Below are 53,160 nucleotides of genomic sequence, written 5' to 3' on the forward strand. Positions count from 1 at the left end.
TCGGCCCGATCGCCGCCGGTGAGGTCCTGCAGAACTCGCGGAACTCCGCCGAGGCCGTATGGCTCCGGCAGCACTACAACGACGCGTTCGCGATCGACATGGAAGCCGCCGGCGTGTCACAGGCCGGCCATCTCAGCGGCCTGCCGGTCGGCGTCATCCGCGGCATCAGCGACCGGGCGGACGGCACGAAGAACGGCGCGGAGGACCGCGAGCGGCAACCGCGCGCCGCGGCCAACGCGGCGGCCTTCGCGGTAAGGCTGGCCGCGGAACTGATCAAGGAAGCAGAACTGGCAGAGAAAGCAGAAGAGGAGGAGCCGACCGTCATGGCCCAGAAGGACAGGACTGGCAGGGGCAGCGGAAGCGTCGTCAACACGGCCTTTTCCAGCACGGTGGGAATCATGGCCGGAGAGGTCACCGGCAGCACCGTCCACGTCAGCGGGGCAGCCCCCAAGGCATCCACCCCGACGGAACTGGTCGCGGAGCTGGACCGCTTCCGTGAGCACCTGACACGACACCACGCCGACGGGACCCTCGACACGGACATCTACCACGAGGCACAGACCGAGCTGAGCATCGCTAGGCGCGCAGCGGAGAAGTGCACCACGAACGCCCCGGCGCCTCTGAAGAAGGCAGCTATGGCGCTCAAGAAATTACGGGGCCTGCTCATCGACCACCCGGAACTGGCCGCCGGTCTCGCGTCCCTGATCGCGGCGGCGGGTGACCCGGCATGACCGAGGGTTTCCCCTCCACACACAACGAGGCGCATAACTCCTTCGTCGGCTTCCAGGCCTCGGACGTACACGACTCCACCATCAACATCGTCCCGCCGGACGCTTCGCCCCAGAAGAAGTACGAGGTCGGGGTCCGCTGCCTGGAAGAAGGCTTACCCGGCCGGGCGCGGGAACTGATCTGGGACGCGATCACCCACAACCACGACGGCCCGCAGATCCGCTTCCACTGGGCGCTCGCCATGCTCAGCAAACGCGCCCACCACGACCTCAGCGCCGAGGAGCGCCGTCAGCTGGAGCGGACGCGGGACGTCGTGCAGGGCTACGCCGAGGACAAGGACTGGAAACCCGGTCTGCAGGTCATCTTCGATCTGCTGGCACTGCCCGGCAAAGCTGACAGTGAGACCGCCGCCGTGCTGAAGCGGCTGAGGGATCTGGCACCGCCCCAGCGTGACCTGATCGTCCACCACCTCGACCTCGTGCTCACCAGCCGGACAAAGGCCACTCTGTGGGCCGAGATCTGCGAGCTCGCCAAGGCCGGGCAGTTCCGTGGTGACCGTTCCCTGCGGGTCCGGTACTACTTCGAGCCCGATCCCATCGGGGCACGGACCCGGCCTCCCGAGGAGAGCACCGCCTTCCGTTACCGTCCTCGCCTGGTGGCCTGGACAGGTCTGTTCGTCGTCGCCGCGGGATTCCTCGGGATCGCGGCGCTGATCGCGCAGCCGCTGACCGCGATCGTCGAGCTGCTGATCGCGCTCGGCACCGGATTCCTCGCCGCCCGGGTCGGCCAGCGATGGTGGCACAACAAGCACCGGCTACAGGCCAAGGAGGGGGAACTGGGCCAAGCGTCGAACCAGGAGCCGGTACTGGATCCGACCCGCTTCCCGGCCGCCCCCTCTCCCGTATCCGCGGGCGGCGGGACCCCCGCGGCGGACGGGTTCACCAGCGGCGTCCGCAAGTCCTTCGAGCACTACTTCGGCGAGTACCTGCCGAACGAGTTGGCCCGGCCCGAATGGCTCGCCCACACCGCTGGCATCCGCGCCGTTCTGTCCGCCGAGGTCGCGTTCCTCTACCGGGAGAGCAGGATCAGCGTCGACCGGGTCAACTGGCTGATCCGCTACCTGGCCCGGGACGCCAAGGACCGCCACAACAACGGCACGCTGTTCGCCCACCGGCAGCGGTACCGGACTCCGGTGACGACGAAACTCGCCTGCGTGCTCGCCCTCGCCGTCTTGGGCGCCACGTCCCTGGCCGTCACCGTCACCGCCGCAACAGGCTCGGCGAGCGCGCTCCACGGCCTCCTCACCTTGGCCGTGTTCATCGGCGCCATCGGCAGCGGGCGCCGGGCAGCGTCGGTGTGGCTGGACATACGCAGCGAGGAACAGCGGTACGCCGAGGAGACGCAGGAGTACCACCTGCGGATGTACGCGCGTGAGGAGGAGTTCCAGCGCTGGAAGGAGCAACTGGAAGCCATCCGGCCCTCCGACGCCGAGATGGAGGCGTGGCTCAGCCACGACAAGGTCCTGTTCACCGCCGATGTGCTCCGTCACCACCAGCTCACCTGGTACGACATCATCGCCCATACGATCCTGACGACACCGGCACGCCCCTACCGACGGGCACGGCGCCGAGGCGGCCCCTGGCGCTACTCCCGATACACCCTCCGGCTGTTCCTGGCCACACGGAACGGAATCCGTGAGATCAGCACCGAAGTCGACTTCGCCCGCGCCACTCGCCCGGGCGAACAACGCACCAACTACCGCTTCGACGCGTTCTCCTCCGTGCAGGTCACCGAGGACAACCGCATCGGCTACGAGATGGCGCTGCTCCTCTCCAACGGCCCGGCCAGGACCATCCGGATCAAGGACGCCGACAGCCACCAGCTCGAACCGTACGAGAACGCCCGGGACCTCTCGCAGATCAACCTCGACGCGGCCGGCTTCGCCCATACGTTCCGTCTCCTGGAGGGCATCGCGGCCGACGGGAAGGCGTGGATCGAGCGGAACAACGCCGACAGCCCACCGCCCGCGGACAGCACCGACTGAGTCCTCCCGAACCGGATCCGGACGCCGGCCGGCCAGGGAGCTGCCGAGAGCACGGCAGCTCCCTGAAGGCCCAGGCGCCACGGGCCGAGTACGGGCACCACCGAGCCACCCCCTGCCACGGTGTCGCGAAAACGAGGGTGACAGCCAGTCATGACGGAGAGCTGTCCACACGATGAGGTTGACCCGGATCTCTTTCAGACGGGCCGCTGGCGCGTGTCGACGCGGAGCATCGCGCATCGGACGCAGGCGTGCTCGTGGACGCATTCGCTGCCGAATGACCGGCAGGCCGCGGCGCCGGGCGATGAACGCCTGGTGGGCGGCGATGGCTGCGCTGGGATAGACGGCGTTGTAGTGCATCGTGGTGTTGATGTCATCGTGGCCGGCGATGACCTGCGCGATGTGCGGGGGCAGGCCGTTCGTGATCGCGTCGGTGATGAACATCCTGCTTGTGTCCGCAGGGGCCGTGTGCGGATGACTCCATGTGGCGATTGAGCAGGTCCGATCGCAGAGGCGGCTTTCGGGAGGCAGGGGGTCGGCTGTGTTGTATTCCGCAGGACCTCCCGTGATGCAGGTCACTCTCTTTCGTGTTCCTGGGGCCGCGCTGTCAGTGGGGACTGAGATCGTGCCTCCGTGAGCGAATTGGTGGAGCATGTGGATGAGCAGGACCGCGTCTTGGGAGTCGTCGAACGAGGCGAGGCGGAGCGTCAGCACTGGCCGCATCGCATTGCCACGACGATCTGCCGTGATCGGGCGGGGCGGATCTTGTTGCTGCGGCGGTCCCAGACGCATTCCCGGTTCCCTGACTACTACGACGTGATGGTCGGTGGCGCCGTTGACGTGGGTGAGTCGTATGAGGAGGCCGCGGCCCGGGAACTGTCCGAAGAGCTGGGCGTTCGTGTGCCCGTGCGCTTCATGTTCAAGTTCCTTTGCCAGGAGGGGATCAGCCCCGTGTGGTTTGGGGTGCATGAGGCTGTCGTGACGGACCCCCTGACCCCGGATCCGGGTGAGATCGCCTGGCAGGGCTGGCTGACTGAGGCAGAATTGTCCGAGGTCGTAGATCAATGGCTCTTCGTTCCGGGAGGACGGGAAGCTCTGCGCCGATATCTGCAGTCCGATTCCGGGCCGGCAGCCGAAGAGGCGTCTCCCCTGCGGTCCGGCGATGTCAGTGGCGGCTGCGATGCTGTCGGTATGATCCCTTGGAACCTGCTGGTCATCGACAAGGCTCTGCGGGCCAGTTGGGCCGCTGACACCTGTTCCCCGGACGACCTCGCCCGCGCCGGCTGGCAGCCCGGCAACCCGGCGTGGGGTCACTGTGACATCACCGCTTTGATAGTGAACGACATCTTCGGTGGCGACCTCATGGTCGGGGAGGTCCATTGCGCTGGGGAACAGCACGCATTTCACTGGTGGAATCGGTTGCCCAGTGGTGTGGACCTTGACCTGACGCGCGAGCAGTTCCGGGATGGTCAGACCGTCACCGCAGCCCGGGTTGTCAAACGTCCACCTGGGCCCCTTCCTCGGCGTTGGGAGGAGTATCTCCTTCTGCGCGAGCGCGTCATCGAGCACCTCGGTCACCTCCCCGAGCCTGCCTGACCCGCGGAGATCGTGCTTCAACTGCACGTCCCGATCACGGTGGTTGGTCGTGCGGCAAGGCGGCCGACCCGGCTGGCCCCGGCGGCGGCATCACGGAACCGAACGATCTCCTCGTGTTGTGCGGCGAGCCGGGCCAGAGCCTGGGTGCGGAAGTCCGTGCGTTCGTCGACGCCGAGGCGTACGGGACGTTCACCGAGGTGCCCGCGCGCCCGGAGCTGGCGTGGTTCTTCTTCCTCGACGATGACGACCGTGACCTGATCGTCCTGCGTCGTACGGACGCGCATCGTCTGGGCATGGCCTCGCGGATCCGTACGGTCCGCTACATCGGCCGGTTCCTGGGTGAGGACCCGCTCGCGGTCTCGTGGGAGGCCCGGAGTACCTGGTCGGGCAGCTCGGCATCGCTGACGCCTCGTGCGGCACCAGTGGATCGGGTACAGGCGTCGGGCGCGGTCCCGGTGACGCTCTCGAAGGGCGGCAATGATGATGCGGCCACGATGTGCTGCACAGAGTCGCGGTGTCGAAACAGCGGTCTTAAACGCGGGCCCAGGGACCGGAAGTTCACAGCGGTTTCGACGTCGTGTTCGCCAGCGAGGGAGGGCATCACCGTAGGCAAGATCCCTCTCCGCAGCCCAACTGCCATCCGCATGCGGGCCGTTCATGCGCTCCGTCCGGCCCCATCAAGGAAGCGCTACGGCCGCCTTTTCCCTCCCCCCGGTGGTACGTCAGCCGGTGGTGAGCACCATTCGGAAGCGGGCGTCCGGTGGCGGCGGGCGGCCGCGGCGGCGATGAGCGCTGCCGCGCCCGCGAGCAGGGCGCCGATCCAGGGCAGGTCGGGCAGGGTGAGGCCGGTGGTGAGGGCGTGTCCGCCGAGCTGGGAGCCGCTGGCGACGCCGAGGTTGAACGCGGAGGCGCTGATCGCGGTGACCAGGGTGGCGGCGGTGGGGGCCGCGGCCAGGGCTCGGTCTTGGAGCAGCGGGATGAGGGCGGCGGTGATCACGCCGAGGATGAGTACGGTGACGGCTGCCGCCCATCGAATCCGGCTGGTGAGGCTGAAAGCGGCCAGGACACCGGTCAGGCCGACCAGGAGTGTGCAGACCCCGGCCCACGGGAAGCGGTCGGCCAGGTGGCCGCCGAGGATATTGCCGCCGACCGCGCCCAGCCCGAACAGAGCGAGGAGAGTGGTGACGGCGGACGGGGTGAATCCGCTGACCTTCTGCAGCAGTGGCGCGACGTAGGTGTAGGCGGTGAACAGCCCGGCCTGCGCGATCACGATGATCGCCAGCACGATGGCCACCGGGGGCCGGAGCAGCCCGCGCACCTCCTCGCCGGGATGGGTGGCCTGGAGCGGTATGGGCGGGTGGACGAGTGCGGCTACGGCGCATAGCACCAGGGCGGCGAGGGCCGTGATGGTCCAGAAGGTGGCCCGCCAGCCGTAGTGGTCGCCGATCCAGGTGCCCAGCGGTGCGCCGAGGACCGTGGCCAGGTTCCAGCCGGCCGTCACGGCGGCGACGGCACGGCCGCGACGGGCCGCGGGCACCAGGGCGATGGCGATCACCATCGCCGCGGCGAAGGTCGTGCTGTGGGTGAGCGCGGTCAGCATCCGGGCCGCCACCAGGGCGTTGAAGGTGTCCGACAGCGCCGCGGCGAGGTTGCCGGTGGTGAACACACCCAGCAGCACCAGCAGCGCTCGGCGCCGTGCCAGTCGCAGCATCCCTGCCGTCACCAGCGGCCCGGCGAGGGTGACGACCAGGGCGTACCAGGTCACCAGGGAACCGACGGCCGGCAGCGTACGGTGCCAGGAGGCCGACAGCCGCGGCAGCAGCCCGACCATGACCCACTCGGCGGTGCCCACCACGAACACGCACGCGGTGAGCACCGCCAGGGCAACGCCACGGAGGCGTGCGGACGGGTAGGGGGCCCCGGTCGCCGGGGGAGCGGCGCTGCTGGTCATGACCGGGACGCTAAAGTCTCACACCGATGTGAGAGTCAAGGTGACGAGGCGCAGCTCACGTCGCACCGGCCGGGGGCGGTGGGTGAAGTGAAGGCCAGGGCGGGGGAGTAGAGGGGGCCTTGAGCAGGCTGTGGTGCGTCGGTGTGCCGCGCCGCCGGTTTGGCCGCCAGGCACGGCGGCGGCGTGCTGACCTCGGTGGCCGAGGTCGCCGCGGCCGCCGACGTCGTCCTGCTGGCCACATGGTCCCGCCGGCAGCTGCCGAGTCTCGCCGACACCCGGGACGGCAAGCACTTCACCTCTCCTGAGCCGTGCCGGACTTCGTGCTCTCGCCCGGGCAGCGCACAGGCGGGACGTGGCTCCGGACTACCCTCGGGCCACCGCGATCGAGCCCTGGAGCCGTTCCCCCGCCTCGAAGATCATGTACGGCACTCCGCCATCGGTGCCGAACGACGGCGACGCCGATCTGCCGTTCTCCGGCGGCCCGGAGCGGGAGTTGTAGAAGACGCCCAGATGGCGGCGGAGTGAGAAGTCCGCGCCCACCTCGGTGATCATGAGGTCCCCGCCGCTCTCCTTGTCCTTGTTGTAGACCACGTACGCCGAGCCGTCGCGCGTGAGCAGATGGGGGCCGCCGATGTTCACCGCGCCGACGTCCGAGTGGCGCACCAGCGGGGTCTGGTCGAAGGTCCAGGTCCGGCCGTCGGCTGACCAGCCCCAGCAGATGTCCCGGTGGTTGGTGGTGTTGTTGAGCATGAACAGCATCACATAGTGGGCCCCGCGCGACGGCAGGTCGTGCCGGAAGACCCTGGCGTACGACGTCTCGGTGGTGCCCGACGGCATCATCGAGGTGGACAGGACGGCCTTGTCGTAGGTGAAGTGGACCCCGTCCTTGGAGCGGGCGAGCCGTGTCGTGGTGTTCTCGCCGTGGAAGTACAGCCAGAACTCCTTGGTGTCCTCCTTCCACAGCACATGCGGCGAGGAGACATGGCTGACCGAGTAGTGCGGGGCCCAGTTGTTGGACACGATCGGGTTCGCCGGGTACTCCGTGAACGGGCCCTCCAGTGAGTTCCCGTGGGCGAGGCAGATGCCGCCGGGCGCGTCGTGCGGCGCGTAGTAGAGGTAGTAACGGCCCAGTGGCGACGCCAACTTGTCGTAGACACCGCGCACGGTCGGGAAGATGATCTCGCCCGTCGGGTTGTACTTCAGCTGCGACGGCGTCAGCAGCGTCCGTACGTAGGTGTAGTCGGGAAAGCCTCCGGGCGCGGCCGACGCCGCTTGCGTCGAGAGGCCGCCGAGGGTGAGCGCGGCGCCGGTGACGGCGCTCGCGCGCAGGAACATACGACGATCCGGGCCGGACTGCGGCTCTTGCATGATCGGCTCCTGAGGTCGGTTGCTGTTGGAGGGCTGGAGGGCTGGAGGGCTGGAGGGCTGGAGGGCTGGAGGGCTGGAGGGTTGGAGGGTTGGAGGGCTGGAGGCTGAGGGCTTGAGGGGCTGAGGGAGGTCACAGATAGGTCGTGGCGGTGACGCACAGACCCCCGAGCGCCACGGCCCACACATACGGCAGCGTCCGCACCATCACCTGTTGCGGTGAGACGCCCGCGTACTGGGCGGCCCACACGGTCTGGGTGCTGGTCGGGTCGGCGACGCCGAAGACCTGGTTGTACGAGGTGGCCATGCCGAGGACGGCGGTGGCCGGGTAGATGCCGGTGGCGATGAGGACGCCCGCGATACCGGCGCCGAGGCCGAAGACATTGAGCGGGCCGCGGTACAGGCACAGCGGCACCAGCACCGTGAAGACCACGACGAACAGCACCGCGTTCTGCGGGCTGACCGCCTTGACGAGCGGTTCGAGGGCGTCGACCGCGCCGGGCAGTTTCACCGCCGCGAGCAGGATGCCGATCGCCACGAACAGCGTGATGGGGGGCGCCGCCACCTCGAATCCGCCGTACAGGGTGCGCAGCAGCCGTCGGTTCATCTCCCGCGGCCGTGTCGTCGTCACCAGTGCGTACACCACTCCCGCCAGCAGCGAGGGAATGATGGCCAGTTCGAAGCCGAGGGCCAGGACCAGCGGTACCACCGGCGTCAGCAGCGCGTACCACGGGGCGTCGCCGAGCAGCTGCCGCCGGCTGCGTGACGTCGGCCCGCCCGCAGGCGACCTGAGTGACCAGGTGTGCTCCACACCGCGCCGCCGCGACTCCACCAGGACGTAAGCGACGGCCGCCACCAGCGCGAACGGGAAGAGCTTCACCATGAAGCCGCGCACGGTGTCCATGGGCAGTTCCAGCGCGGTGGAGAAGAACTGCCACACCGGCAGCTCGAACGGGACACCCACCGCGATGCCCATGAGGATGGTGCCTGCGGCCGTCACCTTGGGGATGCCCACCGCGATCATGGCCGGGATCCCGATGAGCCCGGCGAGCATCGCCGCGGGCGCGGACCCCGTCACCGTGCCCACGAGGGCCGACACCGCGAGGACGCCGAGCGCCACGAACACCGGCCGGTCGCCACCGAATTCCACGATCTTGCGGACCAGGGTGGCCGCGATGCCGGTCTCCTCCAGGAGCTTGCCGAGCCACGAACCGAGCAGGATCGCGATCATCGTGGCCGCCAGCGCGGGCGCGCCCTCCTGGAGCACCGTGTCGAGCACGCTGTTCTTTCCGGTCAGCGGCGCGCCCGCGGCGAACGCGATCGTCACGGCGAGCAGCACCAGCGCGAACGCGGTGGGCAGCCTGCGGGTGAGCATGGCGGCGACGCCCGCCGCCATGAGGAGCAGAATCACGACACCCATCGATCCGTCTCGCTTTCGGAACACGCGGCGGCCAGCGCCTCGGTGAGCAGCAGGGGGCTACGGCCCAGGCCGCAGGCGGCGCGGGCGTAGGCGTGCGCGGCGAGCTCGTCGGCGCCCGCGACGTGCGCGTACAGGCGGCGCGGCCCGAGCCGCAGCGCGGTGTGGCCGAGCGCCCGCTTGAACTCGGCCCGGACATGCGCGTGGTGGAGCCAGGCGTGCGCCCGCTCGTGGGCGAGGGCGGCGGCCAGCACCGAGCCCGCGGGAAACCAGTGCCGCCAGCCGAGTTCGGCGACGAGTCGTTCGGCGCGGTCGACCGTGTCGACGTACACCTCGACCACCGGTGGCCGCGAGCGGTACCGGGCCAGCAGCCCGGCGGCGAGCCCGCCGTCCCGCTCGACCACCCGGACCGGTACCGGGCCGGGGCTCATCTGGCGTCCGAACTCCTCGGCCGCCTCGGCCCATCGGCGCAGCAATTGCGGATCCCGGCCCTCGTGCGTGGGCGTCCCCGCGAGCAGCCGCACGGCGAGGTCCAGATCGTGGTCGCGGCACACGTCGCGGTCGAGGCCGTGGTCGCGGCCCGGGCCGGGGCCGTGGTCGCCACTCATGCGCGGGACTCCACGACCGCCACCACCGGCTCCTCGGCCGCCCGCGTACGCAACTCGCTGCGGGCCAGCGCGAGCAGCGCTTCCGGTTCGAGCACCCCGGACAGATCCGCGATCCGGCCGCCCACCAGCAGACGCACCGCGGGCGCCCGCACCCCGCCGTCGCCGTACGAAGTGGTCTCCCGCACCAGCGAGGCGAGCACCTCGCCGGACGCGCCCACCGTCGTCGTCCGCACCCGGGCGTCGGACACCCCGAGCCGCACCACCCCGTCCGCGTCCACGACCCGCACCGGCTGCCGCCCCGCCCGCAGCCGGCGCCGCACGTCCGTGCCGTACACCGTGTACGCGTCGGTACCGGCCAGGATCCGCACCCGGGTCTCCCGCGCCCTGAGGCTGACGGCGGCGGCCCGCAGCCGCTCGGCGTCATCGGCGCGGTGCGCCCGGTCCCGTGTGCGCAGCTCGGTCGCGCCGGTGGCGACGGCCCGTACGGTGCTGGTCTGCGGGTCGACCGTCACCTCGACCTCCACCCCGTCGGCCGCGGCGCCCTGCGCGACGACCGCCCGCTCGGCCTCGGCGCGCACGGCGAGGATGTGCTCCTGGGTGGCGCCGGGGATGATCCGCTCGACCTGTTCGCGGACCAGCGCGAGCGCCACCCCGATCGGGCTGATGACCTCGTGGTGGCGGGCGACGCGCCCTTCCAGACCGGTGGCCCGGGCCAGATGCGGGGTCACGGCCGCGGCTCCGCCGCCCCCGCCCACCAGGACGGCGGTCTCCCGGCCGAGCCGGTAGTCGCGGATCATGGTGTCCACGACCGCCCGTACCGACGCCGTCCCCGCGTCCAGCACGGCCCGCGCCGCGCCCGCCACGTCCGTGCCGAGCAGGGCGGCGAGCGGGGCGAGCGCCGCCCGCGCCACCTCCGGGCCGCAGCGTGCGAAGTCGCCCTCGGGGACCCGGCCGAGCGCGTTCGCCGCACACGTCATCGTCACCGCGAACCGGCCGCCCGCCGCGTCCAGCACCACATGGTCGTCGGGGTCGCCGTCCATCGGCCGTACCGTGGTGACCTTCGCGTCCCGCAGCTCCTCGAGCGAGGCGAAGCAGGCGTAGGGAAGCCCGGCGATGTGCGCGCTGCGCGGGCCGACGCCCGTGACCTTCCCTCCGGAGACCCGCACCATCGATCCGCCGCCGACCCCGACGGTGCGCACATCCAGGGCGTTGAGGTACGACGGTCTGCCGAGGATGGTCGCGTGCCGCACCGCCACCTTGCCGCGTCGCACCACACTGATGTCCGTGGACGTGCCACCCGTCTCCAGGAACACCCCCTCGCTGATCCGCTCCCGCATCAGCGCCCCGGCCACACCCGCCGCCGGTCCCGAGAGGACCGTCAGCAGCGGACGGCGCCGCATCTCGTCCAGCGACATGACACCGCCGTCGCACCGCATCACCATCAGTGGCGCGGTGACCCCGGCCTTGGTGATGGCGGAGTCGACGAGATCGGCCGTGGCCAGCATGCGCGGCAGGATCGCCGCGTTGACCACGGCGGTGCGGGTCCGCTTGTGCAGTCCGTACAGCGATGTGATCTCGTGTGCCGCCGCGACCGGCAGCCCCGTGGACCGCGCCACGTCGAGCACGGCCCGCTCCCCTTCGGGCCGGTCCACCCCGAACGGTTCGGTGGCGACGATGACGCGGGCGCCCTCCTCCTGTACGCGGTTCACGGCGGCCCGCACCGCATCGCCGTCGAAGGGGTCCGCCACATGCGCGTACACCAGCGGAAGCCGCTTGCCCGGGGCGACTTCCAGCTTCCCGAACGCGGCGAGGCGCCGGGTGAACACGGCACCCGCCCCCGTGCCGATCCCGATGAGCCCGACCTTCGCTACATCGCCCTCCAGGAGCGCGTTCGTGGCCTGGGTCGTGCCGTGCGCCAGGAACGTGACATCGGCCGGGGTGCGCCCGGACCGTTCGAGGAGACGCCCGAGCGCCTGGACGATGCCGTGGGCGACGCCGTCCTCGTGGTGGTGGCTGGTGGGCACTTTCACCTGGCCCACCAGGTCGAGCGTCGTGGCATCGACGGCCACGGCGTCCGTGAACGTGCCGCCCACGTCGATACCGACGCGGACGCGGCGGTCAGGGGACATGTCAGGCACCTCCTTGTGCGTTGACGTGCGGACGTTGCCGAAGAGGGGACCGGCCGAAGGGGGCCGGTCGACGGGGGTGGGTCGAAGGGGGTGGGTCGAAGGGGGACAGGTTGAAGGGGGACCGCTCAGTAGCCGCGGACGTCGGGCCAGCTCCTTTGCACGCCCGCCCGGTCCAGCAGCCGCGCGAACTCCTCGAACCGCTTGTCGTCCGACTGCACCTGGTGCGGCTCCACGTCCTCGGCCAGGCAGTGCGCGGCGAGCGCGCCCGCGACCTCGCCGACGTTCCATTCGACCGGATGCAGGCGGTAGCAGCCGTTGGTGATGTGCGTCGTGCCGATGTTCTTGCCGGCGGGCAGCAGGTTCCGGACCCGGCGCGGGACCATCGCGCCCAGCGGGATCTCGAACGGCACCGAGCCGATGTCGATGTAGCTGTCGCCGCCGGTCGAGGGGTGCAGATCGATGCGGTAGCACCCCACGCCGACCGAGTCCCGGTGGTGCTTGGTGCCGTACGGGCCCACGACGTCGATGGCGACGTCCTGCTCGACGACGGTCGTCACCGCCTTGACGCGCCGCGACTCGCGCACGTAAGGCCCCTTGGCGAGTCCGTCCGCCGTGCCCGTCACATCGGGGCGGATGCGCAGCCCGGGGAACCCGGTGCCGCCGTCCGCGCGCGGCGCCTCGGTCTGCAGCCAGTACAGGACGGACAGCGACAACTGCCGTGCCTCGCGCAGCGCTTCGGCCTCCTGGCCGATGAAGGGCTTCAGCCAGTAGTCGTTCAGGGGCCAGTTGACCAGCGTGATGTCCGAGCCGAAGGCCCCGGGCCGGTGCAGCTTGCGGGCCAGGATCCGGCGGAAACCCCACAGCTCCTTGTCCCCGGCGTCCGCGCTCTGGTCCGCGCTGACATCCAGCGGATCCAGCGCGGGGTTGGGCACGAACGTGCGCGGTACGGGTTCCAGGGTGCGCGGGTCGGGGGCCTCGAACCCGAGCAGCGGGCCCGGCCAGAAGTCGGGGCGGTAGGCGCGCCAGAAGTCGTACGTCCCGGGCCGGTCGATGGTGTGGTCCTCGCCCTCGTGGTGGGAGAGCGCGAAGCACACCGTGATGCCCTGCTGGTTGCCGGGCTGGGCGTGGGCGGGGGCGTGCGGCTCCCCGAACTCGTCCTGCGACTCGGCCCCGCTCGCGTGCTCCACACCGGCCAGCGCGAGCAGCTCACCGGTCTCGGTGGCGTCGATGACGTAGCGGGCGGGGACGGTGCGCAGGGTGCCGCCGCGCAGGTCGCGTACCGTGACGGCCGTGATGGCATCGTTGTCGTGCTCGGCGGAGACGGCCCGGTGCTCGGTCAGGACGGTCAGCAGCCCGGAGGCCCGGTGGGGCGCGAGCATCGCCTCCAGCACGGCGAGGGCGACACGTGGCTCGTGGCACAGTTTGCTGACGCGCCCGGCGCCCGGGTTGAGTTCCGTGAGCCCGAGCGCTTCGCCCCGCAGCGGATACCACTGCCGGTAGTAGGCCCGGATGCCCTCGCGCAGGGCCCGGTACGCCGCCGTCGTGCCGAACCGCTCCACCCACGGGTGCTCGTCCGGCGGCACGGCCTGCGCCGTCAACTGCCCGCCGATCCAGTCGGTCTCCTCGGTCAGCACCACGCGCCGGCCCGCGCGGCAGGCGGCGAGCGCGGCGGCGACGCCACCGAGGCCGCCACCGACGATCAGGATGTCTGGCTGGGGTATCACCGTGCTCCTCGTGGTCGTGAGTGAACGTGGTTCCGTGGCACCGCGGTCGTCCCGGCGCCGGCCGCTACCGTGGTGGGGCGGGCGGGCCCGCCGTCTCACCCGCGCGGAACTCGCAGGCCACCAACGGCTCGTGTGCCTCCTCGCCGGCCACCAGCGCGGCGAGCAGCCGGACGGCCGCGGCGCCCAGCCGGTGCCGGGGGATGTCAAACCCCATCGGCACGGGCCGGGCGGCGAGGTCGGCGGGCGGGCTTCCGAGCAGCCCCAGCGAGACATCGCCGGGGCAGCTGAGCCCGGCCTCCCGGACGGCGGCGTTCAAGGCCCGCCACGCCGCCCCGGTGTCGGTCTCCTCGGCCACGAACGCGGTCACCCCGTCCGCGGCCAGGGCCCCCACCCGCCGCGCGGTCAGCTCACGGGCCGGATCGGCGCAGCGCAGCACCGCGCCGGGGCCGCCCGCGATGCCCGCCGCCGCCAGGCCGTCCAGGAAGCCCCGCTGGCGGTCCGTGGACGCGGGAGCGTCGTCGTCCTCCCGGACCAGCACGATCCGCCGGTGCCCCAACTCGGCGAGGTGGTCGACGACTTCACGGCTGGCGTTGACATAGTCGGCGCCGACCCAGGCCAGCCCTTCCAGCTCCTCGCGGCGGCCCAGGTGGACCACCGGGAACCCGTCGGCGACCAGCCGCTTCAGTTCGGCCCGCGGTACGTGGCGGCCGAGGAAGAGGCACCCGTCGGCCAGCCGGACCCGGCTCAGCGCGTCCGGTCCCGCGGCGCCCGCGCCACCGGGGCTCGACCCCGTGAACAGCACCAGGTCGTAGCCCCGGGCGGCCGCCTCCTGCTCCACGCCGACCAGGAACGGGTAGTACGAATGCTGTACGTCGGTCGGGAAGGTGGCGGTGAAGCTGAAGACCCCCAGCAGGTTGTTGCTGGCCGCCGCCAGCCGCCGCGCCGCCGGGTCCGGCACGTAGCCGAGGCTGCGGGCCGCGTCCAGGACGCGCCGCCGGGTCTCCTCGGAGATCGCGGCGGCCCTGCCGTCGCCGCGCGCCGACAGGACCAGTGACACCGTCGCCTGTGACACTCCGGCGAGCCCGGCCACCTCGGCCTGCCGCGGCCGTGAGGTACGGCTCGCGGGCCCCGGACTCCGTCCCGGTTTCGCCCGCTTCTTCGGCTGATCCACCCCTGATGTCCCCTCGTCCACCGGTTGGTTAATGCGCATTAGTAATGCGCATTAACCACCCTGCGGGCCCCTGGACCCACCGTCAAGAGCCGGGACGGAACCCGCGTGAATCAGCGGCGTGCCGTGTCGCGAGCGGCGATCGGATCGGGCGCCTCGGGGCGGAAGGCCCACGTCATCTCGGGTTCCATCGCGATCCGGAAGGTTCGCCGCACCGGGGGAGTGCACAGCACCGTGATGAGGGACGCGGCGATGAGTGTGACACCGATCTCCCCGAGCGGCTGGTGGAGCCAGTCGTGGTCGTACCATCCCCAGAAGCGGGAGCCCTTGGCCACGAAGCCGTGCAGCAGGTAGCCGTACAGCGTGCCCGCGCCCAGTGCCGTGAACCACATGGTGCGCCGCGGTACCCAGGCGAGGAAGCAGGCGACCAGGATCACCGAGCAGCCGAACATGGCGAGGGTCATCACCGCACCCGCCCAGCCGGGGGCAGCGAGTTCCTGGGCGCTGTCACGCCGGTAGAACCACGCGGCATTCATCCGTGGAGCGGCCCAGTAGGCGAAGGCCAATGCCCCGGCGAACACCGGTGCCGCCAGGATCCGTGCCTTTCGCCGCCGGACCCACTGGAAATGCTGGGGCTTCAAACTCAGCCCGAACACGAAGAAGGGGAGGAACTGCAACACGCGCTGCAGGTCCAGATCGTCGCCGATGCTCGGCGTCATCGAGGCCAGTACGGCGACACCCAGCGCAAGCGGCAGCGGCCAGCGGACGATCTTCCAGAGAGGTGCGGTGAGCCGCCAGATGAACAGCGCGATCAGGAACCAGGTCAGATACCAGGGATCGAGCAGGCTGATCGGATAGTTCGGGTCATCGTCGGCCCAGCGTTTGAAGAGGGTGAACGCGATCTCGAAGATGACATAGGGAACGGCGACGCCGGTCACGAGTCGTTTGAGCTGGGCCGGTTCGGCCCGGAAACCGCGGGAGAAGTAGCCGGAGATGATGATGAAGGCCGGCATGTGGAAGGTGTAGACGGTCATATAGAGGGCGGCCGCGGCCCGGCTGTCCCCGCGCAGCGGTTCCCATGAATGCCCCATCGCCACCAGCACGATCGCCAGGTATTTGGCATTGTCGAAGAAGGGGTCACGCTTCGTCTTCTTCCCGGGATCGCGCCCTGCCGGAGGTCCGCTTTCCGCTGGCCCGCTCGCCCTCGAATCCCCGGCCGAGCCGGGAGGGGGCGATGCGTGCTGGTTTTTCGAAGAGTGCAGGGTGTCCGTCACAGTCCATTCCCCCAGTACTTCGGGAAGGGGACCATGAATCGCAGATGACCTCTGGAGGCCCAGGCACCGCGCGACATTCCCCGCACCGTAGTCCCTCTGGCGACCGTCATGCACCTCCGGATACCCGCGTTCGTCACACTTATGGGGTGGGTGCCGGCGCCGCGCGTCACCGGCACGGCGTCGTCGGGCGGGGTGTCGGCGCGGACGCGGGCGGTGGTGTGCGAGGCGGTGCGCGGGAAGGGGCGGTCGCGGTCGGTCATGCCGTGGGTTTCCTTGGTGTGGAGGTACCCCAGGCCGGTGCTCCCGGGGCGCGGTACACCATATACTTCTACGCGTATGTAGAAGATCAGGGGGCACCTCCTGCCGCGGCCCGCCGCGGTCACCGGTCCGGCACCTGACGTGCGCTCTTACCGATCCGCTGACGTGCCGTTCCGGGACCGGTCCGCGGCCGGGGCTCACAGAACAGAACGCTAACGAAGGAGTGAACGCCGCGATGGTGTTCAAACGACTGCTCGGCTCGCTCGGTGTCGGCGCCCCCTCCGTGGATACGGTGCTGGACACCGTCCCCGTACGCCCGGGAGGACCGCTGACCGGGCAGGTGCACCTCCGGGGTGGAAACTCGGACTACCACATCGAGCAGATCCACCTGGAGCTGGTGGCCCGGGCGGAGGCCGAGCACGAGGACGGGGAACACGAAGGCGTCGTCCTCTTCGACCACTTCACCGTCGGCGGCGGATTCCGGCTCGCCGAGGGGGAGCATCGCAGCCTGCCCTTCACGGTGCACCTCCCCTGGGAGACGCCGATCACCGAGCTGTACGGGCAGCCGCTGGGCATCATCCTCGGCGTCCGCACCGGGCTGGAGGTCGCGGGCGCGAAGGACAAGGGGGACCTGGACCAGCTGACCGTGACTCCGCTGCCCGTTCAGGAGGCCGTCCTGGAGGCGCTGGGGCAGCTCGGCTTCGGCTTCACGTCCGCCGATCTGGAACTGGGTCACATCGGCGGGACGGCGCAGCGGCTGCCGTTCTACCAGGAGATCGAGCTCGCCCCCGCCCCGCAGTACGCCCACGCCATCAACGAGCTCGAGGTGACCTTCCTCGCGAGCCCGGGTGGCATGGACGTCGTCCTGGAGGCCGACAAGCGCGGCGGGCTGTTCTCCGGCGGGCATGACGCCCTCACGCTCTTCACCGTCAGCCACGAGGGCGTCGAGCACCACGACTGGAACGCGGAGGTCGACGCCTGGATCCGGCAGCTCGTCGAACGCCGTGCGTCCCACGGCTCCTATGCGCACGGTGGCTCCTACGGCCATGGCGAGTCCTCCCCGTACGGCTACGGTCACGGTCACGGCGACCATCATCACGACAGTCACCACCGCTCCGGCCCCAGCACAGGAGCGGTCGTCGCAGGCGTCGCGGCAGGTGTCGCGGTCGGCGTCGTCGGTGGCATGGTCGCGGCGGAGGTCGTCGACGAGATCGGTGACGCCTTCGAGGACGAGGAGGACTGAGGCCACCGCCGCTCCTGCTGGCCTTCACCGCACGGCCGCGCCGACCACCACGGTGACACCGAGCCGCGCCCCGGTTGCGACCCCCTCGGGGCTGAGCTATGCAGGATGAGGGCCCCATATGGAGGGATGGTGCCGAAAATGCCCAATATAGCGGTCGTCGGAATCGGCGACATGGGCGTCGAGATGGTGCCGCATCTGGTCTCGGCCGGTTTCGACGTGACGGCGTTCGACATCGTCCCGGAACGCCTCGACCGGGCCCGCGCGGCCGGGGCCCGGGCCGCCTCGTCGGCGGCGGACGCGGCACGGGGCGCCGATGTGACCCTGGGGCTGGTGATGTCCGAGGACATCAGGACCGCGTACTTCGGACCCGACGGCATCCTGGCGGGGGCCGACGACGGAAGCGTCGTTCTGATCGGCTCGACGACCACTCCGGCGGCCGTGGCGGAGATCGGCGCCCGGGCACCGACCGGTGTCACCGTCGCCGACACCCCGATGGTCGGTGGCGTGCGGTACGCCCGGGAGAAGTCACTCACCTTCCTCGTCGGAGCTCCCGAGCCGGTGGTCGGCGCCATCGAACCGGTGCTCGCTCCCCTGGGCACGGTCCGGCACGTGGGTGAGCTCGGATCGGGAGCGGCCTACAAGCTGATCACCAATGTGGCGATCATGGCCGCCGAGGCCGGGATCAGGGAAGCACTGGATCTGACCGACGTCCTGGGCAAGGACTACGACACCGCCTTGGAACTCATGTCGGCCGGACCGCTGGGCGCGGTGGTCTCCCGCGCCCTGGACACCACCAACCCCCGGCCGCTGCGCCGCTCGGCCGAGGACGACGACACCCTGACGACCGCCGTCGGCGACCCCGCCGCGTTGCTGCCGATCTCGACCGCGGGGCGCAACCGGCTGTGGGAGGCCGTTGACGTCGACCCGGGATACGAACCCGACTTCGTCGACCTGACCCGCAGGACGACCTCGCGCCCGGCCTACCGGTCCAGATAACCCCGTCCGCCGATATCCATGTGCCGGTCCGGCTCTCCCCCGGCGAGAAGGGACCATGGCGATGACGACACCCGGCGATATGCCCACACCCGAACACGGGCTCGTTCTCACCCACTTTCTGACCGTGCGCGACGTCGCGAGATCGAGGCGCTTCTACGCGGACATCCTCGGCGGCGAGGTCGTGCTGGAGGAGAATCCGGCCATCGTGAAGGTGGCCAACAGCTGGATCATCATGAACCCCGGAGGCGGCCCCACCCCGGACAAGCCCGGCATAACCCTCGTACCGCCGGAAGTCGATGACACCGTGTCCAGCTTCTTGAACGTCCGTGTCGCCGACATCGGCGCCTTCTACGCCGCCGCGGTGGCCAAGGGGGCGGAGTTCCTGACCGAGCCCCTCGACCGCAAGGCCGAGCTGCGCTGCTATCTGCGTGACCCCGATGGCTACCTCATCGAGGTCGGCCAGGCCACCGGCCTGCTCCGGGGGGTGTTCGCCGACCGTTAGGCGAAGCCCCGGCCCGAGGACGGCCGCCGGGCATTCCCTACGGACCGGTCCACGGACATCGGATCCGCTGGGGGAGGCCCGCGGCGAGGTGTTCGATGAAGCGGCTGACCCGGAGGGGGACATGTTCGTTGCCGCCGTGCAGGGCGTAGATGTCGGCTGCGGGCGTCGGGCAGTGGGGCAGTACGCGGACCAGGTCGCCGCTTTCGAGGTGCGGCCCGACGTGCCACTCGGACCGCATGATCACTCCGCGTCCTTGCAGTGCCCAGTCCGTCACCACGTCACCGTCGTTGCTCGCCAGGTCGCCGTGGACGCGCACCTGCCGGGGGTGGGCCGTATCACCGAAGCGCCAGAGCGCGTAGTCGCTCTCCTTCTCGCGCAGCACGATGCAGTTGTGGTCGGCGAGATCGTCGATGGTCCGCGGGACTCCGCGCTCGGCCAGGTAGCCGGGTGCCGCGCAGGGCACGCGACGGTTCGCTGCCAGGCGGCGCATCCGCAGTGAGGAGTCGGGAGGGGGACCCACATGAACGGCCACATCGAAGGTGCGGCGGTGGGGGCGCAAGGGGAGGGCGGAGGTCTGCAGTTGTACGCGCAGGTGAGGGTGGGCCGCCCCGAACTCGCCGACGAGCGGCGCAACGTGCGCCCGCCCCAGGCCGAGGGTGGCCTCGACGGTCAGCGACCCCCGCAGGTGCGCCGAGCGGTCGGCCAGCGACTCCTCGAGATCGCGCACTTGGTCCAGGATCGTCCGGCTGCGCGCCGCGTACTGCTCGCCCTCGGAGGTCAGCACGAGCCGCCGGGCGCCGCGCTGGACGAGCCGGGCATCCAGACGCTGCTCCAGAGCGCTGAGGCGCTTGCTGACGACCGACAGGGAACATCCCAACTCGCGTGATGCGGCGGTAAGGGTCTCGTTGGACGCGACCACCTGGAAGAACCACAGGTCGTCCATCGATGACCGAGTCGAGTCGGCCGGCTGCCCGCTCCCGCGGAGGCTTTCCACAGACGAAAGGGTACCTTGCCGTTCTCGGCCTTGCCGCGGAGATCGGTGCTGGCCAAGGTGAGGGCAGCAGGTTGCCCAACGGGTTGCCCAACGGCGCCCCGACCGGGGCCCGCGCGGTCTTCGGCGGCGCACACTCCACATCCACCAGCCTCCGGCCAGGAGGCGCGAAGGGAAGCCCCATGACGACGGCGTCACCAGGGCCGCGCACGGGGACCCGGCGCATCACCCTCCTGGCCGCTCTCGCCGTGTTCGCACAGGAATCCACCTGGAACTTCTACGAGTCCCAAGTCCCGCCCCTGCTGAGGGAACACCTCACCAGCGCGGCGCTGGTCGGCGTGCTCATGGGCATGGACAACCTGCTGGGCATCTTCATCCAGCCCTGGATGGGCAGCAGGTCGGACCACACCAGGACCTCATGGGGCCGGCGGATGCCCTACCTCGTGGTCGGCATGCCGGTGGCCGCGGCCCTGTTCATCGTCATCCCGCACGCCACGGCCTCGCTGCCCGTCCTGATCCTCGTGATGTTCTCCTACGCCCTGGTGGCCAACGCGTTCAAACCCATCGCCGAAGCGCTGGTCCCCGACTTCATCGCGCCCGAGCGGCGCAGCCGCGCCAACGCGGTGGTCAAGATCGCCACCAGCTTCACCACCATCGCCGCGGCGGTCATCAGTCTCCTCCTGGTCGACGACCACCCGAAGATCGCCTTCGCCATCCCCGCGGGCATCATGCTGAGCTCGATCGCGGTCCTCGCCGCCACGGTGCGCGACAGCCGGTCACCCGCCTACCGGGCCGCCGTGGCGGAGAGCGGCGCACAATCCCGGAACGGGGCCGCGCGGCGGCGGGTCCGGGACACGCTCAAGGAGATCGTGAGCGACCGCGATCGCAGCCGCCTGCTGCTCCTGGGCGCCATCGTCCTCTTCGGCAGCGCATGGTCCGCCTCCCGCTCCCTGATCACCCCCTTCGGCATGGAAACCCTCGACCTGACGCGCGGCGACGCCGGCGGCCTCACACTGCCCAGCGGTCTGGCCTTCATCGCGGCGGCCTATCCGGCCGCGATCCTCGCGGAGCGCTACGGACGGCTGCGCGTCATCACCGGCGGCATGACGCTGTTCGTCGCCGCTCTCACCCTGGGGACCTGCCTGCGCACGCCGACCGGAGTGACCGCGGCCCTGTGCGTCGGCGCGGCCGGGGCGGCCTGCTTCCTGGTCAACGCCGCGGTCGTCCTGTGGAACCTTGCCCCCTCCGCGCACGTCTTCGGCACCTATGCGGGCATGTACAGCATCAGTTGGGCCAGTGGCGGCTTCGTGGGCCCGACCCTGGTCGGCGCCATGGTCGATGCCACAGGCTGGCCACTGATGCTCATCGACATCGCCCTGATCGCCGCCGTCGCCATAGCCCTCGTCGTACGGATCGACGTCTCTAGACGTGGCGCGGCCACGCCCGCGGTCGGCGGCCCGGCAGGTCAGGCAGACGACGCAGTAGTTGCGGAATGAGGAGCTTGTGCCGCGCATCCTGATCACCACCGACTATCTGCGCCCCGGCGATGAGGTCGACCGCCATCTGCGCGGACACGGCCACACCACGGTGCACACGTCTCTCGCGGGGGTACGCGACCGCGATCAGCTCGCCGCCGTCTACGCCGAGGCCGATGCGGCGCTCGTCGGCCATGAGCCCCTGACCGCCGAAGTGCTGGGCCAGGCGCACCAGTTGCGGGTCATCGTGCGTACCGGCGTCGGCTACGACGCCATCGATGTGGCGGCCGCCGGGCGGCTGGGGATCACCGTGAGCAACCTGCCCGGGATCAACGCCAACGCGGTCGCCGAGTACACCCTCGGGCTGCTGTTGGCCTCGGCGCGACAACTGATCCACACTGCCACCGCGGTAGCCGCCGGAGGATGGCCGCGCCAGCAGGGCCGTGAATTGCGCGGCGCCACACTGGGGCTCATCGGGTACGGGGCGGCAGCACGGGCCGTCGTGCCGCTGGCCCGGGCCTTCGGCATGCGGGTGCTGTGCACGACGAGCGTCCCACTGGCCGAGCGGACCGATGCCGGCGTGCGCTTCGTTGAGCTCTCCGAACTGCTCGCCGACGCCGATTACGTGTCCGTGCACACGGCGCTCACCGAGCAGACCCGGGGCCTGCTCGACGCCGACGCCTTCCGTGCGATGAAGCCGACCGCGGTGCTGGTCAACACCGCCCGTGGAGCCATCGTCGACGAACGGGCCCTGGCCGGGGCCGTACGCACGGGACAGATCGCCGGTGCGGCCCTCGACGTCGCCGTCCAGGAGCCCCTGCCGCCCGACAGCCCGCTGCGGGGCGTGGACGGCATCGTCGTCCACTCCCATCTGGCCGGGCAGACGGACCAGGCCCGTGCGGCAGCCGGCAGGGAGGGGGCGGAGGAACTTCTCGCCTCCCTCGCCGGACGCCCCCGCTTCGCCGTGAATGCCGAGCGACGTCCGGATTCCACCGGTCTCAAGGTTCCGGCTGACCGGCCCACTCAGGCATGAGGACCACAGGCATGAGGACCACAGGAGGGAACCGATGACCATGGACGACGCACCGGCCGAGAGGGTTGGCATCCTGGTGCCCGCGGGCATGCTCGGCGCGGGTTTCGCCGAGGAGACCGTCGAGCGCGGTCTCACGCTCGGGGCCGACGTCATCGCCGTCGATGGCGGCAGTACCGACTCGGGCCCGCACTACCTCGGTGCGTCCGTGCCCAAGACCACGGCTGCCGCGGTCGCCCGCGACCTGCGCATCCTGCTCAAGGCAGCCGCGCGCGCGTGCATTCCGCTGATCGTCGGATCGTGCGGAACCAGCGGCACCGACAGCGGAGTGGACTGGGTCGCCGACATCGTGGCCGGTATCCAGGCCGAGGAACACCTGACGCTGAACGTCGCCCGCGTCTACAGCGAACAGGACACCTCCCTCCTCAAGCAGCACCTCGATGGCGGCCGCGTCCACGCCTTGCCGCCGCTGGGGGAACTGGACGCGGAAACGCTGGAGAGCTGCACCCACATCGTCGCCATGATGGGACACGAGCCGATCGTCGCCGCACTCGCGGCAGGTGCCCAGGTCGTGCTCGCCGGACGCGCCACGGACACCGCCGTCGCCGCCGCGGTCCCGCTCATGAAGGGGATGCCGGCCGGCCCGACCTGGCACGCCTCCAAGGTCGTGGAATGCGGCGGGCAGTGCACCACCAACCCGCGCTCCGGCGGCGTCTTCGCCACCATCGACGCCGGCGGCTTCACCATCGAGCCGCTCGATCCGGCCGTGGCCTGCACACCGCGCTCGGTCGCCGCCCATATGCTCTACGAGACGGCCAACCCGTTCCAGATGCGCGAACCCGCCGGCACCCTCGACGTCCACGAGGCGACCTACCGGGCTGTCGACGAACGCACGGTACGGGTCGAGGGATCGCGCTTCCACCTCGCCGACCAGCACACGGTCAAGCTCGAGGGCGCCCGGATCACCGGCTACGAGACCATGTCGTTCTCCGCGATCCGCGACCCGCACATCCTCGCCGACATCGAAGCCTGGGCAGCGCTGCTGCGCACCGTGCTCGAACAGCGAGTGGAGCAGACCCTGGGGCTCCGCGCGGACGCCTACGCCTTTGACGTCCGCCTCTACGGCTACAACGCCGTGCTGGAAGAACTCGACCCGGCCGCCGGGCCACCGCGGGAGGTCGGCGTCATGCTCCTGGTCAACGCCCCCGACCAGGCCACCGCCACCGCCATCGCCAAGATCGCCAACCCGTTGATGCTGCACCTGCCCACGGCCGACATGGAATATCTGCCCAGCCTCGCGTTCGCCACCTCACCGGCGGAAACCGAGCGCGGCCCCGCCTACGCGTTCGTCCTCAACCACGTCGTCGACACCCACACGCCCACCGATATGTTCCGCCTCGCCCTCCAGGAGGCCCCGCACCATGGCTGAGACCACGCTCGCCGACCTCGCCCACGAGATCCGGTCCAAGAACGCGGGCCCGTTCTGGGTCACCCTGGAACTGTTCATGCGGGACGAAGATGGCTACCGCATCGCCGCCGACCCGGACCTCCTCAACGAGCGCACCATCGCCGAGCTCTATCACGTCGAGGAATCCGCGGTCGCCCTGTACCGCATCCCCAGCCTGAACGTCGTCAAGATCTCCTTCCCCCGCCCGGTCACTCAGGGCTCCCTGAAGGACCGCGACATACACGCAGGCCAGCATCACGTACCTCTCGCCCTGCTACCCGTCCCCAACTGACCAGGGCGGATGCTGCGCGGTGCGGGGGCCGGTACGGTCAAGGGCCGCCGTAACCGTGACGCGACGGGCCCGCGCTCAGTCGGCGCGGCCGGTGACTGCTGCGGCCCCGCCCAGTCCGATCATGGCCAGCCCCCCGGTGCCGCCGACCAACGACATCCGCCTGGGGGACCGGCCGAACCAGGCGCGTGCGGCAGAGGCCGTCAGCCCCCACAGGCCATCAGAGATCAGAGCCAACAAGGCGCCAGCCAATCCGAGGATCAGCATCTGAACACTGACGTGACCCGCCTCCCTGTCGACGAACTGGGGCAACATCGCGGTGACGAAGACGACACTCTTCGGATTCGTCACCCCGACGATGAAACCGGCCCATACCGATCCCCTGTCGCTGGACGCCACCGGGGTGAAACTCACCGCCTCCGCCCGGCTCTTCCAGCTCGATCGCAAGGCCTTCACCCCGAGGTAGACGAGGTAAGCGGCTCCAGCCAGTTTGACCGTGTTGAAGACGACGACCGACCTCTCGACCACAGTGCCGATGCCCAGGGCGACCGCGATGACCAGCGCATATCCGCCGAGTGTGTTGCCCAGTACCGAGGCCAGCGCCGTCCGGCGCCCATGGGCCAAGGCCCGGCCGATGACGAACAGCACGCTCGGTCCCGGGATGGCGGACAAGATGACGGACATGGTGCAGAAGGCCAGGAGCCGGGAAGGGTCAATCATGTGCGGATCCTCTCCCACGCATGCCCATGGGCACCAGAGCGACTTTCGACCTAGGCCGCGGCAGGTGCCTGCCTCTACCGTCAAGATCTACTCAGGCATTCGGGCTCTCCGCCAGCCAGGTCGGTCCCGCAACGAGAGCCTGCAGCTCGTTGACGAGCCGTGTGGAGTGGAACCCATCCGCTGCGGCGTGGTGAACCTGCACTGCGAGGGGGAGCAGGAACCGGCCGTCTCGCTCGGTGTAGCGGCCGAGCGTGAAGATCGGCGCGAGGTGGTCCCAGCCGTCGCCGATGTTGAGGTTGAACCCGGTGAAGGACGCCCATGGCAGGCTCGACACGTCGAAAGTGTTGGCCGGCCGAGCATCCTGTGGGAAGAAGTCGGTGGCGCGGCTGTGCTCCGTGAGCAGAGGGGCGGCGACGTCGTGGAACGCGCCGAAGTCGGAATCGTAGGGAGCCCACACACACGCGAACGTCTCGCGTTCTGGGTTGAACACCGTGAAGGCCGGGTGCACAACGGGCCAGACGGCCGGCTCCCCCGACGCGGCGAGGCACATCTTGAACTCATCGTGACGGTTGACGACCGTGGCGAGTGCCCAGACCTGCGCGATGTAGGACTTGCGCTGCGATCGACGCAGTGCCGCGACGAACGCGGTGACGTCCAACTCCACCGTCATCGAGTACGTGCACGGAACACGCCGACGGTAGTGCTCGAAGTGTTGTCGGCGCGGCCATGTGTCGAGGTCGATCGGGGTAGGAGCATCCATCCGCGCATCATGCCATCCGTCGGTATGTGGTCCCGGAACCGGTTGTCGAGACCGCGGAGGTCCGACCGGAGAGCGAAGCCGGTTTGGAGCGCTGCGGGCACGTCACTCGTCCGTCGAGACGTAGTTGAGGCGTCGGTAGACCTCCTGCCAGCCGTCGCGGGTGTGGTTCCTGAGGGATTGGTTGGGGAGTCCCGGGCGCTGCCAGGTCTCGCCCGTGAACGACGCGCAGCCCGCGTCCAGGCCGTCCTTGAGCCGCAGTCGGGACAGTGCCGTATGCGCTCCTCGGTGCCGGTAGCGGCGCAGGGTTCCGCTGTTGCCGCACCATGCTCGGGCGCCCTGGAGGAAGATCGACGCCGTAGCGACGGGCAGGGCACCGTCCCAGGCCATGTAGTGCCGCCAGCCGGGGCGTCCGACGAGCCCTTCGTAGAGGGGTGCCCATTCGTCGGGCATGCCGTAGCCGGTGCACAGGGTTTCGGCGAAGTGGGTGGCCTGGGAGGGGCCGACGCTCTCGACGCGGAGATCGGTGGAGGGCGGCGGGGCCGGGTCGGCGCAACGCCGCAGGGTGATCCATTCGCCCTGGGGCTCCAGCCCCTCCTCGCCCAGCCAGTCCGGGAGCTCGGTGCGGGCGGCCTCCTCGGGAACGTGCACCATGAATCTCGCGTCGGCGCCCCGGAAGAAGTCCGCGATGTCGCGTACGAGGGTGCGGCTGGGCCGCTGGAGCACGGACAGGCCGACGACCCGGTTGAAGAACACGGTCTCGGTCCCCGGGGCCAGCACGGCGAAGGCGTCGCCGAAGGACTCCGCGCGGACTCCGAACTCCGCCGCCACTCCAGGGTCCAGCGCGGCCAGCCAGTCGCGGAGTGCGGCGATCTCGTTGGCGTCCGTTTCCCGCGCCCGGGCGCGTGGTGTCCCGTTCATGGCTGACCGTCCGTCCCGGGAGAGGCCGGACCCGGGCGCGGCAGACGTCGTATCGGGGATTCGTGGGGTGCTCCCGCGACCGTTCGCCGAACGGATCCGGCGAACTCCGAGAGCTCCGGGGCCTTCAGCAGCTGCCGGAGCCCGATCCGCACGCCCAGTCGCTGCTTGATCCGCGAGAACATCCTCGCGGCGAGCAGGGAGTGGCCGCCGAGCTCGAAGAAGTCGTCGTGCCGGTTCACGGTGGCGAGGTCAAGGACCTCGGCCCAGATCTCGGCCAGTGCCTCCTCCACCGCGTCGGAGGGCGGGGCCGGCGCGGTGTCCGGGGCGTCCTCGGCCGTGGACCGCAGTGCCTTCCGGTCGAGCTTCCCGCGGGGTGTGGTCGGCAGCCGGTCCACGGCGGTGAGGGTGGCCGGGACCAGGGGCAGGGGGAGCAGGGCGCGCAGATGGGCGCGGACCTCGGCGGGGGTCGGGGCCCGGGCGCCGGTCAGGGGTACGTAGTAGCCCTCCAGTCGGGTCCGCGCCGTCGGGTCGGTGTGCGCGAGGACGGCTCCGGCCGAGATGCCGGGATGGCTCAGCAGGGCGGCGGTCACCTCCTCCGGCTGTACCCGGACACCGAGCACCTTGACCTGGTGGTCGAGCCGCCCGAGGAACTCCACCCGGCCGTCGGCCCCGCAGCGGCCCCGGTCTCCGGTACGGAAGACCCGGCCAGGCCGTGCGTCACCGGGGGGACCGGGTACGAAACGGCGCTCGGTCTCCTCCGGATCGTTGAGGTAGCCCAGGCTGCCGAAGGGGTTGCGGATGGCGATCTCTCCGGGCTGCCCGGCCGCGCAGGGGTCGCCGTGCCCGTCGAGGATCAGCACCTGGGCGCCGGGCAGCGGCCGGCCGAGCGGCTGCGTTCCGGCGGGGGCGGGGTCGTCGACGACGTGGCCGCACACGGCGAGGGTCGTCTCCGTCGGGCCGTACAGGTTCACGACCCGTTCGGTCGCGGGGAAGACCGACCGCCAGCGGTCGACCAGCGCTCCGCTCAGCGGCTCCCCCGCGAAGAAGACGACCCGCAGCGGAGCCCCCGCCCGTGGCCGGGTGTCGGACAGCCACAGGTGTGCCAGGGTCGGTACGGCGTGGACGAGCGTGATCCGCCGGCTCTCCAGCCAGGGGACGACGTCGTCGGGGGCAAGGTCCTCGCCCCGCTCGGGCAGGCACAGGGCCGCGCCGCTGACGAGGGGCAGCAGCACATCCCTCAGGACCACGTCGAAGGACAGCCGGGTGAGCTGCGCGCACCTGTCCCCGGGGCCCACGCCAAACTCGTGGCGCTGCCACTGGAGAAAATGGCTCAGCCCGCGGTGAGAACCGAGTACGGCCCGTGGCGTACCCGTCGTACCGGATGTGAGGAATATGTAACCGGCCTGCCCCGCCAATTCAGCCGCCGGTGCCGGTTCTTCTTCAGCCGAGGGTGCCGGTTCTTCGGCCGTGCGGCCTCCACCGGAATCCTCCGTCACGGGTTCGATGGTGGAGTTCCCGTGTCCCACACGTACTCGCCAGTGCGCCGCGCCCAGACTTTCCGTGAGTTCTCGTCGTGCGGCGGGTAGCAGAGGGTCGACGGGCAGCAGTACGGCTTCCGCCATGAATACGGCGAGAATCGCGGCGATGAGTTCGGGAGTGCGGGGTCCGGTCACCGAGACCACGTCACCGCGCCGCACGCCACGTTCCCGCAGCCGGCGGGCCGTTCGCCGCGACCGCCGGGCGAGCTCCGCGTAGGTCCAGCGGTGGCCGCCGTACTCCACCGCGGGTAGTTCGGGGAAGTTCTCGGCCTGCCGGGAAAACAACTCCCCGACCGATACGCCGGAGGAAACCGGCAGTGTCGACGAGGGGTCGGGCGCTCCGGGCGGAGCGGCTGTCATCTACATCCCTCCTTCCGGCACGCGAATGTGTCCGTTACCATCCGTCAATCTAGGTCCGGACGACGGCTGATCACAAGGAGAGGTCAATGCGCGGCGTCGGCAAACACCATGACCGATCCCACCGACTCGACCGAATCGAAGAGTTCAGTCCTTCTGCCCCGCTTTCAGCATCCGAAACTCCGTGTCATCAACTGTCCTTCAGTCAAGAACGCCTCTGGTTTCTGCACCAGGTGGATCCGGGCAATACCGCCTATAACCTGTCGGCCGCTTATCGGTTTCACGGCCCGTTGGACATCGCGGCATTTTCCGCCGCTTTTGTGGAGGTGACGCGGCGCCACCCGGTCCTGCGTGCATCGATGAGCCCGGCCACGACGGGTGGGCCCGGCCAGGTGATCGAACCGCCGGGCGAGGGGCCCACCCTGGTCGACCTCACCCACGTGCCCGCGGCCGCCAGGCGTGACGAGGCGCGCCGGCTGGCGGCGCAGGACGCCGCGACCCCCTTCGACCTCACGACGCCGCCCCTGCGGGCCACGCTGCTGCGCCTGGGTCCCGAAGACCACGTCTGGTTGCTGACCCTCCACCACCTCATATGTGACGGCTGGTCGCTCACCATCCTCTGGCGTGAACTGGGCCTGCTGTACCGAGAGTTCACCGCCGGACGCCCCAATCCGCTCCCTGAGCTGCCGTACCGGTTCATCGATCACGCCCGCAGAGAGCGGGAAGCGGTGGAGAGCGGTGCCCTGGACGGCCAGTTCGACTACTGGCGCCGGACCTTGCGGGACGTCCCGCCGCTGGCCCTGCCGACCGACCGCGCACATCGGCCGCCAGCCTCCTCGCGCGGAGGCCGGGTCGACCTCTCCCTGCCCGGGTCGTTGGCGGCGGATCTGCGGCGGCTCAGCCGCCGGCAGCGCGTCACGCCGTTCATGCTCTTCCTCGCCGCCTACCAGGTACTCCTCGCACGCTGCTGCCGGCAGAGTGACATCGCCGTGGGCCTGCCCGTCTCCGGCCGGGCGCGGGCGGACACGGAGGACCTGATCGGCTGCTTCGTCAACACCGTGGTCCTGCGTGCGGAGATCACCGGACACCGGACGTTCCGGGACGTGCTGGCCACCGCCCGGGAGACGGTCCTCGACGCCATGGACCACCAGGAGTTGCCGTTCGAGAACCTGGTGGCCAGACTGGCGCCGCCGCGGGACGCGGCACGTCCTCCGCTGTTCCAGGCGATGATCTCGGTGGAGGACCCACCCACGGTGCCCGAGTTCCCCGGCCTGCGCGTCGAGCGGTTGACGGTCCCCCGGGAGACCGCGCAGTTCGAACTCACCCTCACGCTGCGCACGGTCGGAGACGAGACACGGATCTCCTTCGAGTACGCCACGGACCTCTTCGACCGTGCCACTGTCGAGCGGCTGGCCGGGAGCTACCGGACCCTCCTAACAGGCGCCGTGGCCGACCTCGACCGGCGCGTGGGCCTGCTCCCCCTGCTCACCACCGACGAGTACGACCGAGTGCTCGCCCTGGGCCGCGGGCCGCGACCCGTTCCCGCACCGGCCAGCCGGCTCCACGAGATGGTCCTGCTCCAGGCGGACCGGTCGCCCGGGACGATCGCCGTCGAGCACGGCGTGACCCGGCTCACCTATCGTGAACTGGCCGCGGCGGCCGACGGGTTGAGCGCCCGGCTGCGCGGTCTCGGGGTGACCGGAGGGGCACCCGTCGGCCTCTGCGCCGAACGCGGACCCGAGCTGGTCATCGGCATGCTGGGGATCCTCGGCTCGGGCGCCGCCTGCCTGCCCCTGCGCCCCGGCCAGCCCGCAGAGCGCGTCTCCACCCTGCTCCGGGACGCGGGCGCCGAGTCCGTCGTGACCGGGTCGGGAACGCGCGCCGACGGGCTGGACGGGGTACGGCTGGTCCCCGTCGACGGCGCTGGACCGCCACCGGACGGCGTCCCGGCACGGCGGGCCCCGGACCACCGCGGGCCACCCCTGGGCGGCCCGGCCGCGGACCACGGCCGACCGCCCCAGGACGACCGTGCCTTCGTGCTGTACACCTCCGGCTCGACCGGCGTCCCCAAGGCCGTGGAGCTGACGCACACCGGCCTTGTCCATCTGTTCGCCCACATGGTGAGCACCCATGAGATCACCCGCGAGGACCGGGTGCTCTCCTTCTCCGCCATCGGCGGGGACATGTGCGTCGAGGAGATCTTCCTCGCCCTGTGCGGTGGCGCGACGGTCGTCATGGGCGAGGACATCGTCGACACGGCGCCCCGGTTCTACGCCGCCTGCGCCCGGCTCCGGCTCACCGTCCTCGGCCTTCCCACCGCCTACTGGCACCACCTCACCGGCCATGCCTCCGGGCAGCCGCCGCACCCTCCCGACCACGTCCGGCTCGTCCTCATCGGCGGGGACCGGGCCCTGCCGTCGCACATCGAGCACTGGTTCTCGCCCGACGGCCCCGGCATCCCCCTCGTGAACGCCTACGGGCCGACCGAGACAACGATCAACGCCGTACAGCACCGCTTCACCGGCGCACGGGATCTCGCGCCCGGAGGCGAGGCACCGATCGGACGCCCGCTGCCCGGCGCGCACGTGTACGTGCTCGACGACGCCCTGCGACCGCAACCGCTCGGTGTCCCCGGCGAGCTGTACATCGGCGGGACCGGTGTGGCGCGAGGCTACCTCGGGCAGCCGGCGCGGACCGCCGAACGGTTTGTGCCTGACCCCTACGCCCCGCACGCCGGTGCCCGCTGCTACGCCACCGGAGACCTGGTGCGCTGGCGCCGGGACGGTCTGCTGGAGTACCTGGGACGGGCGGACGACCAGGTGAAGATCCGCGGCTTCCGCGTCGAACCGGGCGAGATCACCGCCCACCTGCGCCGCCACCCGGACATCGGCGACGCGGAGGTGGTCCGGACCGCGGAGTCCGACGGTGATCCGCGACTCGTCGGCTACGTGGTCGCGGCCGACGGCCGACCCTGTCCCGGCCACGACGAACTGCGGGCCTTCCTGGCCCGGGCCCTGCCCGACCACATGGTCCCGGCGGCCTTCCACCCGCTGCCGCGGCTGCCGAGGACCGGCAACGGCAAGGTGGACCGGCGGGCACTTCCCGCGCCGCGGATCCCGGACCCCGCGCCGGCGCGGCCCCGCACCCCTCTGGAGAAGCAGCTCACCGCCCTGTGGTCCGAGGTGCTCGACCGCTCCGCCGTGGGCATCCACGACAACTTCTTCGAACTCGGCGGCCACTCCCTGCAAACCGTACAGCTGGCGGACCGGGTGTCCACGGCCACCGGGAGGGACGTCCCGGTCAGGCTCGTCCTCCGGCACCCGACCGTAGCGGCACTCGCGGAGGCGATCATGAACCTGCCCCCGGACGCTCCTCGCACCCCCGCCCCGACCCCCGAACCCCGGGCCGCGCCGACGCGCCCGGACAGCGGCACGTCCCCGGACTTCGTCCGCTTCGAGCACCGCCCGCTGCACGCCCTGATCGAGGCCGGCGAACTGCCCCCCGTGGACGCCGCCACCGTGAGCTGCGTCCCCGAATCCCTGTTGCTCAGGCGCGGGCTGGCGTGGGAGGAGTACCTCGACGACTGGTGCCAGGGCGTCCCCCTGGTCTCCGGCGTCAAGCAGACGGGTCTCGGCCGGATCGCCCTGATGACCGTCCCGTTCGCCGAGTCGGACGCCTACCGGGACCCCGAGGGGCTGCTGAACGCGGTGATCCCGACGCTGCGGACGGCCAGGAGGATCGGTGCGCGGGCCGTGTCCCTCATCAACCTGCTGCCGTCGGCGACCGGTTACGGCCGTTCGATCGTCGACGCGGCGGGGGAGGGGGACGACCTTCCCGTGATCACCACCGGTCACGGGACGACGATCGCCGCCGTCGTCCTCAACACCGAACAGCTGCTGCGCAGGGCGGGCCGGCGGATGGGCGAGGAATCCGTCGCCTACGTGGGACTGGGCTCCATCGGCGAGTCCGCGCTGCGACTGCAGCTGCGGCGGCTGCCGCACCCACGGCGCATCACCCTGTGCGATCTCTACAGCCGCCGTACGCACCTGGAAGAGATCCGCGCGACGGTACGGAGCGTGTACGACGGCCCCGTCGACATCGCGGAGTCCACGGACGGCTCGGTCCCCGACCGGGTCTACGGGGCGTCTCTGATCGTGGCCGCGACCAATGTGCCCGATGTGCTCGACGTGGACCGGCTGCCCGTCGGCTGTCTGGTGATCGACGACTCCGCCCCGCACTGCTTCGACCCGGACCGCGCGTGGCGGCGGCTGCGGCACGACGCCGACCTGCTGTGTGTCGAGGGCGGCGAGCTGCGCAGCCCCGAGCCGGTGACCGAACTGCGGTACGTGCCCTCGTGGGTGCGCAGACGGGACGATGCCGCGACGATCCGCGGCTGGTTCGAGCAGGATCCGTACGCGATCGGCGGCTGCGTCCTGTCGTCCCTGCTCACCGCCGAGTTCGAGGAGATGCCCGCCACGGTGGGCGTGGCCGGTGTCGAGGCGGCGGAGCGCAGCCACGCGCTGCTGCGCCGGCTCGGCTTCACCGCCACCCGGGCCCAGCTGGAGGACACGACCCTCCCGGCGGAACTGATCGAGGGGTTCCGGGCCCGCCATGGATCCGACCGGCGGGGGGACTGAACCATGTGCGGCATCGTCGGCTCCGCCGACCTGGGCCGGGGGCGCTCCGCCGACCCGGGCGTGCTCACCGCCATGGCGCGGACCCTGACCCACCGCGGCCCCGACGACCACGGCAGGTTCCTGCGGGACGGCGTCGGCTTGGCCGTGCGCAGGCTGAGCGTCGTCGATCCGCCGGGCGGCCACCAGCCGATGGGCAACGAGGACGGCACCGTCGTCGTCTGCTGCAACGGGGAGATCTTCAACCACCGCGCGCTGCGGGAGGAGTTGCGGGCGGCCGGCCATCGATTCCGTACCGCCTGCGACGTGGAGGTGCTTGTCCACCTCTACGAGGAGGCGGGCACCGAGCTGGTGCACCGGCTCAACGGACAGTTCGCCTTCGCCCTGTACGACGGCCGGCGCCGCCGACTGGTCCTGGCCCGCGACCACGTCGGGATCGCACCGCTGCACTACACCGTGGCCGACGGGACCCTCCTGTTCGCCTCCGAGATCAAGGCCCTGCTCGCCCACCCCCGGGTGTCACGCGAGGTGGATCTCACCGGCCTCGACCAGGTGCTCGTCCTGCCGGGGCTGGTCAGCCCGCGCACCATGTTCGCCGGGATCTCCAGCCTGCCGCCCGGCCACCTGCTCGTCGTGGACGAAGGGGGCCTGCGCACCGAGCAGTACTGGGACCTGGACTATCCGCCGCTCGCGGAGCTGCCCCCGGCCGCGGAGGAGGACTGGCCGGTCCACCTCGACCGGCTGGAGCGGGCCATGCTCCAGTCAGTCGACCTCCGCATGCGGGCGGACGTTCCGCACGCCTACTACCTCAGCGGCGGTGTCGACTCGTCCCTCCTCGCGGCCATGGCGAGCCGCCTGCGGCCCGGGACCGAGCCCCGCACGTTCTCCGCCGTCTTCCCCGACGAGGAGATGTCGGAGCGGTCCTTCCAGAGACTGGTGGCGCGGCAGCTCGACTCCCGCCACACCGAGGTCGAGATGACCCCGCGGAACCTCCTTGACGGACTGCCGGAAGCGATACGGCACAGCGAATGCCCCATCAAGGAGAGCTACAACGTGGCCTCCCTGCGCCTCTCCCGAGCGGTGCGGGACGGGGGTGCCAAAGTCGTCCTCACCGGCGAGGGCGTCGACGAACTGTTCGCCGGCTACATCGGCTACAAGTACGACCTGTTCCGGACGGCCCGATGGGATCCCGCACAGCCGATGTCAGCCGAAGAACGCCTGCGGGAACGGCTCTGGGGCCATCCCCAGCTCGCCTACGGCAGGGACCTCGCCGGAGTCGCCGAGACCCGGCGCCGCCTGTTCGCGCGCCGGCTGACCGGCGAGCTCGACTCCTTCGACTGCCTCGCCCGGCCCCTGGTGGACCCGGCACGGCTCGCCGGGCGGCACATCCTGCACCAGCGCTCCTATCTCGACTTCAAGCTGCGGCTGCCCGACCACCTGCTGGGCGACCACGGCGACCGGATGGCCATGGCCAACTCGGTGGAGGCGCGCTATCCGTTCCTCGACCCCGACGTCGTCGAGTGCGCGCGGACCATACCGCCGGACCTGGTGCTGTACGACTTCGAGGAGAAGTACCCGGTCAAACGGGTCGCCGACGGCTATCTGCCGAGCGAGATCGTGGAGCGGGAGAAGTTCGCGTTCCACGCCCACACCGGTCCCGATCTCCTCCGGCAGTCGGCGGACTGGGCCCACGCGCTGCTGGACCCGGGGCGGATCCGCCGCCAGGGCTACTTCGATCCCGAGGCGGTAGGGCGGCTGCGCCGGCGGTGGCTGGACGAGGAGAGCCGGCTCGACCTCCTCGTCGAGGACGATCTGCTGCTGCTCGTCCTCACCTTCGGGATCTTCCTGGAGAGCTTCGACCTGCCCGACCTGACCTGACCCGACGCGAGGGGCCCGGCGCCCTGTTCCCCGGAGGTGCGCGATGGAACCGTTCGTCTGCCGGACGTCCTACGCCCAGGACCGGCTCTGGCTGCTCCACCAGATGGCCCCGGACGATCCCTCGTACAACCTCGCCTGGGCGTTCCGGATCACCGGCCGGCTAGACACGACGGCGCTGGTCACCGCGCTGTCCGCGGTGGCGGGCCGGCACGAGGCGCTGCGGACGACCTTCCGGGCCGTGGACGGCCGCCCCGAGCAGGTCGTCGCACCGGGCTGGGACTTCTCCCCGTCCGTCGAGGACCTCACCGGGTACGCACCGGCCGACCGCGAGCAGGTCCTGCGCCGACGGCTGCGGGAGGCGTCACGCGCCGTCTTCGACCTGGAGCGCGGGCCGCTGTTCGAGCCCCGGATCTTCCGGCTGGCCGAGGAGGACCACGTCCTGCTGATCAGGCTGCACCACATCGTGTCCGACGGGGGATCGGTGGCCGTCCTCCAGGGCGACCTCGCCGCCGCCTACGGCGGCGCGGCCCTGCGCGAACCGCCGCTCCAGTACGCGGACTTCGCCGACTGGCAGCGCGCGCCCGAACAGTACGAGGAGCAGGAGCGGCAGCTGGCGCGCTGGCGCGACCACCTGGCGGACGCGCCGCCCGCCCCACGCCTGCCGGCCGACCGGCCGCGCGGGAAGGGCACCGAACCCCGGGCGGGCCGCCACGAGTTCCAGCTGCCCGCCGAGCTCGTGGCACGGCTCCGTGGACTGGCACGCACGGAATCGGCGACCCTGTTCATGCCCATGCTCGCCGCCTTCGCGGCCCTGCTCGCACGCTACACACGCCAGGACGACCTGGTGATCGGCGTGCCGGTGGCGGGGCGCGACCGCCCCGGACTCGAGGACGTGGTCGGCCTCTTCGTCAACACCCTGCCCGTGCGCGTCGGCCCGCTCGCGGGGCTCACCTTCCGCCAACTCCTCGCCCACGTACGGGATATGACCCTCGCCGGCTTCGACAACGCCGATGTCCCCCTCGAACGGCTGGTGGAGGAACTGCGGCCGGCCCGCGACCCGGACGGACCCCCGTTCTTCCGGGCGATGTGCGTGATGCACCCCGCCGAACCCCCCGTCCTGAGCCTGCCCGGCCTCGACATCCGACGGGAACCGGTCGACCCCCTGCCCCCGCCCTGCGAACTGGTCCTGTCCCTCGTGCCCGGCGGCGGGGGCGTGCGGGCCCGGCTCGACCACGCGGCCGAACTCTTCGACGACGCCCGCCTGGTCCGCATGGCCGGGCACTTCCACACCCTCCTCGACGCCGCCTCCGAGCGCCCGGACGAGCCGATCTCCCGGCTGCCGATCCTCACCGAAGCTGAGCACACGCAGGTGGTCCACGCCTGGAATCGCGTCGAACCGAGCGCGCCGTCCGGGGCCGCGGGCGCCTGCCTGCACGATCTGGTCGCCGCGTGGGCGGTGCGCACCCCGGACGCCGAAGCGGTGACGGACGGCACCCGACGGCTCACCTACGCCCAACTCGTCGAACACGCCGGTCGCGTCGCCCGCCGGCTGCGTGGATCGGGCGTCGCTCCGGACACGATCGTCGGCGTCTGCCTCGACCGTTCCGCCGACCTCGTCGTCGCCCTGCTGGGCGTCCTGATGGCGGGCGGGGCGTACCTGCCGCTCGACCCGGCCCATCCGCCGGAGCGGCTGCGCCTGCTGCTGGCGGACGCGGAGACCAAGGTGGTCGTGACCCGGAGCACCCTGCTCGGCCTGCTGCCCGAGTCCGGGTGCGAGACGGTCCTGCTGGACCGGCCGGATCCAGCGGACACCGAGCCCCTTCCCGCCGGGGCGCCCGGCCCGGACCATCTGGCCTACGTCATCCACACCTCGGGGTCCACCGGCCGCCCCAACGGAGTCCTGGTCACCCACGCCAACGCCGTACGGCTCCTGACGTCGACCCGCGCATGGTTCGGCTTCGGCCCGGATGACGTCTGGACGCTGTTCCATTCGTACGCCTTCGACTTCTCCGTCTGGGAACTGTGGGGTGCGCTCGCGCACGGCGGCCGGGTCGTCGTGCTGTCCGGGGACGACGTCCGGGAGCCGGAACTCCTCCTCGACGTCGTGCGCCGGGAGGGTGTCACGGTGCTCAACCAGACCCCCACCGCCTTCCTCCAGCTGGACCGCGCCGACGAGGCGGCGGGCAGCCCACCGCTCGCCCTGCGCGAGGTCATCCTCGGCGGCGAGCGGTGCGACCCCCAGACGCTGCGCGGCTGGATCGCGCGGCGCGGTCACGGGCGGCCCCGCCTGTCGAACATGTACGGCATCACCGAGACCACGGTGCATGTCACCCGTCATCTGCTGGAGCCCGCCGACCTCGACGGCCCGCCCGGCAGCCCGATCGGGGTCCGCATCCCTGACCTGCGCACCTATGTCCTCGACGAGCGGATGAACCCGGTGCCGGAGGGGACCCCGGGCGAACTGTTCGTCGGGGGCCCCGGGGTGACGCGCGGCTACCTGGGACGGCCCGCGCTGACGGCACGGCGGTTCCTGCCCGACCCGTACGCCAGCTCGCCGGGAGCCCGCCTCTACCGGACCGGTGACCTCGTGCGCTGGCGGCCGGGCGGACGGCTGGAGTTCCTCGGCCGGGTGGACGACCAGGTCATGATCCGGGGTCATCGGGTCGAACCGGGCGAAGTGGAGGCCGCGTTGCGCGCCCATCCGGGAGTGCGGACATGCGCGGTCGTCCCGTACCAGGACGCGGCCGACGGCTGCGCCCTGGCCGCGTATGCCGTCCCGGCCGGGGAGGACCCGCCCGGTCCGGCGGAACTGCGCGGCTTCCTCGCGAGGCGGCTGCCCGGCCATATGATCCCGGGTGCGTTCGTCGCCCTCGACCGGCTGCCCCGCACCGCCAACGGCAAGGTGGACCGTGCGGCCCTGCCCGCCGCGGAGGTGGCCACCGCACCGTCGGACGCGCCCCGCAGCCGTGCGGAGGCCGCCCTCTCGGACATCTGGGCCGACGTACTCGGCCTCGATGAGGTCGGTGTCCACGACGACTTCCTCGATCTCGGCGGTCAGTCGCTGCTGGCCGTGCGGATCACCAACCGGGTCAGGGATGAACTCGGCTTCCCGCTCACCGTCCGCGGGCTCTTCGAGCATCCGACGATCGAGGAGCTTGGCCGCCTGATCGACGGAACCGGCGGGGAGAGCTGACCGGTCCGGGACCGGCGGGAGGAGCTGACCGGTCCGGGAGAGATCACTCGGGGTGCGGAATCTCCTCGGTCCGCGGGGCCCGCCGTATCACCGGAAGCGCGGTGACGACGGCGGCCAGCGCGACCATGAAGACGGCGTACGCCACCAGCGTGCCCCGTGCCCCCAGCGACTGGAGCAGACCCCCGGCGGCCAGTGAGGCCAGGGGGACCGCCCCCCAGGTGATCAGCCGGGCGGCGCTGACGGTGCGGGCCTGAAGACGGTCGGGGGCGAGCGCGTAACGGTACGACGTGATGACCACGTTGAAGGCCGGTTCGGCCAGTGCCGTCACGGCGACCACCGCGCCCAGCGCAAGAGGCGAGGTCAGCCACATCAGCACCGCCGTGCCACAGGCCCACAGCCACAGTGCCCCGATCACCACGGTCCGCGGGCGCAGACGCCGGTGCAGCCACGGAGCGGCGAAGGCACCGGCGATCGCGGCCCCGCCGGGCAGCGCCAGCATCACCCCGATCAGCGAGGGCGAGGCACCGAGCTCCCGGGCCCGCACGATCATGACGAGGGTGAGCGCGGACAGGACGAGGTTCACGGCACCGGTGAGGGTCACCAGGGCCCGCATCAGCCGCTGGTGCCACAGCCACACCAGCCCCTCGGAGATATCGGCGAGCAGTCCCCGCCGCCGGTGCTCGACGTCCCTCCGGTCCTGGAGGCCGGGCCGTACGAAGAGCATGGCCAGGAAGCCGAGCACGTAGGACAGCAGGTCCGCCACGAACGGCAGCATGTGGCCGGCGGCGAACAGGGCACCGCCCAGCGGGCGCCCCGCCAGGTCGGCGCCGAGTTCGCGGGCCTGGTTCTGGGCGACCGCGGCGGGCAGTTGCTGCCGCGGGACGATGTGCGGCAGTGCGGCGGACTCCGCGAGCTGGAAGAACACGAAGCACGCGCCGTCCACGAAGACGACCGCCAACAGGGCCGCCACACTCAGCCTGTCGACGGCGAGCGCCAGCACGATGAGACCGAGCAGCACCGCCCGGACACCGTCGGCCGCCAGCATCACACGCCTGCGGTCGAGGCGGTCGACGAGCGCCCCCGCGGGCAGGTAAAGCACCAGGAACGGCAGGGTCTGGGCGAACCCCACGAGCCCCGCCTGGAACGGCGAGCCCGTCAGCGCGAGCACCAGCAGCGGATAGGCGAGCGTCGTGACCCGCATGCCCACGGTCGAGACGACCTGGCCGGTCCACAGCAGCATGAAGTCCCGGTTGCGCCACAGCGGGCGCGGCCGCGCGACGGCCGAGGAGGCGAGGCTTTCGCTCATGGCCGACCGCGCAGGTCACCCAGCGCCCCGCTGGACCTGCTGGACCTGCTGGACGTCGGTATCCTGCCGTCCCTACCACTCTCCGGATCACCCATTCGCCCAAGCGTGACGTGCCACCGCGGGACTGTCCATGCCCACCGCCCTGAACAGGACATAACGGCAGCCCGGTCACCCCGCTCCTTGGGGAACTGGCTCAAGTGCGTGCCGTATGGGCATGATCGCGCGGTGCCTCATCTCGGACTGGTGACTGTTGTCGTGCGTGACTACGACGAGGCCATCGCCTTCTATCGGGACGTTGTCGGCTTCGAGCTTCTGGAAGACACTCGGCTCGACGGCGAGAAGCGGTGGGTCGTGGTCGCTCCGCCGGGAGCGCGGGAGACGGCCGTGCTCCTCGCCAGGGCCGTGACCGGTGAGCAGGAGGCCCGTATCGGGGATCAGACGGGCGGCCGGGTCGGCTGGTTCTTGAACACGGCCGCGTTCGACCGCGATTACGAGCGCATGCGGACGGCCGGGGTCGTGTTCGAAGAAGCGCCCCGGCGTGAGCCGTATGGCACGGTCGCCGTTTTCCGGGACCTCTATGGGAACCGGTGGGATTTGATCGAGCTGAACCGGACCGACGCCTCGCAAAGTGCCGACGGCGGCACGCGACGGTGAGCAGCCTCACGCTGCCCGAAGTACCGAACGATGACGTCTTACACGCTGCTCGACGGGGTTTGACCAACACCCCCACCCAGGGGCTTCACCCCGTGCCGGGGCCACTCAGCAAACGCTGACGGGATCTCTTCGGTGACGCGTGTGCGCCAGCGTCGGCGGACGGTCGCTTCGCCTTCCAGCCATCGGACGGGCCGGGCGTCTGGTGTGGTTGGGCGGTCGCCCATGAAGGACGCGATCTCGGCGAGGTAGGCGTGGTCGCCGTCGGTGGATGGCGGCGGTGAGGGGATCGTCGTCGCCGCGGACGGCGTGGTGGGTTCGGCCTCGTCGCGGGCGTGTTGGTAGTGGCCGGGGGCGAGGCGGCCTCCTCCGTCGGCGACCTGTCGCATCTCCTTTCGGGAGGCGGCTGAGTGGCCGAGGTCGCGGTGGGCCTTGGCCAGGTAGTAGCGGGCCGTCTGTCCCAGTTCCTGGGGTAGCAGTCCGGTGTTGATGACGGCGGTGAGCCGGTTGGCCGTGGTGCGGCGGTGTTCGTGCTGGCGGCGGCCGAGTGTGCTGAGCAGTTCGACCAGGGCCGCCTGCCGCGTGGCGGCCCTGAAGCGGGGAACTCTTCGGCCGGGCTGGTCCGAGTCGATCGCGCGCCGCGACCGGTACTACACGGATAGCCGACGACCACTGGTTGCCCGGGTTAGGCGGCCTTGCCACGCTGCCACCGCGGACAGCACGGACAGCACCGCCGAGGTGGCGAGTACCGCCTCCATCGCGTGGACCGCGGACTCCAGTCCCCCATCGGCCAGCGACAGATAGCCGCCGCCCAGGGCCGCGACCCCCAGCGCCCCCCACAATTGGGCGTTGGTACTGATGACCCCGGACAGGTCGGCGGCGTAGCGGTCCGGCAGTGCGAACGTCATCTGCGCGATCAGGGCGTTGGAGCTGATGCCCAGACCGAACCCGCCGATCCCCAGAAGCACGAACAGCGCAGGCCCGGCGTGGTGTGCCGTGGCGAGATAGGTCCATAGCGCGGTGTAGCTGGTGGCCAGGATCAAACAGCCCAATGCCGGCATCGCCGCCTTGTGCCGCTCAGGCACCCGGACCAAGAGAGGGCCTGCGAGCCCGAAGGCGGACACCCACGAGACCATGGCCAGCCCGGCGTAGGCCGGCCCCCGCCCCACACCGTCCTGCAGGTAATTCGCCAGAACGAACAGCAGCGCGAAATAGGTCATGGTGGTGATGCCGTGGGCCACCAACGACCAACGGACGGTCGGCTCGTGAACCACTTCCTCGGCGATCAGGGGACGACCACCCAGTGCGGAACGGCGACGCTGGCTCCATCGGAACACCACCGCCACCGGTACGCTGGCCGCCAGGCATCCCCACGTCCAGAGGGGCCAGCCTTCATCGTTGCCCAGCAGTAGCGGCACGATCAGCAGCAGGATGGTCACCGAGAGCAGCGCCATTCCGCGTACGTCCACCTCTTGCGTGCTGCCCGGCTTCTTCCCGTTCTCGTCGCGTGGCATGGACCGCTGCGCCGCCCACAAGAGAACGACCCCGACCGGCAGATTGATCAGGAAGATCGGGCGCCAGCCGGTGCCGAACAGGTCAGCCGCGATCAGCATGCCCCCCAGGACTTGACCGGCCACCGCCCCGCCGGACAGCGCGACCGCGTAGTAGCCCAGGGCCCTGATCCGCTGCGGACCGGTGAAGTGCAGCTGGATCCCGCTCAACACTTGGGGCACCATCAGCGCCGCACCACCCCCCTGCACGGCTCGGGCCGCGATCAGCACACCCGCGTCGGGGGCCACCGCGCAAGCCAGCGATGCGACGGTGAAGACGGCCAGGCCGGTCAGGAAGATCCGGCGGTGGCCGTGGCTTTCGCCCAGGCGGGCGCCGGCCACAAGCAAGACGGCGTAGGCGACCACGTAGCCGGAGACCACGAGGCCCACCTGCCCGCCGGAGGCGTCGAGGCCGCCCTGGATGACAGGCGCGGCGATGTTGGCTATCGCGGTGTCGATGTTAGCGATCATCTGTGCGGCCAGCAGAACCGCGAGGAGGCGCCACCGATGGACGACTACGGCGGAGGACTCACCGGACTGGCCGACAGAGTGCGGCACGGCGGTGTCCTCCGCGGAGGTACTGTCCGGTTGGAACTGCCTTCTCGGCATGCGGGGTCCATTCTGGAGGGGTGGGTCAGGCAGCGGTCAGCTGCGGAGGCCAGCGGACCCCGGTGAGGTCGGGCACAACGAGGTCGGCCGCGCCCAGCGCCTCGGCGGAGTGGGTGGTGGTCAACCCCACGCACGCCAGCCCTCCGGCCTTGGCGGCGGCGATACCCGCAGGAGCGTCTTCGAACGCCACCGCCTGTGTCGGATGGACACCCAACGCCGCACAACCACTCAAGAAGCCTTCGGGGTGCGGCTTGCCGCGCTGCACATCCTCCGCGGTGATCACCGTGGCGAACAGGTCCGCACCGCCGACGTGGTCCAAGAGCACATGGGCGTGTTCGCCCAGACTTGAGGTGACCACGGCCATCGGTACTCCCTCGGTGTGCAGCGTCTTTACCAGTACCCCGGCCCCCGGCACTGGATAAGGCGGAGGGATGTCCGGGCCGTTGAGGTAGCCGACGGCCTCATGGAAAAGCTCGTCGACGGTGCTGCCGGGGAAGCGGTGCACGTGGTCGGCCAACGCCTCCTGGCCGCGACGGCCGACGAAGGTCGCCAACAGCGCGTCGTCGATCCTCAAGCCATGAGCCTGGAAGAGCCGCGTCCAAGCGGCCCGGCTGCGGTGCTCGGTGACGATCAGCGTCCCGTCGAGGTCAAAGAGCGCGGCCCGGATCGGTAGGGCGTCGGGAGACGCGATGCCAGTCATCAGTGATATCCGTCCTGGGTCGTGATCGGTGGTCAGGCGCTGAGGAGAAATGAGCCGGGAGCGCGCCGTCGGATGAACCGCGCGGCAAACAACGCACGCTGAAGGCCCGTTGGAGTGCCTTGGGCACAGGTGCTCCTGGCAGGGGCCCGGCGCCGACGTCCATCGTGTGCTGCCGAACAGGGGTGTGACAGCACGACGTGATCAAGGTATCGGGGGTGGCGCCGCGATGCTGGCGGCATTCAGACGTCGCGTTCGCTGCCAGGGGAGGGCGCGGCGGCATCAAGCCGGTGGATCCGGACTCAGCGCACCAGGCAAGGAGGTTCTGACAGTACCTGGATCACCAGGGTCTCCCAGACGTCCCCAACGCCTGTCAACCTGGTTGAGTCGAAAACGCCGACAAAACTCCATGGACACGCACTACAGCTTTTCCCCCATCGGTTCAATTCAGCTGCCCCGAATGCGCGACTGTGTCGGCACATTGTTCCACGGCAGAAGGGACGGAGATCAATGGCGGACGCCCAATTCACCACTCGCACAGAACTTTTCGATCTGAGTGGGAAGTACGCCCTTGTCACTGGCGGCACCAAAGGCATTGGGATGATGATAGCGCGCGGCCTTCTCCAGGCGGGCGCCCGCGTTGTCATCAGCTCACGCAAGGCAGACGCGTGCGCGGAGGCACAGCATCTACTGTCCGGATTCGGCGACGTCCAAGCAATTCCCGCCGACCTGTCCAGGCACGACGAGTGTCAGCGCCTCGCTGATCTTGTCAAGGTCGACTCGGAACGCCTGGACATCCTTGTCAACAACGCGGGAGCGATGTGGCGCGAGCCGCTGGCGACGTTCCCGGACGAGGCCTGGGACGCAGTGCTCGACCTCAACCTCAAGTCGCCGTTCTGGCTGGCGCAGGCGCTGCTTCCGGCACTTCGCAGGGCGGGCACCGCCGATGATCCCGCGCGGATCATCAACATCGGCAGTATCGCCGCCATCCACGTCGCCCAGTCGCCCAACTACTCGTACGCCAGCAGCAAGGCGGCACTCCATCAACTCACCAGAGTGCTTGCCAGGGAGCTGGGCCCACAGCACGTCACGGTGAACGCGGTAGCACCGGGAGTGTTCCCGTCGCAGATGATGGCGTCCACGCTCGATGCCATCGGCGACACGATCGCGGCGGCGGCCCCTCTGCGCCGGATCGGCCGCGACGACGACATGGCGGGTATCGCCGTGTTTCTCGCCAGCCGGGCTGGGTCCTACCTCACGGGCACCATCATCCCGGTGGACGGCGGCATCGCGACGACCGCGACGGGTACCCCTTGAGACTGCGGAACGGGCCTACGGTGAGGGGATGGCCACGATGGATCTACGCACCGAGATTCGGGAGTTTCTCAGCTCGCGTCGCGCCCGCATCGCACCCGAGCAGGCGGGCCTGCCCGCTTACGGCGGCAACCGTCGGGTCAAAGGTCTGCGCCGCGAGGAGGTGGCGCTACTGGCGGGGGTGTCGGTCGACTACTACGTGCGCATGGAGCGCGGCAGCCTCGCCGGTGCCTCCGATGGCGTGCTCGTCGCGTTGGCCTCTGCCTTGCAACTCGACGAGGCCGAGCGCGACCACCTGTTCCGCCTCGCGCGCCGATCCAGGGCGCCCGGCGGCCCACGTCGGCGCAGGCCCGCAGTGACGGTGCGCTCGACGCTGCAGCAGGTGCTCGACGCGATCTCCGATGCGCCGGCCTGGATCTGTAATGGCCGTTATGACGTGCTCGCCATGAATCAACTCGCTCGCGCGCTGTTTTCACCGGTGCTGGCCGACTCGCGACGGCCCGCGAACACGACGCGGTTCGTCTATCTCAACCCCGAGGCGGCCAGGGATTTCTTTGTCGACTATGACCAAATTGCCGGTGACGCGGCCGCGAAGCTACGCATGGAAGCCGGCCGCGATCCGCACGACGAGGAGCTGATCGCCCTGGTCGGCGAACTGTCAACGTGCAGTGAGCTATTCCGCCAGCGGTGGGCGTCTCAGGACGTGCGGCTGCACCGGTCCGGACGCAAGCGGGTGCACCATCCGATCGTGGGCCGGCTCGACTTGGACGTCGAGTCCCTGGAACTGCCCGCCGAACCCGGCCTGCGCCTCAACGTCTACACCGCACCCGCGGGCACGCCGACCGCTGACAATTTGGCGCTCCTGGCGTCGTGGGCGGCCACCCGACAGACGCTGGCGACCGAGCTCGAAGCACACAACGGATAGTCCAGCCCCTTCAGCCGTACGAGGTCGGTCTCCCCGACCAGCGCGGGCAGACCGCACCGCTCGGCCTGGGTGAACCATCCACGGGCAGCAAGCCGGTGGATCCGGGCTCATTCCGCGATCCCGCGAACGGTTTCGCCTTGCCAGCCTTCCGCCTGGCCCGTGTGACGGCAGCTCTGGCTTCTCGCTCAGGGGTGTCCTGAAGCGGTAGCGGACCTTTCGGTGACGAGTGTGCGCCAGCGTCGGCGGACGGTCGCTTCGCCTTCCAGCCATCGGACGGGCCGGGCGTCTGGTGTGGTCGGGCGGTCGCCCATGAAGGACGCGATCTCGGCGAGGTAGGCGTGGTCGCCGTCGGTGGTGAGCCGGCGCAGTCGGTGGATGGCGGCGGTGAGGGGATCGTCGTCGCCGCGGACGGCGTGGTGGAAGCAGACCGCGAGCTCAAGCAGGGGGAGGAGGGAAGTGAGCCCGGCGGTTTCGGTCTCGGTGCGCAGGGCCTGGGCGCGTTCGTGGAATGCGGTGCTGTGGCCCGCGTCGCGGATGAGGTGGGCGATGTGCACGGTCAGGGTGGTGGCGTGGAGGGTGAGGCCGGTCAGGAGGTGGTGGGCGAGGGCGAGTTCGCTCTCCGCGGTCGCGGGGTCCGCGAAGGCCATCGCGAGTGCGCGGTGTGCCTGGGCGGTTGCGCGTTCTCCGGCGATGCCGTGTTGTTCGGCCTCGTCGCGGGCGTGTTGGTAGTGGTCGGCGGCTGGTGTGATGTCGCCTTGGGGCCAGTGGATGTCGCCGAGTACACGGTTCTGCCGGCCGGCCCACCCCAAGGTCCCGGCGACGGTGAGGGCGGTGGGGAAGTCGCCGGCCAGACGGGCGAGGTGGGCCAGTCCGCGGCGGGCGGCGGGGGCGAGGCGGCCTCCTCCGTCGGCGACCTGTCGCATCTCGCTTCGGGAGGCGGCTGAGTGGCCGAGGTCGCGGTGGGCCTTGGCCAGGTAGTAGCGGGCCATCTGTCCCAGTTCCTGGGGTAGCAGTCCGGTGTTGATGACGGCGGTGAGCCGGTTGGCCGTGGTGCGGCGGTGTTCGTGCTGGCGGCGGCCGAGTGTGCTGAGCAGTTCGACCAGGGCGTGGGCTGGCGTCCGCAGGCGTGGCCCGTCGTCGGTGTTCCGCTGGGCGGGGGTGAGGGGTTCCCACACTGAGTCGCTGACGTACTGCCAGGCCGCCTCGGTCAGCCAGCCCAGGTCGAGGTCGAACTCGGCGGCCAGGGTGAGACCTTGGCGCAGGCAGGCGATCAGCGGACGGCGGCCGGGGCCGGTGTGCTCGGCCCACTGCTGGCCTACGGCGATGTGGGCGCGGTCGGCCGCGTTTCGCCAGTCTCGGGGCGACCAGCGGTCATCGGTGGTGTCTTCGGCGGTGCGCAGGGTCGAGCGGATGAGTGCGTGCAGGTGGTAGGGCCACAGGCCGGTGGGGGCGTGCCGGATGAAGGGCCGCTCGAGCAGGCGGAGGACTGGAGCGTCGCGGCTGATTCCGGCGCTGGCGGTGGCGAGGGGGATGTCGAAGGCGTCCAGGAGGCTGACCGAGCGCAGGACGTGGCGCTCGTCCGGGGTGAGGTCGGTGAGGGTGCGGGCGATGAGGGCGGGGAAGTCGACGTCGAAGTCGGCCGGTCGCGGGGTGAGGCCGGTGCGGCGGATCTCGAGGAAGCGCATGGCGGCCAGGTCGAGGTACAGCGGCAGGCCATGGGACCGTTCGGCGATCACACGTCGCAGCGCCGGGTCGATCAGAGGCTGGCCGTCGACGGCGAGGCGGTGGGCGAGGTAGTCCTCGCGGTCCTCGTCGCTGAAGTCCCCGATCAGGATCTGACGGCGACCGTCCCGATCGGCGGTGGCGGCCCGGGAGGCTGGCAGACCGCGGTCGGCCAGCCCGGGCCAGGCTGCCGGGCCGGTCCAGTCGAGTTGACCGTGCAGGGCCGGGTCGGCCCACTGCAGCCGGTTGCGTCCGGTGGCGACGAAGAAGACGTTGGGCATGAGCCACACCACGTGCTGCAGCAGCCGCTCCATGTCCCGGCGGGTGCGGTCTCCGATGTCCTCGAAGGTGTCCAGGAGCACCACCAGCGCGATCTGCTTGCGGGCGGGTAAGCGGGCCAGCTCCCAGGCGAGCAGATGCGGGTAGTACGAGAGCTCCTCCAGGTCGGTGTCGGCCTCCAGCAGGTCGGCCAGCCGCGGGCAGCCCGCCAACGCGGCCACCGAGCGGCGGTGTTCGCGCAGTGCCCTCACCAACGCCCCGGTGAGCTGCCCGACCGCGGAACCGAGCATCCCGGGCAGCGCCAAGCCCTGGGCGACCTCGCCGAGCGCCGCCTGCGTCTGCTGTGGAAGCGCCTGGCCGAAGCGGGCCATCAAGCCGTCACGGCGCAGGTACTCCTCCAACGGCTCGCCCGGGTGCTGATGGTCCCAGTAGCGACGCAGCGCGATGTCGAAGGCGGGCATGGGCCGACCGACCGCGGCCGCGATGGCAAGCCGGATCGTGACGATGACGCGCTCGAAGTCGGTGTTCGCCGAGCGTGCCAGGTCGATCCGGACGGGGACGATCCGCGGCCCGTGCCAGGCCGGTTCACCCCATTGCGCCGGCCTGTGCTCGGCATTCGCCAGTGCGGCCTCCAGCCTCCGGGACAGCGTCGACTTGCCGATGCCGCCGACGCCGTGGAAGACGAGCAGGTTCCGTCGCGGTGCCTCCAGGTCGGCGGCGTCGAAACCCGGACCGGCCACGTGTCGCAGGTGACTGTCCAGGGCGCCGACGAACACCTGCCACTGGCTCTCCCGGTTCGTGAACGCCTCATCCGCCTCCACGCGCGGGTTGTTGGAGCCGAACAGAGCCCTCAAGTCCCGACCCGTCATGCCAACCCCCTGGTGGTCAACCGATCCCGCCCTGTGACTGCCGGTCCGCGGAGCCTTCGGCTCCCTGTGCGCGATGCTCGCCGCCGTCGGGATCGCAGACCAGCACCGGGACGTCGCAGACCAGTTCCCAACGCGTCTGTGGGAGGAGGAAGGTGGCGGTCTCGACCGGCTGGCCGGTGTCGGCCAGGTGTGTGCGGTCCAGCCTGACGATCAGTGTGCGGCGGGTGATCCCGAGGCGTAGCGCCTCGTGGTCATTCGGGTGCCTGGCGTGCGTACGGACCTGGGCGCGGCCGACCCGGATGCCGACCGAGGCCAGCCGGCGAACCACGCCGGTACCGGCCAGTGGCCCGTCCTCCGGCAGAAGAATGGGCGTGCGATGGGTGAGAGCCATCGGCTCCCATGATTCGCCGAGGGCCAAAGGGCGGGCGTCGCCCAGATACTCATAGCGGGTGCGGACACACGGGGTGTCGGGGTCGACCGACAGCCGCCGGGCGATCGGCTCTGGGGCCGGGACCTTGACGTCCGACCGGTACTCGATACCCGGGGTGAGCCCGGCTTGCCGGATCGCGTCCGGAATCGGCAGCAGCACCGGCAGCGCGATGCGCGCCTGCGGGGTGCGGACGAAGACGCCGACGCTTTTGCGCCCCTCCAGCACGCCTGCGTCGATCAGCAGTTCTTGGCCCCGCTGGACCGCGGCCGGACTGGTTCGGTACTCGCGGGCCAGCTGGGCCCGCGGCGGTAGTTGCTCACCCGTGGACCATTCGCCTTCCGCTAGCCGCCTGCGCAGGTCGTCGGCGATGCGCTGATAGTCCGCAGTGGGCACTGCCTACTCCTGGAGAGGAACTCACTACTCCTTGCAATTCTTGACACGCTAATCGGTTAGCGGCACGCTAATCGATTAGCGATACGCGCAGTAATCGGTGCGATGTGAGGGGGAGGAGTGGATGCGGTTCTGGCAGGGCGGGCCGCGGCACTCGCCGCCCGGCTCGCGGACCTTACGGGCGGTGCCACCCGGATCGAGGAAATCAACCGGGGCGTGCTCGTCCTGTGCGCCATCGACGCGATGGGTTCCGAGGACGCCTGGGTCGATGTGCAGGACGCACTCGACGACGCCGACACCTGGAGCGTGCAAGGCCGCGGCCCTGGTCCCGAACCGCGACTGCTGCGCGCCGAGCTCCATTCGGCCGATTCCGGGACCGGTTGACCGCCGCACCTCCGCGACCGCACCCAGTCCTCGACGCCACCGTGCTTGTCCACCCGCAGAGTTGAGCCCGCGTCACGCGATGGCGCCCACCGAGCGGCACGCCGAATGACACGGCCACGTGGTGGTGAACGAGGGTTCGCCCCCGCCGTACTGACCGAAGAGCGACACCGCGACCTGCTCCTCACCACGATCTTGCCGGCCGTCGCCAAGGAGGCCACGGCCCGGACCTCCCCGGTCGCGGTGTTCGTGGCGGGTCAGCCCGGCGCAGGCAAATCCACCTTCGTGGACCTGGTGCACCCCGCGCTGGCCCGCGGCGGTGGCACCGTGCGCATCGGCAGCGACCACTACAAGCGGGTCCACCCCTGCTATCCGGCACTTCTGGCGATCGACGACCGCAGCGCCGGAGTGCGTACGCGTCCGGACACCCGCCGCTGGCAGGCCGAGGTGGAGGACTACACCCGCCGCCACCGGCTGGACGCCGTCATCGAGACCGCACTGTCCGACCCGGGGGAGGCCCGTACCACGCTCGGCGCGTACCGACGCGCCGGCCACCGAGTCGAAGTGGTCGTGCTCGCGGTTCCGGAGGCCGTCAGCAGCCTGGCCGTACTCCACCGCTACCTCCAGCAGGTGCGGGCCACCGGTGCCGGACGCTACGTATCAGCGCGGAACCACGACCACTGCTCCCGGGAACTGCCCGGAGTCCTGCGCGTCATCGAGGCCGAGCGACTGGCACACCTGGTGGCGGTGATCGGTGCCAACGGCGTGCACTACCTGAACCGGCTGGCGCCGAACGGAAGGTGGTCGATCCCACCGCGCGCCGTCCAAGCGCTGACCGCCGAGCGGACCCGGCCGTGGACCGCCACCGAAGCCCGGCGCTTCCGCGACACCGCCGCGCGGGTCGGGGACACCGCGCGCAACACCCCTGGTGCGGCGCGCCGGACGGCCGTCGCCGCGGACCTCCGCCACGGCCTCCGTTGGGCCGGACCACCGCTCCGCTCGAGCTGGACCGATCCGGGCGCTCCTCGGGGCGCCAGCTGGTATCGGCTCCCGCCCGCGGAACACCAACGCATCTTCACAGACCTGATCGTTCCGTTCCATCTGGGCGACCCCGAGCCCCGGCGCCACCCGGTAGCGGTCTATGTGGTGGGTCAACCCGGCGCCGGGAAGACAGCCGCGTCCCGCCTGGTGTTACACGCCATGCGACCGGGCGCTGTCCTGGTGTCCGGCGAAGACTTCCGCGCATTCCACCCCGACTACGGGCGGCTGCTCGCCGAGCGCCCGCGCACGGCGGGAGCCTTGCTGCGGGCCGACTACCGGGCATGGCAGAACGCGGCAGAGGAATGGCTCCGGAGCCGGAAGGCCGATGTGGTGATGGAGGCGGCACCGGCCACCGGCACCGACCTGCTGACGTCGGCCTCCCGGTACCGGGCCGCGGGCTACCGGGTCGAGATGCTCGTCCTGGCGGTACGTGCGGCTGACAGCCGCCAGGGCACCGCGCACCGGTTCGCCCTCGGCCTGGAACACGGCCTGCCCTCCCGCTTCACCACCCCCCATGGGCACGATCGGTGCTACCGGGCGCTCGCCGCACTCGCGGCGACCCTCGACCGTCATCCGGCGGTGCACACCGTCACGGTGACCGACCGGAATGTTCTCGCGATACGGAACCGAGAAGGTGATACCGCGGCCGTCCTGGAAGGGGAGCGGCGGCGCCCGTACACCAACGACGAGGCGACCCAGTTCGCCGCGGTGCAGCGTCGACTGTGGACGCTGCTGCCACGCCACCGCTCCGAACTCTCGGAAATCACCGCCCTGGCGGCGCCCCTGATGCCACCGGGCTTCCCGCTCCACGGGCCGACCGCAGGTGCTGGGGAGTACCGCTCGCCCGGAGCGGGCGTCAGTTGAGGGCCTTCGCGAACAGCGGCACCACGTGCTTCAGCGCGTACCGCACGGACAGGACGGAGTCGGTGGCGAAGGCTTGGCTGAGGTTGGTGTCGTCGAAGACGACCGAGTGGCCCTGCTTCGCCGCCGGGATCGACTTGTAGAGCGGATCGTCGCTGATCTTCTTCGCGGTGGTGCCGATCGGCGCCATCACCATCAGATCGGCGTCGAGCAGCTGCAGGTTCTCCTCCGAGACGGGCACGGAGAACGCCTTGCCGGCCTTCTTCTCCACGGCCGGGTTGGCCTTGAAGCCGAGCCGTTCGACGAAGTTCAGGCGTCCGGTGCCGTGTACGTACGCGCCCCACGCCGACGCCGTGCGCGAGCCCACGGTAATCGTCTTTCCCTTGAACTCCGGGTGCTCCGCGGCCGCTTGGGCGAACTCCTTCTTGGCGTCCGCGATCAGCTTGTCGCCCTTGTCGGGCACTCCGAGGGCCTGGGAGACCATCGTGGTCTGCTTCTCCCAGGTGATCTTGTACTGGTCGCCGCCCTTGGGTATGCCGACGGTCGGTGCGATCTTGCTGAGGGTGTCGTAGCGGGTCTGGTCGCCGCTCGACTTGGTGTCGAGGATGAGGTCCGGCTGAAGCGCGGCGATCTTCTCGTACTCGGGCTCCAGCGTGCCGATCTTCTGCGGCGATGTGGCGTATCTGCCCTTCGCCCAGGGGCCCACGCCGTCGCCGCCGAAGGCCAGCCAGTCGCTCTGCCCGACGGGCCGTACGCCGAGCGCGAGTGCGGTCTCGGCGTCGCCCCAGCCCAGCGCGACGACCCGCTTGGGCCGCTGCTTGACCGTGACGGTGCCGAACTTCGTGGACACCTTCGCCGGGAAGGCACCCGACGACGTCTGACCCGCGCCGTCGTCGGTGTCCTCCTTGCTGGCGCCGCAGGCCGCTAGGGAGCCGGTCAGAGCGAGCGCGAGGGCACCGATGAGCAGGCCACGACGGCGGGGAGCGCGGGAGGAGGGGGATCTGGTGGGCATGGGGGTGCTCTTTCCTTGGCTGAAGGGGCCTACGTGGCCGGGGCGGTGGGGGTGTCGACGTGGTGGCGGCCCATGGGGACGATCAGGGGAGTGCCGGACGCCGGGTCGGGGATGACGGTGCTGCGCAGCCCGAAGACCTCCTCGACGAGGGATTCGGTGACGATCTCCGTGGGCCTGCCCTCGGCGACGATCCGGCCGTCCTTCATGGCGATCAGGTGGTCGGCGTAGCGGCAGGCCAGGTTGAGGTCGTGGAGGACGACGACGAGGGTGACGCCGCGTTCGCGGTTGAGGTCGGTCACCAGGTCGAGGACGTCGAGCTGGTGGCTGATGTCGAGGTAGGTGGTGGGCTCGTCGAGCAGCAGCACATCGGTCTCCTGCGCGAGCGCCATGGCGATCCACACCCGCTGGCGCTGGCCGCCGGAGAGCTCGTCGAGGGGCCGGTCCGCGAGGTCCAGCACGTCGGTGGCGTGCAGGGCGGCGGCGACGGCCTCGTCGTCGGCGGGCGTCCAGCGGCGGAACCAGCCCTGGTGCGGGTAGCGGCCCCGGCCCACCAGATCGGCGACCGTGATCGACTCGGGCGCCACGGGCGTCTGCGGCAGCACGCCCAGCACCGAGGCGACCTCTTTGGTCGCCATCGCGTGGACGCTGCGCCCGTCGAGCAGCACCGAGCCGGTCGTGGGGGCCAGCAGCCGGGCCATCGCGCGCAGCAGGGTCGACTTGCCGCAGGCGTTCGGGCCGACGACGACGGTGATCCGGCCGGGCGGGATGTCGGCGTCCAGCCCGGAGATGATCCGGCGCTCGCCGTAGCCGAGTTCGAGGCCGCGGGCCTGCAGGGCGTGCGGGGATGCCACGGGCGTCTCCTCGTCGTCGGGGGCGTCGGGGGCGTCGGGGG

General features: G+C 70.7%; 40 protein-coding genes and 1 pseudogene (1 of these 41 cut by a window edge). 19 read left to right on the forward strand and 22 right to left on the reverse strand.

Annotated features, from left to right (window positions below):
• From VT50_RS07415 to VT50_RS41290, 3 genes are all read left to right on the forward strand, one after another.
• Positions 1-731, forward strand: partial view of a 5'-methylthioadenosine/S-adenosylhomocysteine nucleosidase family protein gene (locus VT50_RS07415; protein WP_046090553.1) — the 3' portion only. 463 nt of this gene lie to the left of the window's left edge; the window shows 731 of its 1,194 coding nt (coding positions 464-1,194); its start codon lies off the left edge, out of view; it ends in the stop codon at positions 729-731.
• Positions 728-2,773, forward strand: coding sequence for a hypothetical protein (locus tag VT50_RS07420; protein WP_206269362.1), 2,046 nt, complete (start codon positions 728-730; stop codon positions 2,771-2,773). The genes VT50_RS07415 and VT50_RS07420 overlap by 4 nt, the downstream gene beginning before the upstream one ends.
• 630 nt (positions 2,774-3,403) lie before the next feature.
• Positions 3,404-4,366, forward strand: a complete 963-nt coding sequence (locus VT50_RS41290; RefSeq protein WP_078841016.1) for an NUDIX hydrolase — start codon at positions 3,404-3,406, stop codon at positions 4,364-4,366.
• A 17-nt stretch (positions 4,367-4,383) separates the two neighbouring features.
• Here the strand turns inward: VT50_RS41290 and VT50_RS40300 are convergent, their stop codons facing one another.
• A complete protein-coding gene (locus VT50_RS40300) occupies positions 4,384-4,650 on the reverse strand; it encodes a hypothetical protein (protein WP_046090554.1) in 267 nt (88 codons plus the stop codon).
• On the opposite strand from VT50_RS40300, the pseudogene VT50_RS41295 reads away from it, so the two are divergent.
• Positions 4,564-4,781 (forward strand): annotated as a pseudogene (locus VT50_RS41295) (DUF4158 domain-containing protein); the annotation flags it as partial. The gene VT50_RS40300 and the pseudogene VT50_RS41295 sit on opposite strands and share 87 nt — an antisense overlap.
• Positions 4,782-5,054: 273 nt before the next feature.
• Here the strand turns inward: VT50_RS41295 and VT50_RS07440 are convergent.
• From VT50_RS07440 to VT50_RS39535, 9 genes are all read right to left on the reverse strand, one after another.
• On the reverse strand, positions 5,055-6,317 hold the full coding sequence (locus VT50_RS07440; protein WP_053048850.1) for an MFS transporter: 1,263 nt from the start codon (positions 6,315-6,317) through the stop codon (positions 5,055-5,057).
• A gap of 363 nt (positions 6,318-6,680) precedes the next feature.
• Positions 6,681-7,685 (reverse strand): hypothetical protein, encoded by a 1,005-nt coding sequence (locus tag VT50_RS07450; RefSeq protein ID WP_046090555.1) that lies wholly within the window; start codon positions 7,683-7,685, stop codon positions 6,681-6,683.
• Positions 7,686-7,815: 130 nt separating this feature from the next.
• The gene (locus tag VT50_RS07455) at positions 7,816-9,102 is read right to left on the reverse strand and encodes a TRAP transporter large permease (protein WP_046086099.1); all 1,287 of its coding nucleotides are present in this window, start codon (positions 9,100-9,102) and stop codon (positions 7,816-7,818) included.
• Positions 9,090-9,707 carry a hypothetical protein gene (locus tag VT50_RS07460; RefSeq protein ID WP_240529075.1) on the reverse strand — a complete coding sequence of 206 codons (618 nt, stop codon included), beginning with the start codon at positions 9,705-9,707 and terminating at the stop codon, positions 9,090-9,092. The genes VT50_RS07455 and VT50_RS07460 overlap by 13 nt, the downstream gene beginning before the upstream one ends.
• The gene (locus VT50_RS07465) at positions 9,704-11,836 is read right to left on the reverse strand and encodes a hydantoinase/oxoprolinase family protein (RefSeq protein WP_079343782.1); all 2,133 of its coding nucleotides are present in this window, start codon (positions 11,834-11,836) and stop codon (positions 9,704-9,706) included. The genes VT50_RS07460 and VT50_RS07465 overlap by 4 nt, the downstream gene beginning before the upstream one ends.
• Positions 11,837-11,961: 125 nt before the next feature.
• Entirely contained in the window at positions 11,962-13,560 is a 1,599-nt protein-coding gene (locus VT50_RS07470; RefSeq protein WP_046085045.1) for an FAD-dependent oxidoreductase, read from the reverse strand.
• Between the two features lie 64 nt (positions 13,561-13,624).
• Complete coding sequence (locus VT50_RS07475; protein ID WP_240529076.1) at positions 13,625-14,731, reverse strand: LacI family DNA-binding transcriptional regulator; 1,107 nt, start codon at positions 14,729-14,731, stop codon at positions 13,625-13,627.
• A gap of 110 nt (positions 14,732-14,841) precedes the next feature.
• A complete protein-coding gene (locus VT50_RS07480) occupies positions 14,842-16,002 on the reverse strand; it encodes an acyltransferase family protein (RefSeq protein ID WP_046085047.1) in 1,161 nt (386 codons plus the stop codon).
• Positions 15,999-16,262: a hypothetical protein gene (locus tag VT50_RS39535; RefSeq protein ID WP_046085048.1), complete on the reverse strand. Its 264-nt coding sequence runs from the start codon at positions 16,260-16,262 to the stop codon at positions 15,999-16,001. Before VT50_RS39535 ends, VT50_RS07480 begins: the two co-directional genes overlap by 4 nt.
• A gap of 233 nt (positions 16,263-16,495) precedes the next feature.
• Between VT50_RS39535 and VT50_RS07490 the strand changes: the two genes are divergently transcribed.
• From VT50_RS07490 to VT50_RS07500, 3 genes are all read left to right on the forward strand, one after another.
• Entirely contained in the window at positions 16,496-17,503 is a 1,008-nt protein-coding gene (locus tag VT50_RS07490) for a sporulation protein (RefSeq protein WP_046085049.1), read from the forward strand.
• Positions 17,504-17,641: 138 nt separating this feature from the next.
• Complete coding sequence (locus VT50_RS07495; RefSeq protein ID WP_046085050.1) at positions 17,642-18,499, forward strand: NAD(P)-dependent oxidoreductase; 858 nt, start codon at positions 17,642-17,644, stop codon at positions 18,497-18,499.
• A 61-nt stretch (positions 18,500-18,560) separates the two neighbouring features.
• On the forward strand, positions 18,561-19,001 hold the full coding sequence (locus VT50_RS07500; RefSeq protein WP_046085051.1) for a VOC family protein: 441 nt from the start codon (positions 18,561-18,563) through the stop codon (positions 18,999-19,001).
• 37 nt (positions 19,002-19,038) lie between these two features.
• Here VT50_RS07500 and VT50_RS07505 read toward each other — a convergent pair whose 3' ends face one another.
• Complete coding sequence (locus tag VT50_RS07505; RefSeq protein WP_046085052.1) at positions 19,039-19,944, reverse strand: LysR family transcriptional regulator; 906 nt, start codon at positions 19,942-19,944, stop codon at positions 19,039-19,041.
• A gap of 230 nt (positions 19,945-20,174) precedes the next feature.
• Between VT50_RS07505 and VT50_RS07510 the strand changes: the two genes are divergently transcribed.
• From VT50_RS07510 to VT50_RS07525, 4 genes are read left to right on the forward strand one after another with little or no spacing between them, the layout of a single operon-like run.
• Complete coding sequence (locus tag VT50_RS07510; protein WP_046085053.1) at positions 20,175-21,488, forward strand: MFS transporter; 1,314 nt, start codon at positions 20,175-20,177, stop codon at positions 21,486-21,488.
• Positions 21,489-21,495: 7 nt separating this feature from the next.
• On the forward strand, positions 21,496-22,500 hold the full coding sequence (locus VT50_RS07515; protein ID WP_046085054.1) for an NAD(P)-dependent oxidoreductase: 1,005 nt from the start codon (positions 21,496-21,498) through the stop codon (positions 22,498-22,500).
• Between the two features lie 34 nt (positions 22,501-22,534).
• Positions 22,535-23,926: an acyclic terpene utilization AtuA family protein gene (locus VT50_RS07520; RefSeq protein WP_046085055.1), complete on the forward strand. Its 1,392-nt coding sequence runs from the start codon at positions 22,535-22,537 to the stop codon at positions 23,924-23,926.
• The gene (locus tag VT50_RS07525) at positions 23,919-24,236 is read left to right on the forward strand and encodes a DUF4387 domain-containing protein (RefSeq protein WP_046085056.1); all 318 of its coding nucleotides are present in this window, start codon (positions 23,919-23,921) and stop codon (positions 24,234-24,236) included. Before VT50_RS07520 ends, VT50_RS07525 begins: the two co-directional genes overlap by 8 nt.
• Before the next feature lie 75 nt (positions 24,237-24,311).
• Here VT50_RS07525 and VT50_RS07530 read toward each other — a convergent pair whose 3' ends face one another.
• The 4 genes from VT50_RS07530 to VT50_RS07545 all read right to left on the reverse strand — a co-directional run bounded on the left by VT50_RS07530 (position 24,312) and on the right by VT50_RS07545 (position 28,529).
• Complete coding sequence (locus VT50_RS07530) at positions 24,312-24,953, reverse strand: LysE family translocator (protein WP_046085057.1); 642 nt, start codon at positions 24,951-24,953, stop codon at positions 24,312-24,314.
• Between the two features lie 91 nt (positions 24,954-25,044).
• Entirely contained in the window at positions 25,045-25,713 is a 669-nt protein-coding gene (catA, locus tag VT50_RS07535; RefSeq protein WP_046085058.1) for a type A chloramphenicol O-acetyltransferase, read from the reverse strand.
• A 102-nt stretch (positions 25,714-25,815) separates the two neighbouring features.
• A complete protein-coding gene (locus tag VT50_RS07540) occupies positions 25,816-26,631 on the reverse strand; it encodes a hypothetical protein (protein WP_053048465.1) in 816 nt (271 codons plus the stop codon).
• Positions 26,628-28,529, reverse strand: coding sequence for a non-ribosomal peptide synthetase (locus tag VT50_RS07545; protein WP_078840607.1), 1,902 nt, complete (start codon positions 28,527-28,529; stop codon positions 26,628-26,630). Before VT50_RS07545 ends, VT50_RS07540 begins: the two co-directional genes overlap by 4 nt.
• A gap of 86 nt (positions 28,530-28,615) precedes the next feature.
• Between VT50_RS07545 and VT50_RS07550 the strand changes: the two genes are divergently transcribed.
• From VT50_RS07550 to VT50_RS07560, 3 genes are read left to right on the forward strand one after another with little or no spacing between them, the layout of a single operon-like run.
• The gene (locus tag VT50_RS07550) at positions 28,616-33,163 is read left to right on the forward strand and encodes a non-ribosomal peptide synthetase (protein ID WP_075200286.1); all 4,548 of its coding nucleotides are present in this window, start codon (positions 28,616-28,618) and stop codon (positions 33,161-33,163) included.
• 3 nt (positions 33,164-33,166) lie between these two features.
• Positions 33,167-35,038, forward strand: coding sequence for an asparagine synthase (glutamine-hydrolyzing) (gene asnB / locus VT50_RS07555; protein WP_053048468.1), 1,872 nt, complete (start codon positions 33,167-33,169; stop codon positions 35,036-35,038).
• A 43-nt stretch (positions 35,039-35,081) separates the two neighbouring features.
• Entirely contained in the window at positions 35,082-38,231 is a 3,150-nt protein-coding gene (locus tag VT50_RS07560; protein ID WP_053048469.1) for a non-ribosomal peptide synthetase, read from the forward strand.
• Positions 38,232-38,274: 43 nt separating this feature from the next.
• Here VT50_RS07560 and VT50_RS07565 read toward each other — a convergent pair whose 3' ends face one another.
• On the reverse strand, positions 38,275-39,537 hold the full coding sequence (locus VT50_RS07565; protein WP_046085060.1) for an MFS transporter: 1,263 nt from the start codon (positions 39,535-39,537) through the stop codon (positions 38,275-38,277).
• Positions 39,538-39,762: 225 nt separating this feature from the next.
• Here VT50_RS07565 and VT50_RS07570 point away from each other — a divergent pair, with 225 nt between their 5' ends.
• Positions 39,763-40,191: a VOC family protein gene (locus VT50_RS07570; protein ID WP_046085061.1), complete on the forward strand. Its 429-nt coding sequence runs from the start codon at positions 39,763-39,765 to the stop codon at positions 40,189-40,191.
• A gap of 647 nt (positions 40,192-40,838) precedes the next feature.
• Here the strand turns inward: VT50_RS07570 and VT50_RS07575 are convergent.
• Positions 40,839-42,296, reverse strand: a complete 1,458-nt coding sequence (locus tag VT50_RS07575) for an MFS transporter (RefSeq protein ID WP_046085073.1) — start codon at positions 42,294-42,296, stop codon at positions 40,839-40,841.
• A gap of 76 nt (positions 42,297-42,372) precedes the next feature.
• Complete coding sequence (locus tag VT50_RS07580; protein ID WP_046085062.1) at positions 42,373-43,047, reverse strand: HAD family hydrolase; 675 nt, start codon at positions 43,045-43,047, stop codon at positions 42,373-42,375.
• Positions 43,048-43,554: 507 nt separating this feature from the next.
• Between VT50_RS07580 and VT50_RS07585 the strand changes: the two genes are divergently transcribed.
• A complete protein-coding gene (locus VT50_RS07585; RefSeq protein WP_046085063.1) occupies positions 43,555-44,361 on the forward strand; it encodes an SDR family oxidoreductase in 807 nt (268 codons plus the stop codon).
• A gap of 28 nt (positions 44,362-44,389) precedes the next feature.
• Positions 44,390-45,283, forward strand: coding sequence for a helix-turn-helix transcriptional regulator (locus VT50_RS07590; RefSeq protein WP_046085064.1), 894 nt, complete (start codon positions 44,390-44,392; stop codon positions 45,281-45,283).
• A gap of 185 nt (positions 45,284-45,468) precedes the next feature.
• On the opposite strand, the gene VT50_RS07595 is transcribed toward VT50_RS07590, so the two are convergent.
• On the reverse strand, positions 45,469-48,153 hold the full coding sequence (locus VT50_RS07595; RefSeq protein WP_046085065.1) for a tetratricopeptide repeat protein: 2,685 nt from the start codon (positions 48,151-48,153) through the stop codon (positions 45,469-45,471).
• 16 nt (positions 48,154-48,169) lie between these two features.
• A complete protein-coding gene (locus tag VT50_RS07600) occupies positions 48,170-48,976 on the reverse strand; it encodes a GntR family transcriptional regulator (RefSeq protein WP_053048470.1) in 807 nt (268 codons plus the stop codon).
• Positions 48,977-49,093: 117 nt separating this feature from the next.
• On the opposite strand from VT50_RS07600, the gene VT50_RS07605 reads away from it, so the two are divergent.
• Both VT50_RS07605 and VT50_RS07610 read left to right on the forward strand, forming a co-directional pair.
• The gene (locus VT50_RS07605; RefSeq protein WP_046085066.1) at positions 49,094-49,357 is read left to right on the forward strand and encodes a hypothetical protein; all 264 of its coding nucleotides are present in this window, start codon (positions 49,094-49,096) and stop codon (positions 49,355-49,357) included.
• Positions 49,358-49,462: 105 nt separating this feature from the next.
• Entirely contained in the window at positions 49,463-51,259 is a 1,797-nt protein-coding gene (locus VT50_RS07610; RefSeq protein ID WP_046085067.1) for a zeta toxin family protein, read from the forward strand.
• Here VT50_RS07610 and VT50_RS07615 read toward each other — a convergent pair.
• Positions 51,252-52,268, reverse strand: coding sequence for an iron-siderophore ABC transporter substrate-binding protein (locus VT50_RS07615; RefSeq protein WP_046085068.1), 1,017 nt, complete (start codon positions 52,266-52,268; stop codon positions 51,252-51,254). The genes VT50_RS07610 and VT50_RS07615 overlap by 8 nt on opposite strands.
• A gap of 29 nt (positions 52,269-52,297) precedes the next feature.
• Positions 52,298-53,119: an ABC transporter ATP-binding protein gene (locus VT50_RS07620; RefSeq protein ID WP_079343783.1), complete on the reverse strand. Its 822-nt coding sequence runs from the start codon at positions 53,117-53,119 to the stop codon at positions 52,298-52,300.
• Between the last annotated feature and the right edge of the window lie 41 nt (positions 53,120-53,160).

Source organism: Streptomyces antioxidans (genome assembly GCF_000968685.2).
Lineage (GTDB): Bacteria > Actinomycetota > Actinomycetes > Streptomycetales > Streptomycetaceae > Streptomyces > Streptomyces antioxidans.

Excerpts from the sequence above, each read along its gene's own strand:
- VT50_RS07420 (WP_206269362.1), top strand. The coding sequence starts at position 728 with ATGACCGAGGGTTTCCCCTCCACACACAACGAGGCGCATAACTCCTTC.
- VT50_RS40300 (WP_046090554.1), bottom strand. The coding sequence starts at position 4,650 with ATGCGCGTCCGTACGACGCAGGACGATCAGGTCACGGTCGTCATCGTC.
- VT50_RS07440 (WP_053048850.1), bottom strand. The coding sequence starts at position 6,317 with ATGACCAGCAGCGCCGCTCCCCCGGCGACCGGGGCCCCCTACCCGTCC.
- VT50_RS07450 (WP_046090555.1), bottom strand. The coding sequence starts at position 7,685 with ATGCAAGAGCCGCAGTCCGGCCCGGATCGTCGTATGTTCCTGCGCGCG.
- VT50_RS07455 (WP_046086099.1), bottom strand. The coding sequence starts at position 9,102 with ATGGGTGTCGTGATTCTGCTCCTCATGGCGGCGGGCGTCGCCGCCATG.
- VT50_RS07460 (WP_240529075.1), bottom strand. The coding sequence starts at position 9,707 with ATGAGTGGCGACCACGGCCCCGGCCCGGGCCGCGACCACGGCCTCGAC.
- VT50_RS07465 (WP_079343782.1), bottom strand. The coding sequence starts at position 11,836 with ATGTCCCCTGACCGCCGCGTCCGCGTCGGTATCGACGTGGGCGGCACG.
- VT50_RS39535 (WP_046085048.1), bottom strand. The coding sequence starts at position 16,262 with ATGACCGACCGCGACCGCCCCTTCCCGCGCACCGCCTCGCACACCACC.
- VT50_RS07490 (WP_046085049.1), top strand. The coding sequence starts at position 16,496 with ATGGTGTTCAAACGACTGCTCGGCTCGCTCGGTGTCGGCGCCCCCTCC.
- VT50_RS07495 (WP_046085050.1), top strand. The coding sequence starts at position 17,642 with ATGCCCAATATAGCGGTCGTCGGAATCGGCGACATGGGCGTCGAGATG.
- VT50_RS07500 (WP_046085051.1), top strand. The coding sequence starts at position 18,561 with ATGACGACACCCGGCGATATGCCCACACCCGAACACGGGCTCGTTCTC.
- VT50_RS07505 (WP_046085052.1), bottom strand. The coding sequence starts at position 19,944 with ATGGACGACCTGTGGTTCTTCCAGGTGGTCGCGTCCAACGAGACCCTT.
- VT50_RS07510 (WP_046085053.1), top strand. The coding sequence starts at position 20,175 with ATGACGACGGCGTCACCAGGGCCGCGCACGGGGACCCGGCGCATCACC.
- VT50_RS07520 (WP_046085055.1), top strand. The coding sequence starts at position 22,535 with ATGACCATGGACGACGCACCGGCCGAGAGGGTTGGCATCCTGGTGCCC.
- VT50_RS07525 (WP_046085056.1), top strand. The coding sequence starts at position 23,919 with ATGGCTGAGACCACGCTCGCCGACCTCGCCCACGAGATCCGGTCCAAG.
- VT50_RS07530 (WP_046085057.1), bottom strand. The coding sequence starts at position 24,953 with ATGATTGACCCTTCCCGGCTCCTGGCCTTCTGCACCATGTCCGTCATC.
- catA (WP_046085058.1), bottom strand. The coding sequence starts at position 25,713 with ATGGATGCTCCTACCCCGATCGACCTCGACACATGGCCGCGCCGACAA.
- VT50_RS07540 (WP_053048465.1), bottom strand. The coding sequence starts at position 26,631 with ATGAACGGGACACCACGCGCCCGGGCGCGGGAAACGGACGCCAACGAG.
- VT50_RS07545 (WP_078840607.1), bottom strand. The coding sequence starts at position 28,529 with ATGACAGCCGCTCCGCCCGGAGCGCCCGACCCCTCGTCGACACTGCCG.
- VT50_RS07550 (WP_075200286.1), top strand. The coding sequence starts at position 28,616 with ATGCGCGGCGTCGGCAAACACCATGACCGATCCCACCGACTCGACCGA.
- asnB (WP_053048468.1), top strand. The coding sequence starts at position 33,167 with ATGTGCGGCATCGTCGGCTCCGCCGACCTGGGCCGGGGGCGCTCCGCC.
- VT50_RS07560 (WP_053048469.1), top strand. The coding sequence starts at position 35,082 with ATGGAACCGTTCGTCTGCCGGACGTCCTACGCCCAGGACCGGCTCTGG.
- VT50_RS07565 (WP_046085060.1), bottom strand. The coding sequence starts at position 39,537 with ATGAGCGAAAGCCTCGCCTCCTCGGCCGTCGCGCGGCCGCGCCCGCTG.
- VT50_RS07580 (WP_046085062.1), bottom strand. The coding sequence starts at position 43,047 with ATGACTGGCATCGCGTCTCCCGACGCCCTACCGATCCGGGCCGCGCTC.
- VT50_RS07585 (WP_046085063.1), top strand. The coding sequence starts at position 43,555 with ATGGCGGACGCCCAATTCACCACTCGCACAGAACTTTTCGATCTGAGT.
- VT50_RS07590 (WP_046085064.1), top strand. The coding sequence starts at position 44,390 with ATGGCCACGATGGATCTACGCACCGAGATTCGGGAGTTTCTCAGCTCG.
- VT50_RS07595 (WP_046085065.1), bottom strand. The coding sequence starts at position 48,153 with ATGACGGGTCGGGACTTGAGGGCTCTGTTCGGCTCCAACAACCCGCGC.
- VT50_RS07610 (WP_046085067.1), top strand. The coding sequence starts at position 49,463 with ATGACACGGCCACGTGGTGGTGAACGAGGGTTCGCCCCCGCCGTACTG.
- VT50_RS07615 (WP_046085068.1), bottom strand. The coding sequence starts at position 52,268 with ATGCCCACCAGATCCCCCTCCTCCCGCGCTCCCCGCCGTCGTGGCCTG.